This window comes from Paraburkholderia fungorum (assembly GCF_902833645.1).
Lineage (GTDB): Bacteria > Pseudomonadota > Gammaproteobacteria > Burkholderiales > Burkholderiaceae > Paraburkholderia > Paraburkholderia fungorum.
In genome coordinates this window covers 1-57,671 of record NZ_CADFGE010000002.1, presented here as the reverse complement: position 1 = coordinate 57,671, position 57,671 = coordinate 1, and the positions used below count along the sequence as shown (strand labels likewise).

The window sequence follows — 57,671 nt, the reverse complement described above, 5'->3', positions numbered from 1 at the left end:
CCCGTTGCGCAACAGGCTGAATATCGAATAGCGGCTCATCGTTGGTCCTTTGGGTCCTGTTGTTACTCTTTGCTTCCTGATCCGTTCAACACTCGATGACGTTCACGGCAAGACCGCCGCGCGACGTCTCCTTGTATTTGGTCTTCATGTCCGCGCCGGTTTCGCGCATGGTCTTGATCACGTTGTCGAGCGACACGTAGTGCTGGCCGTCGCCCTTCATCGCCATGCGCGCGGCGTTCAGCGCCTTGATCGCGCCCATGGCGTTGCGCTCAATGCAGGGAATCTGCACGAGGCCGCCAACCGGGTCGCAGGTCATGCCGAGGTTGTGTTCCATGCCGATTTCGGCGGCGTTTTCCACCTGGGTCGGCGTGCCGCCCATCACGGCGGCGAGCGCGGCAGCGGCCATCGAACAGGCCACGCCGACCTCGCCCTGGCAGCCCACTTCAGCGCCCGAGATCGACGCGGTTTCCTTGTAGATGATGCCGATCGCGGCTGCCGTCAGCAGGAAGGTGACGATGCCTTCGTCGTTCGATGCATGCATGAACTTCACGTAGTAATGCAGTACCGCGGGAATCACGCCGGCCGCGCCGTTGGTCGGCGCCGTGACGACGCGGCCGCCCGCCGCGTTTTCTTCGTTCACGGCCATCGCGTAGAGATTGACCCAGTCGAGCATCGACAGCGGATCGCGCAACGACTCTTCCGAGCGCGAACGCAGTTGCGCGCACAAGTCGGCGGCGCGGCGCTTCACGTGCATCGGGCCCGGCAGTTCGCCACGCACCTTGCAGCCACGTTCGACGCAAGCCGACATCACGCGCCAGATCGTCAACAAGCCTTCCCGCAACTCCTGTTCGGAGCGTGACGCGCATTCGTTGCGCAGCGTCACCTCCGCGATCGACAAACCGGTTTCGCGGCACACGCGCATCAGATCGTCGCCGGTGCGAAACGGATACGGCACGTCCGCGCCGGCGCGCAGGCCGTTGACGCGGTCGCCTTCGCGATTGATCACGAAGCCGCCGCCGATCGAGTAATACTCTTTCTCCACCAGCAGTTGGCCGTTTTCGTCGAAAGCCTGAAAACGCATGCCGTTCGGATGCACGACGCTCGAACCCGGCGCACCCGGCATCAGCTTGCGGAAGAAGCCCAGTTGTTCGCGCTCGTCGAATTTGACCGGGTGCTTGCCGAGCAGCATCAGTTGCTTCGTTTCGCGAATCGCTTGCAGGCGCGGCTCGATTACGTCCGGGTCGATCAGATCGGGCAGATTGCCTTCGAGGCCGAGCAGCACCGCCTTGTCCGTGCCGTGCCCCTTGCCCGTCGCGCCAAGCGAGCCGAACAGTTCGACCTTGACGCGGCGCACGAAGCCAAGCAGATTGGCGTCCTCGATGTGCGAAGCGAAGCGGCACGCAGCGATCATCGGCCCGACGGTGTGCGAGCTGGAGGGACCGATGCCGATCTTGAACAGATCGAAAACGCTGACGTTCATGGTGTGCCTTGTACGTTGCGATACCAGATTTAGCGGGGTTGCCGGTTTGGCTTCAACTAGCCGCTATTGCACCGCACGTCAAATTGGACCGATAGAATAAAAACGGCATGACAGTGGGATAGTGACGTCAAGCGGAGCGCCGGTCACGCGCAGCGGCGCATTTGCGATGACTTCTGACGCATTTTCGACAGGCGCCGGACTTGCGGTTCGCGATGCTCGGAACAACGCTGAATGGGCCGCTATCCCCGGTGCTATGCTTGATTCAACTCTTTTCTTTTGCTGGCTGCATGCATGAATTCCGCTGAACCGCGTCCCCTTCAATCGATCGACGGCTCCTCGAAGCAGCGCATCCGCTTCGGCATCATCCTGCTGCCGAACTTCACGCTGACGGCGTTCTCCGGGTTCGTCGACCTGTTGCGCCTGTCCGCGGACGAAGGCGACTTCAGCAAACCCGTGCGCTGTTCGTGGAGCGTGATAGGGGAAACCCTCGCCCCCGTCCGTGCGAGTTGCGGGATCCAGATCACGCCGTGGGAAACCTTCGACAAGGCCGAGCCGTTCGATTACGTCGTGGTGGTGGGCGGCCTGCTGCATTCCGGGCCGGCCGCGAACGACGCAACGCTCGCCTTCATCCGCCGCGCCGCCGCTACCGACGCAACCCTGGTCGGCATGTGCACGGGCGTGTTTTCGCTGATGCGCGCGGGCGTGCTGGACGGCCATCGCATCTGCGTGAGCTGGTTTCACTACTGGGATTTCATCGAACGCTTTCCGGCGGTCAATGAAGAGACGCTGGTGGCGGACAGGCTGTTCGTGATCGACCGCCGGCGCATCACGTGTTCGGGTGGACGCGCGTCGATCGACGTGGCGGCGGCGATCCTGCTGCGCCACTTTGAAACGGCCACGGTACAGAAGGCACTGCGCATTCTGCTGGTCGACGATATGCAGAAAGGTAATGCACCACAGCCGCATCCACCAGGTCTTGCACCCGCGGCGCATCCGAAGGTGAAGCGCGCGATTCTGCTGATGGAACAGCACGTGGGCCGCTCGCTGTCGCTCGACGAACTGGCGCGCAAGCTCGATCTGTCACCGCGTCAGCTTGAGCGGCTCTTCAAGGCGGAAACCGGCAAGGCGCCGCAGGCCTACGCGAAGCAGGTACGCTTGCGCACCGCCGCGTGGCTGCTGACGAGTTCGGATAAGACGGTCGCGGACATTGCCTCCAGTTGCGGCTTTTCCGATGCCTCGCATCTGGGCCGCGAGTTCCGCAAGCAGTTCGGCCTGCCGCCGATGATGTACCGCGAGCAACGCGGCACGGCGGCGGAAGCGGATGACGGCTCGGGCTACGACGAGACTTTTCCGGGGCGGGCCCAGGCGATCTAGGCCCGAGTCCCTCTTACTGCCCTGCGACGTACGCCTTCACCGCCGGCAAGCCGTCCTTGCCATCGAACGTCTTCACGCCCGCAAGCCACTTGTCGAGCACGCCCGGATTCGCCTTCAGCCAATCCCTGGCCGCCTTGTTCGGATCGGTCTTGTTCATGATCGGCAGCATCACGTGGTTCTCGATGTCGGTCGTGAAGTGCAGGTTCGACACGAGTTTCGCGACGTTCGGGCAACGCGTCGAGTAATCGGTCGGCACGACCGTCATCACTTTGGCTTCGCCGTAGTTCGGCCCGAACACGTCGTCGCCGCCGGACAGATAATCGATCTTCATCTGCACGTTCATCGGATGCGGTTCCCAGCCGAGAAACACGATCGGCTTCTTATCGCGAATCGCGCGATTCACTTCGACCAGCATGCCCGCCTCGCTCGACTCCACCAGCTTGAACTTGCCAAGGCCGAACTGGTTGCTGTCGATCATCTTCTTGATCAGCGCATTGCCGTCGTTGCCTGGTTCGATCCCGTAGATCTTGCCGTCGAGCTTGTCGTAGTTCTTCGCAATGTCGGCAAAGCTCTTGATGCCCGCCTGATACGCGTAATCAGGCACCGCCAGCGTGTATTTCGCGCCGGTCAGGTTCGGCGTGGACAGCACGGTGAGCTGACCGGCCTTCCTGAACGGATCGATGATCGGATCCATGGTCGGCGACCAGTAACCGAGAAACACGTCGATCTGCTTGCTCTTCACGCCCGCAAAGGTGATCGGCACCGAGGCGATGGTTTTGGTCGGCTTGTAGCCGAGGCCTTCGAGCACCGTCGAAGCGAGACCGGTGGTTGCCGCAATATCGGTCCAGCCGACGTCGGCGAACCGGACGTCCCGGCAGGTGGCAGGTTCCACGGCAAAGACAGACGACACCGACAGCGCGCACAACGACGCAGCCCACAAACGTTTCATGGCGTTCCCTCAGGGTGATTGAAGCTAGACTGGTTTTATCAAGTGGATTTTCCAGGCGCGATGAATCGCGCCGACTTACTCGAAGCCAACTCTTTTACGTCAACCCGGTCACGCCGACAGCCGCCGCTCGACGCTTGGCGCGTGCCCAAACTGCGCGCGATAGGCCTTGCTGAAATGGCACGGCGAATGAAAGCCGCACACGGCCGTTACGCGTGCAATCGAAGCGTCCGTGTTGCGCAGCAGCTCGCGCGCCCGGCGCAAGCGCAAAGTCAGGTAGTAGTGCGTCGGCGATACGCTCAGGAACATCTTGAACATGCGCTGCAAATGACGTTGCGACAATTGCACGAGCCGCGCAAGCTCATCGAGCGATAACGGTTCTTCGATGTTCGCCTCCATCAGGCGCACGACTTCGATCAATTCCGCCCGCGAGAAACCCACCCGCGCATCGACCGGGATATGCTGATAGTCGGTCGAACCGCGAATCCGTTCGACGATGAACTGCTCGGACACCTGCGCCGCGACCGCATGGCCGAGGCGCATGCCCACCAGGTTCAACATCAGGTCGAGCGGCGCGGTGCCGCCCGTGCACGTCAGCCGGTCGCGGTCGATCACGAACAGCTCATCGGCGAAACGCACGTGCGGGTAGCTTTTGTGCAACGGCGACATATCTTCCCAATGCACGGTACAGCGATAACCGTCGAGCAGGTTCGCGGCCAGCAGCGCGTAGGGCCCGGTGCACAGTCCGCCCAGCGGAATCCCTTGCGACGCAACGTCCTGCAGCAACGCGATCACCGTCTCGTTCACGTAATCGCGCACATGCCAGCCGGCGCAGACGATCAGCACGTCCGGCATACCCGCTTCAGCGAGCGTCGTGGTCGGCCTCACGGTGATGCCGTTGCTCGCTCGAGCCGGCTCGCCGTCCGGTGTAATCACCGACCATCTGTAGTGCTGCGCGCGGCCGACATAATTGGCCATGCGCAGCACTTCGACCGCGCTCGTGAACGCGATCATCGAAAAGTTCGGCAGCGTCAGAAAACCAAAGTGCGCGAGCCCGGACAACGGCGAATCGGTTGAGGCCTCGACAGTAGGAATCGCGTCGCGCTTCATAGGCGGCTCAGCTGTGCTGCGCCGTCGGCGCGCGGCGCACCTTCATGACGCTGCGCAGGCCCGACAGCAGCGGCGCCCGCGCCGTGCCCGGCGAGCGGCCGAAACTTTCGGTAATGCGGTCGAGAATGATCGCCAGCATCACCACCGAGAGACCGCTTTCGAAGCCAAGACCTATATCGAGCCGCTGAATACTCGCCAGCACGTCGTTGCCGAGACCGCCCGCGCCCACCATCGAGGCGATGATCACCATCGAGAGCGCCATCATGATGGTCTGGTTCACACCCGTCATGATCGACGGCAGCGCGTTCGGAAACTGCACCTTGTAGAGCAATTGCCAAGGCGTACAGCCGAACGCCTCGCCAGCTTCGACGATTTCGCGATTCACATGCTTGATGCCGAGCGACGTGAGACGCACAGCCGGCGGCATGGCGAAAATGACGGTGGAGAGAATCCCTGGCACGCGGCCAAGACCGAACAGCATCGCCGCCGGAATCAGGTAGACGAACGCGGGCATGGTCTGCATCAGATCGAGCACGGGTCGCACGATCATCTCGACGGTGCGGCTCTTCGCGGTCCAGATGCCGAGCGGCACGCCGAACAGCAGGCTGATCAGGGTCGACGAAAGCGTGAGGCCGAGGGTAATCACCATCTGGTCCCAGAAGCCGGTGCCATAGATCAGCAACATTGCCAGCAGCGTGAACAGCGCGAAACGCCAGCCAACCCGCCACAAACCGATTCCGACGAAAAACGCCATCAGAGCCCACATCGGCACGGCTTGCAGACCGTGCTCGATCAGCGCGGCAAAACTTTCGATAACCTTGCCGATCGAATCGAAGGTTTTCGCGTCGTGGTCGAGCAGGTAGTGAACGCCGTGATCGACCCAGGCGCCAAGTGGAATGACTTCAGACATGGGAACCTCGATGGCGCGTGAGAACGTGCAGCACGTTCGTCTTGTTGATCGAACCGCAGTAGGAGCCGTCCGCTTCGACGACCGGCAGCGGTGCGCGGCTCGCCACCACGCGTTCGACGACGTCGTCCAGAGGCGTGGTACGGCGGATGCACTCGATGTGATTGAGTTGCGGTGACGCACTGCCCATTGCATCGCGGCACACGAAGCCGCGAATCTTGCGCTCGGCGTCGAGCACGAACGCGTAGTCGGCGCTGCCGTTGAGCGTCGCGGCCACGCTCGAGGCGTCGATCTGCGGCGAATGCTGCATGAGCGGCACCGCGTCTGTCTGCATCAGGTCGCCGGCCGTCAGATAGCGGCTGGTGTCGATGCCTTCGAAGAACGCGCGCACGTAGTCGTCGGCGGGATTGGTGATGATTTCCTGCGGCGTGCCGATCTGCACCACCTTGCCGCCTTCCATGATCGCGATCCGGGTGCCGATGCGCATCGCCTCTTCCAGATCGTGCGAGACGAACAGGATCGTGCGTTGCTGCTCGCGTTGCAGATCGAGCAGCACGTTCTGCATTTCCTTGCGCTTGAGCGGATCGAGTGCGGAGAACGCTTCGTCCATGATCATCAGCGACGGATTGACGGCCAGCGCCCGCGCCAGACCCACGCGCTGCTGCATGCCGCCGGACAATTGGGCCGGCAGCTTTTCCGCGAACGGTGCGAGGCCGACCTGTTCAAGCACGGCCATGGCGCGCTTCTCGCGCTCCTTCTTGCCCACGCCCGCCACTTCCAGTCCGAACGCCGCATTGGACAGAACCGTGCGCTGCGGCATCAACGCGAAGGACTGGAACACCATGCTCATGTCCTTGCGGCGCAACGCCGTGAGTTCCCGGCGCGGCACGCTCACCACGTCGCGGCCGTCGATCAGCACCTTGCCGGCCGACGGGTCGACGAGCCGATTGATCAGGCGAATCAGCGTCGACTTGCCGGAGCCGGACAGCCCCATCAGGACGAAGATCTCGCCTTCCTTGACTTCGAACGATACGTTGTGGACACCGACTATCTGACCGGTGCGCGCGAACACTTCTTCTTTCGTCGCGCCGCCTGCCAGCATGCCGATCGCCTGTTTCGGGTTAGTGCCGAACACCTTGCACAGCCCTTCGACCACGACCTTGGGGGAATTCATTGAATGCTCTCCGTGCGTGGCGGACGTCCGTCCGCGCTGTGCATACATAGTTGCCAGAAAAAAGTACGCCTAGCCGACTATTTGCGACAACCACATGTGGAAATACGACACCGCGGCCGCGCGGGTTCCGGCCGGCGGCGGCCAAAACCCGGCTGGACAAGGGTTTGCGGGGTATGGAGGGGGCTCGCCGTGCGTGTCGCGCCAGAGCAAGTCGGGGCGGTCCGGCGAAAAAACTCCTGAACCGGAGAAGCGGCGGGCGGACTTGCGGCGGTGCAGCAAGCGCACCGGTGCCCAGCGGGCATGGTAGCGCACCCGCGAATGGCGTGAACGACAGGGGTGGGATGGGGATTGAGGCTGACGGCGTACCGTCTTCGAAATGACGAAAAAGGTCCTTCGCCTCCCCTAAGGAGAAGTTAAGGAAAACTGCTTATTGTGTAGACATGCGCTGGCCGGAAATGGCCGGTGCGGCACCCTCACCCAATTGGAGAACCGTCATGAAAGCACTCAAACACGTCATGCTCATCGCTTCGTTCATCGCGATCCCGACCCTGTCGTTCGCCCAACAAATGAACACACCCACGAACGGCGCCACACCCGCACCCACGGTTTCGCTGCACGACACGCAGAACAATCAGCCGGGCACGCAAAATCAGCAGCCATCGCACAAGATGTCGGGCTACGGCGACAGCTCGGGTTACGGCGCACCTGCGACAAGCTTTTCACAATCGTCAACGATGCATTTCGCGGGCAAGAACTCGCGCCTGTTCAATCATTGAATACGCGCGATGACGGGCTGCGTTTGCCGCCCGCGAGCGAGGTCATTGCGGCGCCGGCGCTGCCCGATAGCCTCGCCGGCCAACGGCGAGAGCAAGTATGGCGGATACCGCAAGACTTGCCGCCACCACGTAGAGTCCGGCAGCATATCCCCCAGTCAGACTCTTCAGCCAGCCAATCGCAAATGGGCCGACAAAGCCGCCGAGGTTGCCGATCGAATTGATCATGGCAATACCGGCCGCCGCGCCGGCGCCCGATAGGAAGGTACTCGGCATGGCCCATAACGGCGCCTTCGCCGCACTAATGCCCACGTTCACGACGATCAGCGCAAGCACCACCGCGACGACCGTGTCCGCAAAGCCAGCCCATGCGAGCCCGACGCCTGCCGCGACGCATGGGATCACCACGTGCCACGTGCGCTCTCCCGTGCGATCGGAGTGGCGTGCCCACATCACCATGCCGAGCACGGCGAGCACGCTGGGAATCGCATTCAATGCGCCCGTGCCGAGCGCGCTGAAGCCGAATTGACGAATGATCAGCGGCGCCCATAAGCCGAGCGTATAAAGACCCGCGGACGTGCCGAAGTAAATCATCGACATGATCCACACACGCGGGTCGCGTAAGGCGGCGAGCGCGCCCGCTGCGTGGCCTGCTTGCGACTCACGTCCCGCGCGCTCGTCACGCAAGGTTGAGATCAGCCACGCTTTCTCATCCGCGGCGAGCCATGCCGCTTTCTCCGGCGAATCGGTGAGCGCTTTCAACACGGTGAAACCGAGAATGACAGCGGGAATCGCTTCGATGATGAACAGCCATTGCCAGTCTTTCAATCCGAACAGCGCCGGCATCTGCATGATGGCGCCTGAGATGGGCGAACCGATTGCCGTCGACAAAGGCGCGGCCGCCATGAACGCCGCGGCCGCGACTGCACGTTGACGCGCGGGAAACCACTGGCTGAGATAGAGAATGATGCCGGGAAAGAAACCCGCTTCCGCGACCCCGAGCAAAAAACGCAGCACGTAGAACGAGTTCGGCCCAACGACAAACGCGGATGCCGCCGACACCAGCCCCCACGTCACCATCACGCGCGCAATCCAGATACGCGCACCGACCTTGTTCAGAATGAGGTTCGACGGCACCTCGAACAGGAAGTAGCCAAGAAAGAAGATGCCGCCGCCAAGTCCGAACATGGTCGGCGAAAGGCCCAGGTCCTTATTCATCGTGAGCGCGGCGAAACCGACGTTCACACGATCGAGAAAGCTGACGAAGTAAAGCAGCATGACGAACGGCAAAATGCGCCACGTCAGCTTGCGAACCACGCGGGCTTGCAATTCATTGGCCATGCGAGTCTCCATTCTTTGAACCGCCCGTGACGTGTGCGTCCGGGCGGTATGTTCTTTTGAAATGCGTGCGTTGCGTGTTGCGTGTTGCGGGGTTCCGGATTCAGGCTGCCTTGAACTGCGCCGCCGGTTCCTCTGCGAGAATTGCGCAGACGGCATCGGTCACCTGCACGGTCGTCGCCGTGCCGCCAAGGTCGCCCGTGTGCAACGCCGGATCAGCGGTGATGCGTTCGATCGCGCTCATCAATTGCTGCGCGGCGGCCACCTCGCCCAGGTGCTCGAGCATCATCACCACCGACCAGAACGTGCCGACCGGATTGGCGAGACCCTTGCCCATGATGTCGAAAGCGGAGCCGTGAATCGGTTCGAACATCGACGGATAGCGCCGCTCGGGGTCCAGATTCGCGGTCGGCGCAATGCCGAGGCTGCCGGCCAGCGCTGCGGCCAGATCGCTAAGAATGTCCGCGTGAAGATTGGTCGCGACGATCGTATCGAGCGTTGCGGGACGGTTGACCATGCGCGCGGTGGCGGCGTCGACGAGTTCCTTGTCCCATTTGACGTCGGGAAATTCTTTTGAGACTTCGAGCGCGATCTCGTCCCACATCACCATCGCGTGACGTTGCGCATTGCTCTTGGTAATCACCGTCAACAGCTTGCGCGGCCGCGACTGAGCGAGGCGGAATGCGAATCGCAGAATGCGCTCGACACCCGCGCGGGTCATCATCGACACATCCGTTGCCACTTCGATCGGATGGCCCTGATGCGCGCGTCCACCTACGCCGGAGTACTCGCCCTCCGAGTTCTCGCGAACGATCACCCAGTCGAGATCCTTCGGCCCGCAGCGCTTTAACGGTGCGTCGATACCGGCAAGGATGCGGGTGGGACGCACGTTCGCGTACTGATCGAAGCCCTGGCAGATTTTCAGGCGCAGTCCCCACAGCGTCACGTGATCGGGAATATGCGGGTCGCCCGCCGAGCCAAACAGAATGGCGTCCTTGTTGCGGATAGCGTCGAGCCCGTCGGCCGGCATCATCACGCCATGTTCGCGGTAGAAGTCGCCGCCCCAGCCGAAGTTCTCGAACTCGAACCGGAAGGCGTCGCTTCGCGCGGCGATCGCTTCGAGAACGCGTTGGCCTGCCGGCACGACTTCCTTGCCGATGCCGTCGCCGGGGATGGTTGCGATGCGGTAGGTCTTCATGGGCGTCTCCTGGATGTTGAATGGTTGACCGCAATCCTAGAACGAGGACCGCTCGTGAAAACGCTGCTAAACTCAAAGCATCCTTAACCTGAAGTTAACAATGGGTTCTGATCGGAGATGCTCGCCGGCCTGCACATGGCCCCACTGACCGATCTGCTCATGGGCCCGCTTCTTAGCCCACTCCTCAGCCCGCGCATTGGCCCGTCGATTGCCCAACCAAGATGACCTCAGCGATACACCCGGACGACCTCGCCTTCTTCTCCACGCTCGCCGCAAGCGGCAGCCTGACCGCCGCTGCGCGTGAACTGGGTTTGAGCACCGCGGCCGTGAGCAAGCATCTGGCGCAAATGGAATCGCGTGCGGGGGTGTCGCTAGTCACCCGCACAACGCGGCGCATGAGTCTCACGCCGGAGGGCGAACTTTATCTGACCCGCGCACGGCGCATCCTGAGTGAAATGGACGACCTGGCCCAATTGCTCGGCGGTTCGCAGGCCGCGCCGAAAGGTTTGCTGCGCGTGAACGCGACCCTCGGCTTTGGCCGTAGTCACGTGGCGCCATTGATTTCGCGGTTCGTGCGGCGCTTTCCCGAAGTGGACGTGCAACTGCAACTCTCCGTCGACCCACCGCCGATCAGCGACGATGCGTTCGACGTGTGCGTGCGTTTCGGCGAACCGCCGGATGCTCGCGTGATTGCTCGGCGGGTCGCGTCCAACCGGCGGCTGCTTTGCGCATCGCCGGCGTATTTCGCTAAACGGCGTACGCCACGCAGCCCGGCGGAGTTATCGCAACACAACTGCATCGGCATTCGTCAGGGCGACGACGGCTATGGGCTATGGCGCCTAACCAGCGGACGCGGTTCAGCCGAAAAAACCGAGACGGTTCGCGTGCGAGGCAACCTCACCACCAATGACGGCGAGATCGCGGTGAAGTGGGCGCTGGACGGCCACGGCATTCTGATGCGGGCGGAATGGGATATCGCGGAGTATCTCGCCGATGGCCGCCTGATCCACGTCCTGCCGGAATACCGCACACCGGGCGCCGATATTTACGCGGTGTATCCGCAACAATTGCAAATGACCGCGCGGGTCAAGGCATTCGTCGACATGCTGATCGAGGCGCTCGGCACGCGCTGAATCGACTCCCAGATAGTTCTGCAATGCAGAACATCCACGTCACGCGGATAGGTGGCAATTCAAACCGGATAATTCCCGCAATCTCCTTGTATTACATAGCCTTACGGTGCAAATCAAGCGCACTGAAAACGCCAGGTGTTTTCCCTATTCTGGCCTGCATTGCAGTCCAATCGAGCGATTTCCCCCGTTGACACAGAACGAACGGTCGTGCCAAATTGCGCCTGCATCCTGTGCGCAAGCACGCGACCAATGAACTCATAGCCGCGCCGAGCCACCCCACAGATCAGGAGACAAGCCAGCAGGCAACCGGACTCGAAGTACGCTCCAGCAGACCCATTCTTTTGCAATCCTTAGCAGGTTGCGAAGGTCTTTCGTCGCCCATTGAAATCGCATCGCGCAACAGATCGCCAGAACCTTGCAGCACACGCATTACTTCGCCAGTTCACTCGATTCCAATAAACACGGAGACACGAAGCATGCAGGCAAGTTATCGCAATCGGCTTGGAACCATTCTTGGATTAGTCGGCGCATGCGCACTAGGCGCCGCCCAAAACGCCCATGCGCAAAGCAGCGTCACGCTGTACGGTATCGTCGACGGCTCCCTGCTCTACACCAGCAAAACACTCAACCCGGCAACCGGCCAGAGCGCCGGGCATCAGTACTCGTTTACCGACAGCGGCCTGTCGGGTTCGCGCTTCGGCATGCGTGGCGCGGAGGATCTCGGCGGCAGCGTGCGCGCGATCTTCGAACTCGAAAGCGGTATCAGCATCGCCAACGGCTCGCTCAGCAATTCGAACGGCAACGAATTCGGCCGTCAGGCGTGGGTCGGCATCGATAGCCGCTACGGTACAGTCAAGGCCGGTTTGCAGTTCTCGCCTTTCTTCCTCGCGGTGTACGACTTCGATCCGCGCGAGATGTCGTACTTCGGCAGCGGTCTCGTCACCTACCTCAACAACGTCTATGTGACCGGGCTGTTCAACCCGAACGGCATTTCGTACACGTCGCCGGAAATCGCCGGTCTGCAAGCCAGCGCGATGATGGCGCTTGGTGGCACAGCCGGGGATTTTCAGGCGGGGCGCCAGTACTCGGCGAGCCTGCGTTATCACCTCGGCTCGCTGACCGTCGATGCCGCGCTTTACAGCGGCAACGCCGGCGGAAGCGCGGCATCGATCGCCATTCCGAGCGTGGTCGAATTCGACGGCCGCGCAATCGGCGCCAGCTACGTATTCAACAACCTGACCGTGAAGGCGTCCTACGTGCAGTACAAGGTGGCGGGGTCGTTCAACGATCGCGTCTATTCAGGCGGCGCCAGCTATCGCTTCACCCCCGCGCTGACCGTCGATGCGGGCGTGTGGGTCACGCGCGACGGCAACAACTCGTCGAACAATTCGATACTCGCGTCCACCGGGCTCGATTATTCGTTGTCGAAGGCTACCGTGGTGTATGGACAAGCGGGCTTCGTCACCAACCATGGCGCGATGCATACGGGCTTGTCCGTCAACAACGCGTTGAACGAAGCGACCGGCACAACCGCCGGTGTGAGCCTCGGTATCCGGCACATGTTCTAGTCGCAGGTGCGCAACGCGAGAGGCCGGCGTGCCGCGCGAAGCAGTGCGCCGGACGAATCATGCGGAGCGACGCGCTACAGATCGTAGCCGGGATTGCGCCGTGTCAGACGCCGCAGCAGGCCGGGCCACACCAGATCGGCGCCCTTGCCTTTGCTGACTTGACGCGCCTGCTCACCCATCGTTTCGATAATCGATTGCGGCACTTCGATCAGCTTGCCGCCGGCTTGCGCGAGGATCTGGATACGACATGACGTTTCGAACAGATACATCGCCTGAAATGCTTCGGCGACAGTGCGTCCACAGGTCAGTAGTCCGTGATTGCGCAGCATCATGTAATTGGCCTCACCGAGATCGGCGACCAACCTCGCCTTCTCCGCATCGCGCAGCGCGACGCCTTCATAGTCGTGATAGGCGAGATTCGTCAGCACGAAGCCGGATTGCTGCGACAACGGCAGCAAGCCGGCCTCTTGCGCTGCGACCGCGACGCCGTGCGCCGTATGTGTGTGCAGCACGCAGTTCACGTTAGGCCGCGCTTCGTGCACGGCGCTATGAATCACGAAGCCGGCAGGATTCACGTCGAACGGAGTCGGCATCACGGGCTGCCCCTCGTGGTCCACCTTGACCAGACTCGATGCCGTGATTTCCTCGAAGAACAGGCCGTACGGGTTAATCAGAAACTCATGCTCGCGGCCTGGTACACGTGCCGAAATATGCGTGAACACCAGGTCGTCCCAACCGAACAACGCCACCAGCCGGTAGGCTGCGGCGAGTTCGACACGGACCTGCCACTCTTCTGGCGACACCATCTGACGAACGCTGGGGATATCAAGTGCGGAATTCATGGAGACACCTTGAGCCAGGCGATGAGCATCATGTTGACGGCCGCTTTGTGAAGCATTCGCGCGCGGATGTGGGAGCGCGTTAGCGGTGATTCATTTCTGCATTGCAGAATACTGGTGCGCACAAAGTGAAGTCAAGCCGACTTCGCTTTTCACCAACGCTGCTTCTGAGCGCAGCGGATGAATTTTCTATCTATGCCGAATACAGTAACGGCGCGGCTCCCGGGCGATGCTCACGGCTTCGTCAAACGCACTGGCTCAGTGCATACGCCATCTAAGTGACTTCCCTAATAATCTGCATTGCAGAACAATCAAATGGAAAAACCTATTGACGGAAAGCGAACGCCCGTGCCAAATTTCTCTCGCGCAGCCTTTGCAACTGACGCCGATGCGCGCGTGTTTCAAACCGTTCACGAGCGTCGACAAACGTCGATCACGGCCGCCGGATTCGGGCAGCGGCTGTTGTCCCGTCCGTAGTCAGGCGTGTGGCGATGCCTCCCTGGAAACCAGGGGAAGCACTGCACCGCGCGCCTTCCGTTGGAGGGTGTAAAAGCGTGGATATGTTTTTGCAGCAGGTTCTCAACGGGTTGACGCTGGGCGGCATCTACAGCCTCGTCGCGCTCGGACTCACACTGGTCTACGGCATTCTCGCGGTGCCGAACTTCGCCCACGGCGCGTTCTACATGGTCGGCGCGTTCGTCTCGTTCTACCTGATGAGCAGGCTCGGCTTGAACTACTGGCTTGCCATGATCGGCTCCGGCCTCGCGGTCGCCGTGCTCGCGATCCTCGCTGAACGACTAGTGTTCAATCCGCTGCGCAAATCGTCCGAATTGCATCCGATGATCGCCGCGATCGGCCTTCTGCTGTTTCTCGAAGCCGGCGCGCAAGCGATCTGGGGCGCGGATTTTCATCGCATGGCTACGCCCTACGCCGGAATCGTCGACCTCGGCGGCGTGACCGCACCGTTGCAGCGCCTCCTGATCATCGGCGCGGCGTTCGCATTGGTGGTGCTGCTGCAACTCTTCCTCAGATACACGGTGATCGGCTCGAGCATCATCGCGATGGCGCAGGACCGCGAAGGCGCCTCGCTGATGGGCATCGACGCCAACAAAGTGACGATGCTGACCTTCGGCATCTCGGGCCTGCTCGCCGCCGTGGCGGCCACGCTGTACGCGCCGATCAACCTCGTCTATCCGGCGATGGGCCAACTGGTGATCCTGAAGGCCTTCGTCATCATCATTCTCGGTGGCATGGGCAGCGTGCCGGGCGCGATCGCGGGCGGCCTGATCATCGGCATGGCCGAGAGCTTCGGCGCGTTCTACATTTCGACCGACTACAAGGACATCATCGCCTTCGCGCTGCTGGTGGTGATTCTGTCGGTTCGTCCTCAAGGACTGTTCACCAGGGAACTGCGCGCATCGTGAAATCAGTCATAAAAATAGTCGAGGGCAAGCGTGGATGGATGCTGTTGTTCGTGCTGGGCCTCGTGTTCCCGTTTCTGGCCAGCAACGACTACATGCTCACGGTGATGTCCACCGCCTACGTCTTCGCGCTGGCCACCGTCGGGCTGAATCTGATTACCGGCTATACGGGACAGTTCAATCTCGCGCACGGCAGCTTCATGGCGGTGGGCGCATACACGGTGGGTATTCTGACGGTCGATCATCAGGTGCCGTTCTGGCTCGCATTTATTGCCTCGGGTGTGGTTGTCGCGATACTGGGCGCGCTGGTCGGTCTCGTGTCGTTGCGTCTGCGTGGCCATTACTTTTCCATTTTCACGCTGTGCGTCGGCTACATCATGTTTCTTGTGATCGAGAAATGGGACGCTCTCACGCATGGTGTCTCGGACATCGTCGGCATTCCGGCGCCGTCGGGCTTCGGCATCGTGTCGTTTGAGAACCCGCTGCCGCTCTATTACCTGGTGTTTGCGTTTCTCGTGCTTGGTGTATGGCTGATGCATCGCATCGTCAATTCGCTGCTCGGCCGGACCTTCATGGCGATCCGCAATAGCGACGGCCTCGCGCAATCGCTCGGCATCAACCTGATGCGCAACAAGGTGCTGGCCTTCGTGCTCTCGGTCGTCTATGCCGGGTTCGCGGGCGGTCTCTATGCGGGCGCCGTGCGCTTTCTCGGCCCGGATCTGGCCGGCGTCGAGCACACCTTCGACATGACCATGTACATGCTGGTAGGCGGTATCGGCACCCTCGCCGGGCCGCTGCTCGGCGCGCTCGCCATACCATGGCTCACACAGTATCTGCAGTTCCTGCAGGCGTACCGCTTCGTCGTGTTCGGGCCGATCCTGATTCTGCTCGTGATCTTTCTCCCGAACGGGATCGTCGGTTTGTATATCGCAAGAAAAAACCGGCGTGCGAAATCGGCTTCGCCGAAGAACGGCATGGCCGCACGTCAAGCGCAACGCGCGCGCGGAGACCGCCATGCTTGAAATCCACTCGCTCAGCAAACGCTTCGGCGGCCTCGTCGCAGTGGACGACGTCAGCACGCATATCGAAGCCGGCAAGATCAACGCGATCATCGGGCCGAACGGCGCGGGCAAAACCACCTTCTTCAATCTGATCAGCGGCACTCATCTGCCGAGTTCAGGGCGCATCCTCTTCAAAGGCCAGGATGTAACAAAGCTGGGCGCCGACCGGATGGCGCGCCTCGGTGTCGCGCGCACCTTTCAATCGACCGCGCTGTTCGATCGAGCCAGCGTGCTCGACAACCTGATCGTCGGTCACCGGCTGCGGACGCGCTCGGGGCTATGGGACGTACTGACTCATTCGGCGCGGCTCAAGCAGGAAGAACGCATCTGCCGCGACAAGGCGCGCGAGGCGCTGGACTTCGTCGGCTTGTCGGCGATCGCGGAACGGATGGCGGGCGACATCTCGCAGGAAGAGCGCAAACGCGCGGCCGTGGCACTCGCGCTTGCCACTGAACCGAGCCTGATGCTGCTCGATGAACCGGCGGGCGGCGTCAATCCCGAAGAGACCGAAGGGCTTGCCGAACTGATCCGCAAGCTGGTGAAACACGGCGTGACGGTGTGCCTTGTGGAGCACAAGATGAATATGATCATGAAGCTCGCCGAGCGCATCATGGTGCTGAACTACGGCAAGAAAATCGCCGAGGGCACGCCCGCCGAAATTCGCGCGACCCCGGCCGTGATCGACGCCTACCTGGGGAGCGAGCATGCTGAAGTTTGACAACGTCTCGCTCGATTACGGCAGCTTCCGCGCACTGGACGGCATCAATCTGCACGCGAACGACGGTGAACTGGTGGTGCTGCTTGGCGCAAACGGCGCGGGCAAGAGTTCGATCTTCCTCGCCACGAGCGGCCTGCGGCGCGCCGCGAGCGGCAGTCTGCGCCTGGGCACGCGCGAGTTGCTCGGCATGACGCCCGCGCAGATCGTGAAGAACGGCGTGATTCAATGTCCCGAAGGCCGCAAGCTGTTCCCGGGTATGTCGGTACTGAAGAATCTCACGCTCGGCGCCTACGTGCATCGCGGCGACAAAGCCGGCAATCAGCGCAATCTGGACCAGGTGTTCGCACTCTTCCCGCTGCTCGCCGAACGCAAGGACCATGCGGCGGGTTCGCTATCAGGGGGCCAGCAACAGATGGTGGCGATCGGCCGCGCGATGATGGCGCGGCCCAAGGTGCTGTTGCTCGACGAACCGTCACTCGGTCTCGCACCGCTGGTGGTCAAACAGGTATTCGAGGTCATCCAGCAGATCAATCGCGCGGGCACGACTGTGCTGCTCGCCGAACAGAACGCATTCGCGGCACTGAAAATCGCGCACCGTGCGTACGTGATCGAGAACGGCCGCATCGTGCTGGAAGGCGATCACGCGAGTCTGATGAATAACGAAGCGATCCGGCGCGCTTACGTCGGCGGCTGAACGAAATTGACGCACGGCCTGGCGCATGAAGATCATGCACCGGGGCGATGCGAATAATCCCAAAGGAGACACGTATGACGATCAAACGCTTGTACGCACGGGCGGGCCTGTGCGCGGCTGTCGCGACGACTGCGCTATTGGGCACGGGCGCCGCAATGGCGCAACAGGTGGTCCATATCGGCTACTCGGGCCCGTTGAGCGGCGGCGCGGCGAAGTACGGTCAGGAAGTGCTCGACGGAATGCAGATGGCGGCGGCCGATGTCAATCAGGCCGGCATCGAAGTGGCCGGCAAGAAGATCAAGTTCGAAATCGTGCCGCTCGACGACAAGTACAACCCCGCCGAAACCGCGATCAATGCGCGGCGTCTCGCGCAGGAGCAGCAGGCCGCGGTCGTGCTCGTGCCGCATTCGGGTGGCGGCTTCGCCGTGCAGACCAGCAACGAGCAGCAGAAACTACTGCTGCTCTCCTACACCAGCGTGCCGCAGATCAGCGAGCGCGGCAACAAACTCACCGTACGTATTCCGCCCGCGTTCACGTCGTATCTGAACTCGTTCGTCAAGTACGAAATGGCGACGTACGGCAAGAAAGTGGCGCTTGCGGCCACCGATACCGATTACGGCAAGGTCTGGGTTGCCGCATTCAAACCCGCATGGGAGGCGGCCGGCGGCACGGTCGTCGCGGACAATGCAATGTCGTATAACCGCGCCACCGATTTCTATAGCGGCGTAAGCCGCGTGCTGGCGGCCAAACCGGACGTGATGTTTATCGGCGGCCCATCCGAGCCGACCGGGCTGATTGCACAGCAGGCGCGCGAATTGGGCTTCAAGGGCGGCTTTATCGTGATGGACCAGGCCAAGCTCGACGAAGTAGCCAAGGTCACGGGCGGCTATGCGCCGCTGAACGGCGCGATCGGGGTACTGCCCTTGGCCAGCGACGAAACGCCGAACGCCAAAGCGTTTGTGGAACGCTTCCGCAAGAGCCACGGCGGCCGCGATCCGAGCCAGGAGGTCTCGCTGAATTACACCGCGGTATACGCAACGGCCCTTGCAATGAAGTTGGCCGGCACGGTCAGCGACGCGACCGCGATCCGCAATCAGTTCGACAAGGCCGTGAAAGCGCTGCCGCCGCAGGCCAATCCGAACAGTGTGAGCGGGGTCGACGAACGCGGCGGCTTTGTGCTCGGCAATCCGCTGGCGGCGGTGGTTCAGGGCGGACAGTTGAAGTCGGCGGGATTGAGTTCGTTGGCCGCGGCGAAGTGATGACGCGATAGGAACGGAGAAGGATTCAGGAAAGGCGCCGTGATTTCCACGGCGCCTTGAATTTTAGAAACCTCGCGTGTCCGAGACCTCCTTGCGAAGCGTCCGCCGGCTCCCGGCTACCCTTTCAACGCTTCGATAATCTGCGCGCGCACTTCAGGCCGCTCCGCAAACGGGTCCGTCGGATTACGCGGCATGACGATATCCTCGGCACGCGTTTTCACAGCGGCTAACGCGTGCGGATGCGAAAAGATATAGAACTGCTCTTCGCGGATCGCATTGAACACCATATCCGCGACCTCCCGCGCGCTCACCTTCCCCGAACTCACTGCCTTCTCGCTCATCACACGCGACACACGTTGCGATAAGGTCGGCGGCGTGTCATTGGCGAGTTCGGACGGCCGGTTGCGATGCGCCTTCGCAATCCCCGTCGGCACAAAGTACGGGCACAGCACCGAACACGCCACCTGCTGCGTGACCAGCGAAAGGTCCTGATACAGCGATTCGGTCAGCGACACCACCGCATGCTTCGACACGTTGTACGGGCCCATCATCGGCGGATTGAGCATGCCGGCCATCGACGCGGTATTGACGATGTGCCCGCGATAGTCCGGATCGCGTCTGGCCGCTTCCAGCATGAGGGGCGTGAAAACCCGCACGCCATGAATCACCCCCCACAGGTTGACGCCCAGCAGCCATTGCCAGTCGCGCTCGGTGTTCTCCCACACAAGGCCGCCGCTGCCGCCCACGCCCGCGTTGTTGAAGACCAGATGCACGCCGCCGTAAGCGTCGAGCGTGGCGCGCGCCAATGCGTCGATCTCTTCGCCTTTCGCGACGTCGACACGGCGCGCGATCGCCTGCGCGCCGGCCGCGCTCACTTCGGCGAACGTTTCGTCGAGTGCGTCCTGCTGCACGTCGGCGAGTACGAGGCGCATACCCAGTTTCGTGCCGAGCCGTGCAAACTCCCGACCAAATCCAGAGCCCGCACCGGTGATCACCGCGACCTTACCTGCAAAATTGTTCATGCGTTGTCCCGTTTCCAGTTGCGATGCCCCGTCAGACATCGTGGTTCGATGCGCCTCCCGTACCGTCACCGCTATGGGGCGCCGCCTTCGCTCTGACTGGCCGCCGCCGTGCGCGCTGCATCCTCTTCCTGCAGCTTGCGCCACAGAATCTTGCCGCTGCCCGACTTGGGCAGCGACGTCACGAACTCGACGATGCGCGGCGCCTTGTAAGACGCCATCTGTTCGTGCGCCCAGTCGACGATCTCCTGCTCGCTAATCGCACCGGCATGCGCCGCGGCGGGCACCACCAGCGCCTTGACGGTTTCTCCGCGCTTCGCGTCCTTCACGCCGATCACGCACACCTCGTGAATCGCAGGATGCCGGTACATCAGCGCCTCGACTTCAGCCGGCCAGACCTTGTAGCCCGATGCGTTGATCATCCGTTTAAGGCGGTCCGTCATGAAGAAATAGCCGTCCTCGTCGATATGACCGAGATCCCCGGTGCGCAGAAAACGCTTGCCGTCGAGTTGGATAAACGCTTCGTCTGTCGCCTTGGGATTGCGCCAGTAGCCTTGCATCACCTGCGGCGCACTCACGATGATCTCGCCGGTTTCGCCTTGCGGGAGTTCCTGCAGCGTGACCGGATCGATCACGCGCGAGTCCACGTCGAACACCGGAATACCCAGACACTGCGGCTTGGGCCGATGCGGCGGATTGATGTGCGTGCCGGCGATCGTCTCGGACATGCCATAGCCTTCGACGTAATCGAGCCCCGTCAGTGACTTGAGCTTTCTGGCGATGGCCTCCGGCATCGCGGCACCACCGCCGCGCGCGCCTGTCAGACTCGACAGATCGTATTCGTCCAGTTTTGGGTTGGACAGAAAATCGACCATCATCGCCGTGATCGACTGCCACGCGCTCACGCGATATTTCTGCATGCATAGCGCCGCCGCTTCCCGATCCCAGCGAGGCAATATAACGATGGTTGCCCCGGAGAACACGGCGCTGTTCATGCCGCCTTGCATGCCGGTCACATGAAACAACGGCAATACCGAGAGATACACACCGTCCGAGGGCGCCGAGAACCACACGCAACCGCCCAGCAGCGTGCTCATCACGCTGCGGTGCGTGTGCATGCAGCCCTTTGGCTTACCGGTGGTGCCGGAGGTGTAAGGCATCACGCACAGATCATCTGGACCTGTGGTGAGCGGGCCCGGCGCGAGATGTTTTTCGAGCACCTCGCGCCACGGCGTGACGCCCGGCATATCGAAGGTCTTGCGCGGCGCCGCCACCAGTTCCGGCACGGGAATCGACGATGGCCCCTTCACGTAGTCGCTATAGGTTGCGACGATCGCATGCTCGATGCCGCGCCCCGGGCCAGTGCCGATCAGCGGCGCGACGTTCGCGAACAGGCATTGCGGTGCAATGATCGTAGTCGCGCCGCTATCCTCGACGTAATGCGCCAGTTCGCCGCTCATATTCATCGGGTTGACCGGCACCACGACGGCGTTTGCGCGCAGGATGCCGTAGTAGGCGATGATCCATTGCGGGCTATTCTGCATATAGAGCAGCACGCGGTCGCCGGCCTTGACGTGGCACTCCTGTTGCAGAAATCCCGCAATCCGCTCGGCTTCGTCCTTGAACGCGGCGAACGTGACCGGCGTGTCATAGAAGATGATGAACGGCTTATTGGGATAGCGCGCCGCCGACACCTCGGCGTTATAGAAGATATTGGTTTCGGGCAGCGTCAGATGCTTTGGCACGTGCGGCGGCCAATGCGGATAATGGCGTTCGTTCATAGGCGTCTCCTGCCTGACTGTCTGTGCGCGTTGCACTGGGCACGCGCTTCGTTCACATCCGCCGCATGGCGGATGCGGCCAACTGATGAATCCGGTGAATCAGAGGTGGCCGCCGGCGGCTTCACAAACGCCCCAGGTGACGTCCAAGCTCCATCTTCGCGATCGCATTGCGGTGTACTTCGTCGGGGCCGTCCGCAAACCGCAGCGTGCGCGAGTTCGCGTATGCGCGTGCGAGGCCGAAGTCGTCGCTGACCGCGCCGCCGCCGTGCACCTGCATGGCCCAGTCGATCACCTGGCACGCCATGGCCGGTGCGGCCACCTTGATCATCGCGATTTCCTGGCGCGCGTCCTTGTTGCCGACCGTATCCATCTTGTGCGCCGCGTTCAGCACCAGAAAACGCGTCTGATCGATCATGATGCGGGCGTTCGCGATCCGCTCGCGCGTCACCCCCTGGTCGGCGATCGGGCGGCCAAACGCCACGCGTTCGAGCGAGCGGCGGCACATCGCCTCGAGTGCGCGTTCGGCGCGCCCGATCAGGCGCATGCAGTGATGGATGCGGCCCGGCCCGAGCCGCCCCTGCGCGATCTCGAAGCCGCGCCCCTCGCCGAGCAGCATGTTGCCGGCCGGTACCCGGACGTTTTCAAAAGCGATTTCAGCGTGGCCGTGCGGAGCGTCGTCATAGCCGAATACTGGTAGATGGCGCAGCACTTTCACGCCCGGCGTGTCGATCGGTACGAGGATCATCGACTGCTGGTGATGCCGGTTCGGGTGATCCGGATTCGACTTGCCCATGAAGATCAGCACCTTGCAGCGCGGATCGTTGGCGCCCGAGGTCCACCATTTGCGGCCGTTCAGGACGTAGTCGCCGCCGTCGCGCTCGATACGCGCTTCGATATTGGTCGCGTCCGACGAAGCGACTTCCGGTTCCGTCATCGCAAAGGCCGAGCGAATCGTGCCGTCGAGCAACGGCAACAACCATTGCTCCTGCTGCTCGGGCGTGGCGTAACGCACCAGCGTTTCCATGTTGCCGGTGTCGGGCGCGGAGCAGTTGAACGGCTCCGCACCGATATGCGAGCGCCCCATGATTTCGCACAGCGGCGCGTATTCCAGGTTGGTGAGCCCGGCGCCGTATTTCGACTCGGGCAGAAACAGGTTCCACAAACCCACGGCCTTCGCTTTCTTTTTCAGATCCTCGATCACCGGCGCGGGCTGCCAACGGTTGCCGGATTCACGCGCGGCGTCCATCTGCGCGTCGAAAACCGCCTCGGCCGGATACACGTATTCGTCCATGAAAGCGTTCAGGCGCTGCTGCAAATTCCTGACTTTGTCCGAGTGCTGAAAATCCATGCGGCGTCTCCCGTCTCATGCAAAGCTGTTGTGTGCGTGGGCCCGGCGCGCCTGAACCCACGCGCAGTGCCTCGGAACCGCTCCGTTAGACCATGAGTCAGACGATGATCGAGCCGCCGTCCACCGCGAAATACTGGCCTGTGATGTGACGCGACGCCTCGCTCGCGAGGAACACGACCGGGCCTTTGAGGTCTTCGTCGCCGCCGAGGCGCTGCAACGGTGTGCGCGCCACGATGGCGCCTTCGAGTTTGTCGAGCAGTCCTGCCGACATTTTCGAGGGGAAGAATCCCGGGCAGATCGCGTTGACGTTGATGTTGTACTTGCCCCATTCCGCCGCGAGCGCCCGCGTGAAGTTGATCGCCGCGGCCTTGGACGTGTTGTACGCAATCGTGTTCATGCCGGGTGGCGAGCCTTTCAGGCCCGCCACCGAAGCGATGTTGATGACCTTGCCGGCGCGGCGCGGGATCATGCTGCGCTTGCCCACTTCACGAGCGACGAAAAACGGCGCATGGACATTCAGGTTCATCACCTTGTGCCACGCTTCGTCCGGATAGTCCTCAGCCGGTGCGCCCCATGTCGCGCCCGCGTTGTTCACGAGAATGTCGATGTGGCCGTGCGCGCCGATCACTTCATCCACGAGGCCGGGGATGCCCTCGAAGCGCTGCAGGTCGTTGACCAGCGTCTGCACCTCGATTCCAAGGCTTTGCAGATGCGTTTTCGCCTCGGCGAGTTCGTCGGCCTTGCGCGCGGTGATCGCCACACGGCAACCCATTTCCCCCAGCGCTTCGGCCATTTGCAGGCCCAGCCCGCGAGAGCCGCCGGTGATCAGTGCAACCTTGCCGTCCAGTTGAAACAGGTCTTTCACAGACATTACGCCGCTCCTCCAGTTGTTCTGCAATGCAGACTTTCATTCCAGATTTTTCAACCATCATACGTGCCGAAATTCACCGTGTAAATAAAAGCACGCTCATTCACTTTTGCTTTAAACTGACACGCATCGCCGATGGGCGGATCATCGGGACTTACCCGAATACCGCACTTTTCAATCGAGCCGCGCCCATGCGAGCCGTGCGTGCCGACACGCGTGCGGCGTAGTTGTTCTGCATAGCGGCTCACTTCTGGACGGGTCTTCTCCCATGCAAGATGCGCTGATCATCAACTCGCGTGATCTGGAGTTCCAGCTATTCGAAGTGCTCGAGGCCGAGACGCTCACGCAGCGCGCGCGCCATGCCGACCATAGCCGCGAGACCTTCAACGCGGCGCTCGAAACAGCGCACGCGGTCGCCACCGAAAAATTCGCGCCGCACAACCGCCTCTGCGACGAACACGAACCGCAATTCGACGGTCAGCGCGTGACGATTCCCGCCGCGGTGAAGGAAGCGCTCGATGCATTGCGCGGCGCAGGTTTTCTTGCCGCCGGCAAGGATTACGAATGGGGCGGCATGCAGTTGCCCGCGGTGATTTCCTTTGCGTGCCTGTCGCTCTTCAAGAGCGCCAACATCGCCACCTCGGCTTACGCGATGCTGACCACGGCGAATGCCAACGTGATCGAACGTTTTGGCAGCGCGGCGCAAAAGCGCAAGTATCTGCAGGCATTACTGGAGGGCCGCGCGTTCGGCACGATGGCGCTGACCGAGCCGCAAGCAGGCTCGAGCCTGTCGGACCTCGTCACGAGTGCGGTGCCCAATGAAGACGGTACCTATTCGATCCGCGGCAACAAGATTTTTATTTCGGGCGGCGATCACGAACTGAGCGAGAACATCGTCCACCTGGTGTTGGCGCGCATTCCTGGCGGGCCGCCGGGCGTCAAAGGCATCTCGCTCTTCACGGTGCCGAAATTCCACGTGAATGACGACGGCAACCTCGGCGCGCGCAACGACGTCGCGCTGGCGGGGCTGATTCACAAGATGGGTTGGCGCGGCACCACGTCGACGATGCTGTCGTTCGGCGAACGCGGCGAATGCATCGGCGAACTGGTGGGCGAACCGCATCATGGTTTGGCGTATATGTTCCACATGATGAACGAGGCGCGCATCGGCGTCGGCCTCGGCGCGGTCATGCTCGGCTATCGCGGCTACCTGGCCTCGCTCGATTACGCCCGCGAACGGCCGCAAGGACGGCGCCCGGACAACAAGAACCCGCTCGATCCGCAATTGCCGCTGATCGAACATGCCGACGTGCGCCGCATGCTGCTTGCCCAAAAAGCGTATGTGGAAGGTGCCTACGCGCTGTGCCTGTACGCGGCGCGCCTCGTCGACGAACAGAACACCGGCGAGAGCGACACCGCGCGCGCCGAAGCGGGCCTGCTGCTCGATCTGCTGACGCCGATCGTGAAGTCGTGGCCCTCGCAGTGGTGCCTCGAGGCGAATAGCCTGGCGATCCAGATTCACGGCGGTTATGGCTATACGCGCGAATATCCGGTCGAACAGTTCTACCGCGACAACCGCCTGAACATGATTCATGAAGGCACGCATGGCATCCAGGCGCTCGATCTGCTCGGCCGCAAAGTCGTGATGAAACAAGGCGCGGCGCTCGCACTGCTGGGGCGTGAAATACAGCGCAGCATCGAGGCGGCGCGCGTTCATCCGGCGCTGCAAGCGCACGCGGATTCACTCGCCAACGCATGGAGCGAATTGACCGGCACCGTCGAAGCGTTACTGCCCACCCTGGCAAGCGAAAGCGAACGCGCGCTTGCCAACGCAAACGCTTTTCTCGAAGCGTTCGGTCATATCGTGCTTGCTTGGACCTGGTTGCGCCAGGCGCTCGTTGCGAGCGCAGCCTTACCTGAAGCTGAAGCGAAGAACCAGGCTGACGGCGACTTCTATCGCGGCAAGCTGCATGCGTGCCAGTGGTTCTTCCGTTGGGAATTGCCGCGCGTGTCGCTAATGCTTGCCACACTGCGCGATCTCGACGATACGACGCTCAGCATGGCGCCGCAGTGGTTCTGAACGCCCTCGCCTGCTCAATGCGACAGTGCGCTTTCCAGTTGCGTCACCACGTCGATCAGGCGTGGGCGCACCTCCTCGAGCAGGAATTCTTTCGAGAGCCTGAATGAGGGGCCGCCGACATTGATTGCCATGATCGGCAATTCTCCGCCCGGCTGGAAAGCGCGCGCGATGCCGTTCACGTCTTTCTGCCAGTCGCCAAACGAAGTCGTGACGCCGAGCGTGCGGTAGTCTTCGAGCGCATTCTCGATGCCGCGGCGGGTTTTCGGCCACGCCACATGATCGAGCTCACGCACCTGCTCCATGAAGCTGAGACGGTCGTGTTCAGGAATCGCCGCAAGCCATGCACGGCCAATCGCCGACGTGGCGACCGGAATACGCGAACCGACTTCCAGGGTCAATGCGAGCGCTACCGAGCCCCGGCAATTTTCCACGTAGATCATCGAGAGGCGATCGCGCGTACCCAACGACACGCTCGCGCCGATGGTCTCCGCCAATTCCTGCATCACCGGCCGCGCAATCTTGCGCACATCGAGCCGCGCCAGCATCGCACTGCCCAACGCAAGCGAGGCCGTGCCAAGCCTATATTTACCGCTCTCTTTCAGATGAATCAGATAGCCGAGCAGTGTCAGCGTGTGAGTGAGGCGCGAGACCGTCGATTTCGGCAGCTTGCAACGCAAGGCGAGCTCCTGATTGCTCAGTGACTTGTCGCCCGAGCGGAAACACGCCAGCACTTCGAGTCCGCGCGCGAGCGCCGTGACGAAATGCCGGTCGTCCTTATGCGCCTCGTGTGCTGTCCGGCTTGCGAGGACTGAACTTGTCCTCGCGGATGCCGCGGGCGATGCAGTGTCGCCGGCGCGCAGATTCTCGGCCGGATTATCGATTGGGCTCTGCCTGGTTTTGCTCAAAATGAAACGCGCTCCTGCGAAACGGCACCATCTGAAAGACAAACCGTGGCCCGGATCGCGAGTGATCCGGCTGCGGAATTATAGACAAACGCAAGCCGCCGCTCAGGCCTCTTCTTTCGGCGCAGCCACCACCGGGCTGAAGAAATAGACGATCGCGCCGATCGCAAGCGGCACGACAGTCACGGCGAACAGCGCCGAGTAGATTCCCGCGTCCGATAGATGCGCTCGCTTTGCGGCGCCCGCGATCCAGCCGAAACAACTGCTGGTTAGCGCCACGCCGAGAAAAACCAGGCTATTGAGCAGCCCCAGGCCTAGCCCGAGCCGGCGCGGCGCGACGATGGCACGCGCTTGCGACATCACGAGCGGATGGATCGAGCCGACCGAGAACAACACACAGATCAACGCGACGCTGAGTACCCAGTTGCCGTCCGGAACGAGCGCAAGCACGAGTGCCGCCAGCACGCCGCCGATCAGCCACAGCAACGAGATCAGCTTGGGCGCGCAGAAGCGCACGGCAAGCGGGATGCCAAACGACGCGGCGATTCCGATCACGCTGGTGACGGTCATCGCATTGCCGCGCGCAATGACATCGAAGCCGTAGACGTCGGCAAGATACGGTCCGCCCCACGACGTGCGAAACGTGCTGCCGACCGAGAGCGCGAGGCAGGCGGGCATCAAGGTCCAGAAACCCGTGTACCGCCTCACCGCGCCGGCCGCATGTTGCGATGCAGCGAGGCTTCGCTCATGCTCGACGGCATCGCGCCGCTGCACGACGCCCACGACGCCCAGCGTTGCGCAAAGCATGGCGAGCGCGGCTGTGACCATGACCGGACGCCAGCCGAAGCTGGCCGTTGCCCGGCTCAGCGGAAACGCGGCCAGCAAGGCCCCCGCCATGCCGATCGCACTCGCCGTCGTGACCGCGCGCACATTGCGCGTGCCGTGGCCGCTACGCAGCACGTAATTGAGCAGTCCCATGAAGATGGGCGCGCAACCCAGCCCGATGCCGGCTTGCGCGACAAGCGCCACGGTTGCGCTCGTTGTGATCGAAAGGACGCCGGCACAGGCGGCGCCGATAGCCATCAGAAACGCGGTGGGTCCGCGCACGCCGTAGCGGTCGAACATCAGACCGACCGGCAGTTGCGCGATGGCGAACACGAGAAAGAACGAACCCGCGAACCAGCCGAACATTTGCGGCGAGAAATGAAAATCGCCGATCAGTTGAGTGGCAATCACGGCGATGTAGCTGCGGAAAAATTGACTGAGCACGTAGCTGAAGGTCAATGCCCACAAGCCGTAATCGATCGACGATCTGGTGGGTTCCGTGCGTGTTTCGTGCAATCGTTGCTGTGCGCCATCGGACATCTGCGGTGCGCCTTTGATGATCGAAGCCGCCATGATAGGGCAACCGGCAACGGGCGGCAGGGTGAGTTTTTTCAGCACTTGCGCGTTTGCTGGAGTATTGTTTAAACGCGCTGGAAGCTTCACGACGTCACTCTTCTACAAGACAGGGAGCTCCGTGCAGGCGGAAAAGCGCTTGCAGGCGCGTGTTTTTTGCATGCAACGATGCGACATCAACTTTTCGAGGAATGGAGAAAACGTGAAAACAGTCAATCTATTGAAGGCACTCGGCATCGCATTGTGTGTGGCGACGGCATCCAGCGCCTATGCCCAGGCGAGCGATGCAATGGCCTCCGACAGCATGGCCGCCCCGGCTGCCAGCCCTAAAACCGTCAAGAAGGCGGACCGCAAGCTGGGTCTGGACGTACGCAAGGCTTTGTCGAAAGCCCAGGGTTTTGATGTGTCGAACGTGTTTGTCCGCGCGCGTGGCGGCGCGGTGACGCTCACTGGCACGGTGCCCGACAGCGCACAGATTTCGCAGGCGGAGGAAGTCGCCAAGGGTGTTGCAGGCGTGAAATCGGTGAACAACAAGCTGACACTCGGCACGCAAGGCGGCGGTGGGGGTTGATCGCGCCGCGCAATTGATCAGCGACGGCGGGTTGCGATAGAGAGCGTCGCAAGCGCCCATTTGCGGCGCTGCCTGTCGTCCCGCCTCGTTCTGTTCCGCCCCGGCATTCAACAAAACCTTCACCGTCGAACCAGGCCGACGACATAGCAGCAAACTGTGTTCCCGCCATTGAAGAACTCACACTCGAGCGGCGCGCCGAGCTGCAGGCAATCCCCTTCCGCAAGCTGATACACCTGCCGGCCTTCACGAAAAGTCAGGACCCCTCGCGTCACCCAGATCTGCTGATGCTGAAACGCAAAGGCATCCGGCGGATAAGGCACCCGCACCCCCACCGGCAATTCGATCTCCAGCAACTCGAGCACCCCGCCGGTAGGCGGTGAAATCCGCCGCCGCGTATAACCCGTTTCCGGGTCCTGCCAGACAGGCTGCCCGGCCCGCCGCACCAATCGCTCGCCACTTTGTTCGGCAAGCGCCAGCAGGGTCGACAAGGTCAGACCGAAAGCGCCCGAGAGACGGCCGAGCACGGTAGCGGTTGGACTCGCCTCGCCCCGCTCGATCTTGCTGATCATCGCCTTCGACACCCCCGAGCGCTCCGCCAGTTCGCTCAGCGACCAGTTACGCGCTTCGCGCTCCGTCTTGACGCGTGAGGAAATCGCCTCGGTCAAATCGATAGCAGAGGATTCGGACATGAAAGGATCGGAACCGGAAAAAGGTGAGCTTACCGTGAGCTCGTTCACTTTGAGCCCTCATTAAAGGCCAGAATCAACGTCTTGCATAGTGATTTTTCGTCCACTATATTAAACGCACGATACCCGCACGGCTTCACCGCCCGCTCGCCTGTTCTGAACTGCACCCGTAAGCATCCGTCCACCTCAGCCGGAAGACACCATGCCGAAGGAAATTGTTCTCAACGCTTTTGACATGAACTGCGTCGGCCACATCCAGCAAGGCATGTGGACTCATCCGCGCGATCAGTCCACCCGCTATACCGATCTTCAGTACTGGACCGACTATGCGCGCTCGCTGGAGGCAGGTCTGTTCGACGGCATTTTTTTCGCCGACGTGGCGGGCGTCTACGACGTCTACGGCGGCAATCCCGACGCGGCGATTCGCCGTGCGGTGCAGGTGCCGGTGAACGATCCCACCTTGCTGATTCCGGCCATGGCCGCCGTTACGCGTCACCTGTCGTTCGGCGTTACATCCAATCTCACCGTCGAGCAGCCCTATCTGTTCGCGCGGCGCATGTCGACGCTCGATCATCTGACCTGCGGCCGGGTCGGCTGGAACATCGTGACGGGCTATCTGGACAGCGCGTCGCGCGCGATCGGTCTGTCCGGGCAAATGGCCCATGACGACCGCTACGATCTCGCCGACGAATATATGGAACTCGTCTACAAACTGTGGGAATCCAGTTGGGAAGACGATGCGGTGCTGCGTGATAGAACGCAAGGCATCTATGCGGACGCATCGAAAGTCCACGTGATTCATCATCACGGCAAGCAGTATCGGGTGGACGCCATGCATCTGAGCGAACCGTCGCCGCAACGCACGCCGGTACTCTACCAGGCGGGATCGTCAGCGCGCGGCAAGCAGTTCGCCGCGGCGCACGCGGAGTGCGTGTTCGTCAACGGCCAGGCGAAGCCCGCCGTGAAAACCATCGTCGACGATATCCGCGCTCACGCCGTGGCGCATGGGCGCCATGCGAACGATATCAAGGTGCTGCTCGGGCAAACGGTAATCACAGGCCGCACGGATCGCGAAGCACAGGAGAAGTACGCCGAATACCGGCGTTACGTGAGCAGCGAGGCAGCGCTCGTGCATGCGGCGGCGTCGCTCGGTATCGACTTCGCGCGCTATGACCTCGACGAACCGATCGACACCGGCAAGAGCCAGGCTATCGTCTCGAACGTCGAGGCGATGACGCGCGCCGCCGGCCCGCAATGGACCCGGCGCAAACTGCTCGAACAGATGGTGCTCGGCAGCCGTCAGGCACCGCTCGTCGGGTCGGCCGAACGCATTGCCGACGAACTCATCGCATGGACCGAAGCAACTGGCGTGGACGGTTTTAATCTCTCGCGCACGGTCGCGCCGGAATGCTTCGACGATTTCATCGCACTCGTGGTGCCGATTCTGCAGGAACGTGGCGCCTATAAACACGCTTATCGCGACGGCACATTGCGTGAAAAACTATTCGGCCACGCACGTTTGCCTGCCAGCCACACGGCGGCCCGGTTTCGCGGAGGCGCGGATCCCCATGCTTGACAAGCACATCTTTCGCGACGCCATGGCCGGCCTTGGCGCCGCCGTCAACATCATCAGCAGCGACGGCGTCGCAGGTCTCGCAGGCTGCACGGCCTCCGCGGTATGCGGCGTGACGGACGAGCCGCCTACCCTGCTCGTCTGCATCAATCGCGGCAGCCGCAACAACGCGACCTTCCGCGCCAACGGCGCGCTGTGCGTCAACGTCTTGAGCGCGGATCAGCAAGCCCTTGCGGCGCATTTCGCCACGGGCTCGCTGCCCATGACCGAGCGCTTTGCCGCCGCGCAATGGAACACGCTCGCAACAGGCGCGCCCGTCCTGCTCGGCGCGCTTGCCTCGCTCGACTGCGAGATCGAATCAGTCACCGAAGTCGGCACGCATACGGTGTTCTTTTGCGCGGTGAAGGCCGCGCATACGCAGGTCGGCGGCGATGCGCTGATCTACTACGGCCGCCGTTATCATCGGGTCGGCACGCGCGGCGCGCCGGCAACGCTCGCTCAACCTGCCCAGTGTCCCGGCACCCACGCCCAGTGATTGCCTTCCCAGCGATAGTGGCCTTTCACCCAGTGATAACCCGGCGCGGGTGCGGGCGGCATCACCTCGACGAGCGGAGCGGGCTGTGGCGGCCGCGCCGGTTCGACGACGCAGGCTGATAACAAGGCGGCACTCAGGCCTGCAAGCGATACGGCACGAATAGTCGATCTGATTTTCATATGCTCTCCCTGGTAATTTTCAAGTCATGCACGCACGAGCCCGGTAGTTGGCCGCATTCCCGCGTTCTGGCCGAACAACGTGTTCGCCGTACGCTGCGGATCGAGGCCGAGACTTTCGCTGGCGGCACCGGCAATCAGCGCGTCCAGTGACATGGTCGGTTTGAGATCGCGCGCTTCGTAGAGGTCGGAAGGTTTCAGGCCGGGCCAGTCGGCCAGCACGCGTCCGCCCGCTACCGACCCGCCCAGTACCATCGCCACCGAGCCGGTGCCATGATCGGTGCCGCCCGTGCCGTTGACCGCAACAGTCCTGCCGAACTCGGTGGCCACCAACACGGTGGTCTTGTTCCACGCCGGACCCATGCCGTCACGCAGCGCCGCGAGCATCGTATCGAGCGCTTTCAACTGATTGGCAAGACGCGCGTTCTGCGCCGTATGCGTGTCCCAACCGCCGGTTTCGATCATCGCGATCCGTGGACCGTCGTCGCGCGACAGAAAGCCAGCGGCAAGCTTGCCGAGGCTCGCCGGGTCCTGACGCGCACCGGCCTCGCCCGCCAGCCCGCGCGCGGTCATCGCCGATTCCCACAGCGGGCGCAATTGCGCGTCCTGGTCGTACAGTTGCGAGACTCGCATCAGCAGATCGTCAGGCGCCGGCGGCAATCCCGAGGGGGCGTATGACGTCACCGCCGCCTTGCCACGCAGCGCCATCGGCACGGTCGGCGCGAAGGCAATCGCATTCTCGCGCGTGGCCGGCAGCGACGCGACGAGCCGGTTTAGCCAGCCGTCCTTCATCTGATACGGCGCGGTGCCGCCGGTCTCCAGCACGTTCTGCCCGTCGAAGTGCGAGCGGTCGCGGTACGGCGACGCCACTGCGTGGACGAACAGCGCCTGACGATTCGCATACATCGCGGCGGTCTGCACCAGCGCGGGATGCAGCGCGAAGGTGCCGTCGAGCTTTGTCGCGTTGCCGGTATCGATCGCGAGTGCGCCGCGCAGCGACGCGTAGGCGGGTTCCGCATACGGCATGACGATGCTCAGCCCGTCGGCCGCGCCGCGCTGGATGACGAATATGAAGCGGCGCTCGGTTGCGACGCTTGCAAAAGCGATCTGCGGCGACACCAGAATCGCGCCCGCGCCTGCGGCGGCGACGCTCAAAAACTTGCGGCGTGAAAGCATGGCATTCATCTCCGTTGAAAATCCGGCGAAACCAGCAGCAGCGCGATTGCCGTCGACGCGCTATCGGCACGCGACACAGCCGTGGCGGTCGGCGCGCTGAGCGAGCCGGCCAGCAAGGTCTGCCCGAGCGAGCGCGCATCGAGCCGGTCGCCGACCCGGGCCGCGAAACGCTGCGCGACATCGACCCGGCGCACGAGTGCATCGGGCGCCGCCCAGCTCGCGGCAATGTCGTCGTAGCCGGCGGGCGAACCCGGTCGCCATACCGGCTGGCCGAGTTGCGTCAGGATGGGGGCAGTCTGCAGATTGCCGAGGTCCTGCCAGCCGAGCCCGCGCATCGAAGAAATGGTCCACTCCCACGGCGTCTTGAACTTCGTGGCGACGGGCGACCACGCCTGCGGCAGGTCGATCAGCGTCCGGTACACGGTTGGCAGATCGCCGCCGCTGCGCTCGAATGCGCTCGCCAACCGCTCGCTCACTTCAGGCGGCGGATTGTCCGCGACGAAGTGACGGGCGAGCTTGCCGCCGATGTGCTGCGCCGTCGCAGGCGAACTCGCGAGGTCGTGCAGGACCGCCAGGGCCTGCTCTTCTCCGGGCTGGTCATAGCGGCGGCCCATGATGGTTCGCGAGCCCGGCTCGTGCAGCGCGACGCGAAACACGAAGGTGCCAGGGGCCGCGTCCGGTTGCGCGCCAAACCGGCCCCGCTTAGCCGCATTACCGGGATTGCCAGGTTTTCCGGCGAGGCTCCAGCCGGTCAGCGCGCGGGCGAATTCGGTGACGTCGTCCTGGGTATAACCGCTGCGCACACCGAGCGTGTGCAGTTCCATGATTTCGCGCGCGAGGTTCTCATTCAGCCCGCGTTTGACGTTTGGATTGCGCTGCTCGGCGCGCATGGCCGCTACGCTGTCCGGTCCGACCGAGCGCGTCTGGTCGAGAAACAGTTGCATGGCCGGATGACGTTCGACCGCGACCAGCATGTCTTCGAAACGGCCAAGCACGTGCGGCCGGATCGCCTCCGCTTCGAATGAGCCGGCCAGCGCGGCGACGCCGGGTTTTTCCGTGGACACCGCGAAGTGGTTCGCCCAGAAATGAACCAGCCGCTCCACGAAAGGCGTCTGCGTGGTCAGCGCGCTTGCGACACGCGCGTTCACCGAGGCACGGTACATTGCGGCAATCTCGCCGCGCAGCGCTTTTCGTTCGGCTTGCTTAGCAGTTTGGGCTTGCGTGTCTGTTGCAGCTTGTCCGGCGCCTGGCGAGCTCGTCTGCGCATTACCCTGACTGGCGAGCGCACCCTCGCCGACATTCTGCGGATTTTTCCGGGCCAACTGATTCAGCTCCATGCGCTGCTGGATCAGTTCGGTGGACAGCGTCACCGAGTCGGGCTGGTTCGCCCAAGCAGCAGGCCGCGGCTGATACTGTTCGAACTGCGCGAGCAGCCACGCCTTCGGGTCGGCGGGCGGCGTGTCGTCGACACGCGCGCCAAGGCCGAAGCGGTTCAGTGCAATCGCCGCGGCATTCATGTTCGGTGAGGTAGACATACCGTCCTCTTCGGCGTTGGATATTTCTTTAAACGAGCGCAACGATGAAATCCGTCGCGCTCGCCCAGAAATTTTTATCCACCCGAAGCGGCCCCTGATGCTGTACTCGAAGCATCGCTCGAGGTCGGACTGGAGGCCGCCGGCTGCGGCGGTTTTTTCGCATTGGCGGCCGCTTGCGGTTCGCGCCATTGGCCGCGCAGCTTCAGGCTGTCGGCGAATTCGACGCGCTCCTCGGGCGACAGCGTGGCCGCAAAATCCGCCACACTGCCCTCCACTTGCGCGCGCAAGCTGCTGTCCGCTTCACGCGTGCGGGCCAGCGCGGCATCCAGCGCCGCGCGATCGAACTGTGGCGCGGCGAGCAGCCGCAACACTTCGTGTCGCCCTTCGCGGGCATCGCGGGCAAAATCGCGACCCTCGCGGCGCGCTTTCTTCAAGCCGTCGAGAAAGGCCTTCTGACGCTCGGCCGACAGCGTTTCGGCAGCAAAACGCAACGCCGTGCGTTGCTGCGCCTGTACCGGCGTCATCGCGCCATGCGCCGCGAACCATTGATAAGCACCACCGACAATCGCACCCACCAGGAACACGTTAAGCACCAGCGAAGCCACCAGCACGATTTTCCATGACCGGCCGTTCATTCGCCGCTCCAATCGGCAGATGAACCACCGAAGCTCGAGGTTAAATAAGAAGACTCATGCACAGGCGGAGCCGTCCACGTCAACACGAAGAACGACACCGCAAAAGCGCCGGCCACGCCGCCCAGCAGTCCGACGCCCGCCACCGCCGCGCCCGACCACCATAACCGTTTGCGCGGCACACTGGGCCGCCGCGCCGGCGCGCTGCCGATGATGCGCTGCTGCAATGCCGCGCCCGGCGGCTCGACCTTGTCGGACGCGAGCCACGCATCGATGCCGGCCGCGTCCGCCAGCATCGCATCGGCCTCGGCACGGTGCGCAGCGGCCCACGCCTGCCCCGCTGCGCGTTCCTGTTGGGGCCAGCGGCGCGGATCGGCGCCGTAAGCTTCGACGATCTGATGAAATCTTTCGGGCGTCATGATTTGTCCTTGCTAAGGCCGCTGCCGGCCAGTTGGGCGCGCAGATTGCGGCGCGCACGTGCCAGCAGACTTTCCAACGCATCGACCGTGATGCCCATCAGGGCGGCAGCGTCGATGTTCGACATCTCCTGGTAGTAATTGAGCACCAGTGCCTCGCGCTGTCGTGCCGGCAATGCGGCGAGCGCCTCGCGAACGCGCTCGTCCTGGGCGCGCGCTTCGAGGGCGGCATCGGGTAATGCGGCGGGGTCGACTTCGTCGGGCAGGTCGTCGTCGGGGACTTCGCGGCGGCCGCGCAACCGGTCATAGCAAAGATTGAGCGCTACGCGGTGCACCCACGTATCGACCTTCGCCTCACCTTCCCGCCAGCGCGGGGCCTGTTTCCAGATCCGCACGAAGACCTCCTGCGCCACGTCTTCCGCTTCCATGCGATCTCCCAGCATGCGCGTGGCGAGTGCGAGCAGACGCGGCAGCTTGCGCGCGACGAGCGAACGGACGGCGGCCGGGTCCTGCCTGGCAACCCCTTCCAACAGCTCCGCATCAGGATCGCGTTCGCTCAAGGCATGCGGCTCCACAACGCACGCAAAATGCGAAGCGCGGATCGATCGGTTGTGCGCGCACCGTTACGAACAGTGCGCGCCGGGCAGGTGGCAAGGTGCATTGAGCTCAATATACGACGACCGCCGGCCGATAGTAGGCCGGCCGCGCCGGGTAGACGACACAACCGGCGAGTGTAGCGGCCAGCAGAATGATCACAAGCGTTTTCATGGCAACCTTTCCGGTGGGATTACAAAGCGCGCCACGGCGCTCGACGTTCAGGCCCAATGCCCTTCGACCCAGCGCCAGTTCGGGCCGCGCTGCACCCAATGCCCCGGCACCCAGCGATAGCCGGCCCGGACCGGCCGCCAGTGGCCGGGCACCCATACGTAACGGCCATGGTCCCAACGCCAGCGACCCTGATCCCAGACGTAGCCGGCACGCGGCGCCGGCATCACTTCGACGCGCGGCGGCGGCGGCGCCATGGGTGCGACGATCACCGCTTGCGCCAGAGCGGGCACGGTCGTCAGCGCTGCAGCGCACGTGATCCCCGCAGCGAGAACGGAAGTCAGAAGGCGGACCGGTCTGGTCGATGTCATGCTGGTTTCTCCCTTAAGTGCCGAAGCCAGAAGCGGCTGCGTTTCTTCTTGAACGCAACAGCCGGAGAAATCCGTCGTTTTGATTTGCACTGAAAGAAACTCAATGTGGCATACGAGTCGTGACCGGCAGCGCCACCCTCACGGGGCGACTCGCAGAAAGTGGAACGACAGCGAAAGTTATTCAAATGAATGGCAACCGATAGGCAACGTAATGTTCGCGCCCCGAAATCTTAATCAGCCGATGTTTCAATGCGCGCTGTTTCTAGCGGTAAGACGTCTGAGTTGTCCTTCTAACTTTCTAACAATATCCCCAGCGAACATCCACACGTGCATCACTGGAAACGCTGAACGGCGAAGTCGAATCTGGAGCCAGTCACATGTTCCGTAGAACCCTGTTACCCATCCCGTTTGCCGCGATGCTTGCGCTCGCAGCATGCGGCAACAATAGCGTGAGCACGCCGGCGTCCGCGCCGGCTACCGCTTCGACGCCGGCAGCAACCGTATCGGCGCAGGATGCCGTCGCGACGGCTACGCCGATCAAGCACGTGGTGGTGATCTTCGGCGAGAACGTTTCGTTCGACCACTACTTCGCCACCTACCCGCAGGCCTCCAACCCGGTCGGCGAGCCGCAATTCACCGCGGCGGCGGGCACGCCCACGGTCAACAACCTCGCCAGCAACAATCTGATCACCGCGAACCCGAACGCGCTGTCGACCTCGCCGAACACGGCGGGCCGCACGGTCGGCTCCGTGACGGTCGCGGGCCTCGGTCTGCCGCCCGCCGACCTGCTGCCGTTCCGTCTCGATCGTTCGCAAGCCAATACGTCGAGCCAGAACCACGCGTATGCCGCGGAACAGCTCGCGTATAACAACGGCGCGATGGATTCGTTCCCGCTGTTCACGGCGGCCGGTTCGACGATTGCCGGCAGCACCGGCGCGTTTGCCACGAAGGGCCAGGTGCTCGGCTACTTCGACGGCAACACGGTCACGGCAATGTGGAACTACGCGCAGAACTTCGCGATGAACCAGAACGCGTACACGGACACGTACGGTCCGTCGACGCCGGGCGCGATTGAAGTGGTCTCGGGCCAGAACAACGGCGTGGTGGTGACGGGCGGTACCTCGGCCAACGCGATTCCGGATTCGACCGGCGGCTTCACGCTGGTCGGCGACCTGGACCCGACCGGCGACGTCTGCACGATCGCGGCAAAGAGCACGGTGACGGCCGCGATGTCGTCTGCCAACAAGAACATCGGCGACCTGCTGAACGCGAAGGGCCTCACGTGGGGCGGCTTCATGGGCGGCTTCAACCTGAGCACGGTGAACGCCAACAACACCACCGGCTGCTCCCGTTCGACCTTCTCGCAAGTGCTGAACGCGACTAAGCCCGACTACGTGCAGCATCACGCGTGGTTCCAGTACTACGCGAGCACGGCCAACCTCGCGCACACGCGTCCGTCGTCGACGGCGGTGATCGGCATGACCGATCCGCTGGACAACTCGGCTACGCCGGTTCACCACCAGTACGACACCGACGACTTCTTCGCCGCGGTGAAGGCCGGCAACTATCCGTCGGTGAGCTTCCTGAAGGCGCCGGCGGTCGGCGACGGTCACCCGGGCAACTCGGACCCGATCGACGAACAGGCTTTCGTCACGAAGGTGATCAACTTCCTGCAGCAACAGCCTGACTGGAAGAACACCGCCGTGATCATCGCTTACGACGATTCGGACGGTTGGTACGATCACCGCTTCATGGCGCCGAAGAACTCGTCGTTCGATTCGACCACGGCGCAATCCGCGGGCGGCGTGACGGTGGCCGGCACCGACAACCTGAGCGGTACGGGTCAGTGCACGGCAACGGGCGCGGTTCAACCGCAGGGTGTGAATGGCGGCGCGGTGAACGGCCGTTGCGGCCCGGGTACGCGTACGCCGTTTATCGTGGTGTCGCCGTGGGCGAAGGTCAACTACGTCGACGATACGCCGATCACCCAGGCCTCCGTGGTCAAGTTCATCGAGGACAACTGGCTCGGCGGTCAACGCCTTGGCAACGGTTCGTTCGATGCAACCGCCGGCAGCATCATGAACATGTTCAACTTCTCGGGCTCCGGCAACAATCCGACGGTGTATCTGGACCAGAACCTGGGCACCAGGCTGTCGGCGCCGCCGGCGAGCTGAGCGACACGTGTGAATGGCTCTTCTGGTGCGCTTCTGACGGATTCGACCTCAGGTCATGCACGCGTGCTGTTCGTGCGTGACCTGACGAAGCGCGGCACCAGCAGGGTATGAAGCACATCAAGCTGTAGCTGGGCGTCGAGCCAGTGCAAACGTGCTGGCTCGATTTGCTTTTTGATCGAACCCGATCGAATTATTTGTCACTACCGCCATGAATCATCCTTCAGACGCCGCCCTGCCCTCGCACCTGCCTGCCGGCGGTGAGCCGGGTCCCGTCATTACCCGTCGCCCGTGGCTCGGGCTGCTCGTGTGGAGTGCCGCCGGCATCGTGCTTGCGCTCTTCGTGGTTTGCGCGTACGCGCTCGTCTATCCGGAACGGATGCCGCCCGCCGTCGGCGCGATCGTCGAAGAAATCACCGGCGCGAATCCGAATCCGGTTCAACTGATGCGTCCACAAGACGCGCCGCTGAGCGCGGTTGCGCTGCTCGGCAAACAGATTTTTTTCGACGCGTCGCTATCGGCTTCGGGTACGCAATCGTGTGCGTCGTGCCACTCGCCACAGCATTCGTACGCACCGGATAACGCGTTTCCGGTGCAACTGGGCGGCGCGCACATGAATCAGGCCGGCTACCGGCCGCCGCCGTCGCTGGCCTATCTGTATCGCCAGGCTCCGTTCAGCATCGGGCCGGATCAGGGCGATACCGACGTGCCGGTGGATATGACGCAACTGGCCTCGCAGGCCGCCGGCGTACAGCGTGCACAGAAGACGGCGCTCGCCGCGCCGGCCGCTCCGGCAATGGTGCCGCAAGGCGGCCTGTTCTGGGACGGCCGCGCCGATACGCTGCAAATCCAGGCAATCGGTCCGCTGACCAACCCGGTGGAGATGGCCAATGCGACGCAGGAAGATGTCGCGCGCAAGCTGCTGCAAACGAAGTATCTGGACCAGTTCAAACAGATCTTCGGGCCGGGCATCGTCAGCAATCCGAGTCTGCTGATTTCGGAAGCCATGTTCGCAGTGGGACGGTATCAGACCGAGGATCAGTCGTTTCATGCCTTTAACAGCAAGTACGACTACTGGCTCGAAGGCAAGGCGCGCCTGACGCACGCGGAGCTGCATGGCTTGCAGTTGTTCAACGACAAGGACAAGGCTAACTGCGCCGGGTGTCACCTGAGCCAGCCCAGCAAGGACGGTCTGCCGCCGGTGTTTACCGATACGCAGTACGAGGCGCTTGGTGTGCCGCGCAATCCGGCGATTCCCGCCAACAAGGATCCGAAGTTCTTCGATATGGGCGTGTGCGGGCCGTTCCGCGACGACATGAAGACGGAGACGCAGTATTGCGGAATGTTCCTGACGCCGACCCTGCGTAACGTTGCCGAACGCAAGGTGTTCTTCCATAACGGCGTTTATCACGACCTCAAACAGGTCATGGATTTCTACAACCTGCGCAATACGGCGCCCGAGAAGATCTATCCGCGGGATGCGTCGGGCAAGGTACAGAAATACAACGATCTGCCGCCGCAGTACCACGCCAATGTCGACGTCGCCGACGCGCCGTTCGATCGTAAATTCGGCGATCAGCCGGCCATGACGGATCAGGATATTCAGGACATCATTGCGTTTATGAAAACGCTGAGTGACGGGTACAAGCCCGGTTCCTGAGCGCTTACGGGCAACGGTCGCGTAGCGCTTGCATAATGTTTGCGCGGCGCCGCGCGAGCCGGTGAGGTATCCTTGCCGGTTCCGCGACCACTTTCCGTACCCTGCCCGATGGCTGATTTCCCTTTCGACGCCGTACTTTTCGACTGCGACGGCGTGCTCGTCGACTCCGAACCCATCACCAATCGCGTGCTCACCGAAATGCTCGGCGAATTAGGCTGGCAATTGAGCGTCGAAGAGGCGATGCAGATCTTTGTCGGCAAGGCCGTTCGAGATGAAGCCGCACTTATCGAGGCGCGCACGGGTTTCGCAATTACCGCGGACTGGCTCATGCAGTTTCGCGCGCGCCGCAATGAGGCGCTCGATCGCGAACTGGTGGCGATTGACGGCGCGGCCTCGGCCGTGCGCGCGCTTTACGCGACACTCGACGGCCGCATTGCCGTTGCTTCAGGCGCCGATCGCGTCAAGGTCGAGTTGCAACTGGCCAAGGCCGGTATTCTCGACTGCTTCACAGGGCGTATTTCCAGCGGTCACGAAACACCGCGCAACAAGCCCTATCCCGATGTCTATCTCGCCGCAGCCGCAGGCTTAGGTGTAGATCCGCAACGTTGCGCCGTGGTGGACGATACGGTCACGGGCGTGACGGCCGGTGTGGCCGCCGGCGCCACGGTGTTCGGCTACTGCCCGAAAGAATTGAGCCACAGCAGCGCGACTGCGCTGCATGGCGCGGGCGCGGTTCACGTCTTCCGGGACATGGGCGAATTGCCCGCCCTGCTCGCCGAATGGCGCAGCGTGCAGGGCTGAAGCCTCCATTGACCAGGCCGAATGCGCTTGTGCATGACGGTGGAGCGTAATCGCAGTAGACGTGAGGTTGGGCATGACAATGACGTGCGCCCGCGCGACGGGGGACTGCCAACGCGCTCCGCACGTTATTGCGCCTTGTCGAGCCGACGCAGTACCTGCCCGCTCGCGCTGTCCTCCACCTGCCAGCCTTCGGTTTTCAAACGGTCACGCAGACGGTCTGCCGCATTCCAGTCCTTCGCCGCGCGGGCCCTTTCGCGTTCAGCGGCGAGACGCGCGATATCGGCGGGAATCGCCGACACGTCCTCCTTCCAGTCGGCAAGCCGAAGTCCGAGCACGGCGTCGAAGCAATCGACCGTTGCCCGCCGCGTGGCCGCCGGAAGATCGCTTCTCACCAGGTCCCACAGCACGGCGAGCGCACGTGGCAGATTCAGATCCTGATCGACCTCGAGCCTGAAACGATCGACGTACACGTCATCGGGTGTTCCCCCTTCCGGCCATTGCACATACGCGCGGCGCAAACGGTCCAACGCGGATTGCGCGGCATCGAGCGCCTCCATGCTGAAACGCAGGTTGCTGCGGTAATGCGCACTCAGGCACAAGTAACGATACGCAAGCGGATCGATGCCCCGCCCGGTCAACGTCGCGAGGCGCACGAAGTCGCCACCCGACTTCGACATCTTGCCGGCATCCAGCATAAGGAAATGACCGTGCATCCAGAAGTTGGCGAGACGGGTTCCATGGCACGCCAGCGTTTGCGCGATTTCATTGCTGTGATGCACGGCGACGTGATCTTCTCCGCCGCAGTGAATGTCGAACCACGGGCTCAGGTATTTCGCCGACATCGCCGAGCATTCGATATGCCAACCGGGAAAGCCCCGGCCCCATGGACTATCCCATTCCATTTGCCGCACGGTATCCGGGGGGGTGAATTTCCACAGCGCGAAGTCGGTCGCGTGCCGCTTCTCGCCTGGCGCAACGCGTTTGCCCGGTTGCAGCCCCGCTGCATCGAGACGCGCGAGAAAGCCGTAATCGTCCTGCTTGCTCGTGTCGAAGTAAACGCCGTCGGTCGTGCGGTAGGCATAGCCGTTACGCTCGATCGCGGCAATGAAGTCGATCTGTTCGGCTATGTGATCGGTCGCCCGGCACCATAGCGAGGGCTCCAGCAGGTTCAACGCACGCCAGTCGTTCATGAACGCCGCGGTATAGTGTTCCGCGATTGCCCATGCCGACTCGCCGGTGCGCCGGCTGCCCTTCTCCATCTTGTCTTCGCCTTCGTCGGCATCGGAGACCAGATGACCCACGTCGGTGATATTGACAACGTGCCGCACGCTGTAGCCGTTCAATGCCAATGCGCGTCGCAGCACGTCTTCGAAGATGTAGGTCCGCAGATTGCCGATATGCGCGTGGTCGTACACGGTAGGGCCGCAGCAATACAGACCGACGTGGTCCGCCCGGATCGGCGAGAAAGCGCGCAAGGTGCGCGACCAGGTGTCGTACAGGACGAGCGACATGTGAACTCCCGTGGTGTTAAACGCGAAAAAATGCGGAGCAGAACGGCCAAAACAAAAAAGCCAAAACAAAAAAGCCACCGGTCTAGTGACGGGTGGCCTCAGGGATACGGACGATACAGATCGACTCGCTAGACGCGGGCTCCCCTTGGCAGGCTGCAACAGCATGCGTGCAAAGAATGCGAACGGGAATGGATAGAAGCGATCATGGAAACGATGCTACCGTGTGTTTCGAGGCGGGTCAATTGCGAATCGCCGGATAGTGCCGGCATGGCATGTCCTGGGCGCAGATGAAAAAACCCCGCAAGACTTTCGCCTTGCGGGGTTTCTCTTGATCCGCTGCGTTATCCGCCTAGCGGGACATCATGTGCATGCTGACGTTATGCATGATCCACAACGAGCCGACGATCAGAATCACGGCCGTCAGTACGGTGAAGCCGAACGCCATGATGTTCCAGCGCTGTGCCGACGAGGCATTCATGTGCAGGAAGAAAATCAGGTGCACGACGATCTGCACGAATGCGAGGCCCGCGATCGCCAGCAACGCGTTCTCGCCCGTCAACGTGCCGGTCAGCACGAGGCCGAATGCGGCCGCCGTCAATACGACTGACAGAATGAAACCCACCGTATAGCTGCCGAAGCTGCCGTGACTTTCGCCGCTATGACCTTCGTCCGGATGTGCCAGGTGTGAGTGATGGCTATGGTCCATTTAGATCACGCTCGCAAGGTAGACAAAGGTGAAGACGCCAATCCACACGACGTCCAGAAAGTGCCAGAAAAGGCTCAGGCACGTCAGGCGGATCATGTCGCGCTCGGTCAGATCGCGATGTCCCATCACCTGCACGGCGAGCACCGCCATCCAGAGCAGGCCGAACGTCACGTGCAGACCGTGCGTGCCGACCAGCGTGAAGAACGACGACAGGAACGCGCTACGGCTCGGGCCCGCGCCTTGGGCGATCAGATGCGAGAACTCGCGCATTTCCAGCACCAGAAACGCGAGGCCCAGCAGGAACGTCACGCCGAGCCAGAACAGCAGCACGCCCTTCCTGTTCTTGTGCGCACCCAGCATCGCGAAACCATACGTGATGCTGCTCAGCAGCAGCATCGACGTTTCGAGCGCGACGCCCGGGATCTCGAACAGATCCTTACCGGTCGGACCACCCGCGAACTGGTGCTGCATCACCGCGAACACCGCGAACAGCGACGCGAAGATGATGCAGTCCGTCATCAGGTACAGCCAGAAGCCGAATACCGAATGCGACGGCGGGTGATCGGCATGATGCGCATCGTGATGATGCAGGCCCGCCGCAAGAGTGTTGTTTGACATCAATCCACCTCCAACGCGACCTGCGCATCGGCGCCGGAGCGTTTTTCTTCAATCGCGACCTGCGCACCGGCGCCGGAGCGTTGTTGTTCAATCGCCGCTACCGTGGCAGCCGGGATGTAAAAGCCTTCGTTCTTCTGGAAGCTGTAAATGATCACAGTAGCGATCGAACCGACCAGACCGACAATCGCGAGCCACCAGATGTGCCACACGGCGGCAAAACCCAGCACCAGCGAGAACATCGCCACAACCAGACCCGCGGACGTGTTCGACGGCATGTGAATGTCGCGATACACCGGCTTCGGTTGATTCTTGCGCGACTTCATTTCAGCGAAGGCGTCCAGTTCACGCACGTCCGGAATGATCGCGAAGTTGTACGACGCGGGCGGCGAGCTCGTTGCCCATTCCAGCGTGTGACCGTCCCACGGATCGCCCGTCACGTCGCGGTTTTTCGCCAGGTTGCGATCGCGGATGCTGACGACCAGTTGCACCACCTGGCAAGCGATACCGATGGCGATCAGCACAGCGCCGACCCATGCGAACATCAGCCACGGATGCCAATCCGGATTGTCGTAGTGATTCAGACGACGCGTCATGCCCATGAAGCCCAGCACGTACAACGGCGTGAATGCGACCCAGAAACCGATCTGCCAGAACCAGAACGACGCCTTGCCCCACTTCTCATTCAGCTTGAAGCCGAAGGCCTTCGGGAACCAGTAGTTGAATCCGGCGAGGTAGCCGAACAGCACGCCACCAATAATCACGTTGTGGAAGTGAGCGATCAGGAACAGGCTGTTGTGCAGGACAAAGTCCGCGCCTGGAATCGCCATCATCACGCCGGTCATACCGCCGATCGTGAAAGTGACCATGAAGCCGAGGGTCCACAGGATCGGCGTCGTGAATTGCAGACGGCCCTTGTAGATCGTGAACAGCCAGTTGAACACCTTCACGCCGGTCGGAATCGCAATGACCATGGTCGCGATACCGAAGAACGCATTGACGTCGGCGCCCGAACCCATCGTGAAGAAGTGGTGCAGCCACACGAGGAACGACAGCACCATGATCGCGCAGGTTGCCCACACCATCGTCTTGTAGCCGAACAGCGGCTTCCTGGCGAACGTCGCCACGACTTCCGAGAAGATACCGAACGCCGGCAGGATCAGGATGTACACCTCAGGGTGACCCCATGCCCAGATCAGGTTCAGGTACAGCATGGCGTTACCGCCGCCGTCGTTCGTGAAGAAGTGCATGCCGAGGTAGCGGTCCAGACCGAGCAGCGCGAGCGTGACGGTCAGGATCGGGAACGCGGCCATGATCAGTACGTTCGTGCACAGGGCGGTCCACGTGAACACCGGCATCTTCATCCAGGTCATGCCCGGGGCGCGCATCTTCACGATGGTCACGAAGAAGTTCACGCCGGTCAGCAATGTGCCGATACCGGATAGCTGCAGACTCCACAGGTAATAATCGACCCCGACACCCGGACTGAACTGCAATTCGGACAGTGGCGGATAAGCCAGCCAGCCCGTTTGCGCGAATTCACCGATCACCAGCGAGATGTTGATCAGGATCGCGCTGATCGCGGTCATCCAGAAGCTCAACGAGTTGAGGAACGGAAACGCCACGTCGCGGGCGCCGATCTGCAACGGCACGATGATGTTCATCAGGCCGACCATGAACGCCATCGCCATGAAGAAAATCATGATGACGCCGTGCGCGGTAAAGATCTGGTCGTAATGATGCGGCGGCAGGAAACCTGGCGCGTTATACGACAGCGCTAGCTGGGTACGCATCATGATCGCGTCCGCAAAGCCGCGGAACAGCATGATGAGCGCAACCACGATGTACATCACGCCCAGCTTCTTGTGGTCGACCGAGGTGAGCCATTCGGTCCACAGGTAGCGCCATTTGCCGAAATAGGTGATCAGGCCCAGAACGAGCGCACCGCCGAGGGCGATCCCGGCAGCCGTCACCATGATAATCGGCTCGTGGTACGGAATCGAGTCTAGTGAGAGTTTTCCGAACATGCGTTACCCCTTACCCTTTGGCGCACAGTTAGCGTCTTTCATGTTGTCGAGGACGTTACCGTTGTTGTATCGGGCAACGATGTTGTGAAAGAGCTTTGGATCGACCGACGAGAAGTACCGCACCGGCTCCTTCTCGGTAGGCGCCGATACCGCGTGATAGCGGTCCATGTCGAGACGGTCGGACGAGGCGCGTACCTTGGCGACCCACGCATTGAACTCTTCAGGCGAGGTGGCGAGCGCGCGGAACTTCATGTCCGAAAATCCCCGGCCGCTGAAGTTCGCCGCAGTGCCCGCGTAATTGCCGGCTTCGTCGGCGATCAGATGCAGACGCGTTTGCATACCCGCCATCGCGTAGATCTGGCCGCCGAGTTGCGGAATGAAGAAGGAGTTCATCACCGTGTCGGACGTGATGACGAAGTTGACCGGCGTGCCGACCGGGAACGCCAACTGGTTCACCGAGGCAATGCCGAGGTCGGGATAGATGAAGAGCCACTTCCAGTCGAGCGCGACGACTTCGACGTTGATCGGCTTCACCTGCGACTCGAGCGGCTTGTACGGATCGAGCTCGTGCGTGCTCTTCCACGTCAGCACGGCGAGAAACAGAATGATCAGCGTCGGGATCGTCCAGATGGCGATTTCGATACCGGTCGAATGCACCCAGCCCGGTCGGTATTCGGCATTTTTGTTCGAAGCGCGGTAGCGCCATGCGAACAGCAGCGTGAGCGCGATAACCGGAACCACCACGATCAGCATGGCCCAGGTCGACGTCGCAATCAGCTCACGTTCGGCCAGCCCCACACTCCCCTTCGGATTCAAAATATCGAGGTTGCTGCAACCCGAGAGCAACAACACGAGGCCGGTGGAAAGGAAACTTGTCGACCCTCGCAGAGTCTTTCCTTTCATATCCATTGCCTTCTTTCTACGACTTCAACGAACGTCATTCGACCGCTCTCCTTTTTATAAGCGATCGCATAATAAGGGGTCGTCGAACGGATATAAACACACAGTTTTGCAACAATCTATTGCGTCGCAACACCGCGCGACATGTTGTCGCATGCCTGAATGCGCGTGATGGTCCGCTGTGCTCAATCACACGCTACCGGCGGAGCCGCCGGATCACGAAAGTCCCTTTAAACAAGCGATAAAACGCAGCACGATCTGGATGATCGTGCTGCGTCGGATGCTCGGAAAAGGACGTTTATCGGAGCGAAAATCGCGTCAGGAAAAGGCCGCATTCATGCAACGAATGCTGCACCTGCTCAACGCTTCGCGCTGATCAGCCTGGCGTGCGTGCCGCCACCGTTGCGGGCGCCGCCGCCTGCAGATGTTCGCCACCGTCAACCGGTACGGAATCCGAAGGATGTGCGCTCCGTTCCGATTGAGCCAGCAGCGTCCCGACCGACGGATCGATCGCATCGGTGAACGGCTTCGGATTGATACCGATGGCCAGCACCAGCAAAGCCATCGCGCCGAGCAGCACGAACTCGCGCTTGCCGAGGTCCTGCAGCTTCGCGACACGTGCGTTGGCAATCGCGCCGAAAATCACGCGTTTGTACATCCACAGCGTGTAGGCCGCGCTCAGGACCAACGTCGTGGCCGCGATTGCGCCGATCCAGAAATTGAAACGGATCGCCCCCATCAACACCATGAATTCGCCGACAAAACCCGAGGTCCCCGGCAGGCCGATATTGGCCATCGAGAACAGCATCACGAAGGCGGCGAAGCGCGGCATGGTATTGGCGACGCCACCGTATTCCGCAATCGAAGCGGTCTTGGTGCGGTCGTAGAGCATGCCCGTGCACAGCAGCATCGCGCCGGAAACCACGCCGTACGACAGCATCTGCACGATTGCACCCGCCTGGCCGATGCGGTTGAAGACGAACAGGCCAAGCGTCACGAGCCCCATGTGGGCGATCGTCGAATATGCGAGCAGGCGGCGCATGTCGGTCTGCACGAGCGCCAGCAGGCTCGAATAGATCACCGCCACCAGCGAGAGCGTGATCATCATCGGCGCGAAGAAGTGGCTCGCCTGCGGCGCGATCGGCAACGCGAAACGCAGCAGACCGTAACCGCCCAGCTTGAGCATGCCGATCATCACGGCGGCGCCGGTCGGGCCGTCGAGGTGGACGTCCGGCAGCCACGTATGCAGCGGCCACATCGGCACCTTGACGCCAAACGCGGCCAGGAAACCGAGGAACACCAGCACCTGCGCCCAGGTGCCCAGATGCGTTTCGCGCCACAACGCGAGATCGAAGCTGTGCGTCTGGCTGTACAGGTACAGCATCGACATCAGCATCATCAGCGAGCCGAGGAACGAGACAAAGAAGAACTTCACCGCGGCATACGAGCGGTTCGAATTGCCCCACGTTCCGATCAGCAGGTACAGCGGAATCAGCGTCGCTTCGAACGAGATGAAGAACAGCATGCCGTCCATCGACGTGAAGACGCCCTGCATGAAACCCGACAGCATCAGGAAGGAGCCGAAGTACTGCGCGGTACGCTCGGTGATCGACTCCCATGAAGCGACCACGATGATGATCGTGGTCAGCGCGGTCAGCGCGACGAGCCACAGCGAAATCCCGTCCACGCCCACATGCCATGCGATGTCCAACGTAGGCGACCAGCGAACGTTCTCGACGAACTGCATCGACGTCACGTCGTTGCGGAAGTTCGACACGAGCGGGATCACCGGCAGGAAGCCGGCAATCGCGCCGATCAGCGCGAGCCATCGCGTGCGACTACGTGCCGCGTCAGATCCGGCACGCAAAACCACCAGGCCGGCGACAATAGGGATCCAGATGAGTAGGCTAAGAAGCGGAGGCAATGGCATGTGTTCTGTTGAAAACTTGAAATACAAAACGCCGCTCCAACGCCTTCGAAAACGAAAGCATTGAAATGGATCTGTAGGCTGGATTTCGCTGAATTTGACGCCGAAGCGGTGCTGCCCGCTTCGCGTTTACCCGCAGTCGAATGACCAAGGGTGGGAGATTACCAAGATAAGAATACTTTTGCAGCGCAACAACGCTGCAACGCCCTTGGCAATGCATTGTTGTCACGTCCACGCTTGCGAAATAGCGAAAAATGTGCAGACGCACAAATTCGCCCCAACAGGTTATCGCCCATGCTTTTTGCATGCAGAAGAAAGCAATAGCCCGCCAATTAAGCACTCTTGCAGGAATGCTTTCCCGCGAGGCTTGCACCGGAATAGTTCATGCAGGCGCAGAACATGCCTTCGGGCCTGATTTCGGGCTGCCGGCAAAAATTTAGCGCGGTCGCGAACAGAAATTTTTTTTGATCCGGCACTCTAAAGAAACACCGGTATGCGCTCAAAAATGCCTGCACGGCCGACTCGCCCGCCTGCTTTCAGACAGGTATCAGGCGATGGCAACGTAGCCTGCGAGCCTTACAGAACCCGCATATACTTCGGCGGTTCAGGGGCCGGCATACGTGCGCATTAGCGCAGTTTCTTCGCACGGCTCGATGCCGCCCTCGCCGGCCAGACCTATCGGATACCGCATGCTGCTTTATGATGAAGGTGTCGTTCCCGCGCTCGAATGCCGCGAACTCGGCAAGACCTACGGCGCCGGCCGCGTTGTGCTGGCGCACCTCGATTTCAAGCTCGCGCCGGGTGAATTCGTCGCGATCATGGGAGACTCAGGCGTCGGCAAATCGACGTTGCTCAATCTGATTGCGGGCTTGGACAGCGCGGATAGCGGCGACGTGATCATCGACGGCAGCACGGTCTCGCAGCTGGATGACAACGCGGCAACGCGGTTGCGCCGGCAAAAGCTGGGCTTCGTGTTTCAGGCGTTCCACGTATTGCCCCATCTCACGTTGGCGCAGAACGTCGCGCTGCCACTACTGCTAAACGACCTGCCCACGGCCGGCGCGCTCGATATGCTCGCGGCCGTCGGCCTGGGCGGCCGTGGCGATGATTTTCCGCGGCAGTTGTCGGGCGGCGAGTTGCAGCGTGTCGCCATTGCGCGGGCGCTCGTGCATCATCCGAAACTGATTCTCGCCGACGAACCCACCGGCAATCTCGACCCCGATACCGCCCACGACGTGCTCGGCCTGTTCCGCGCGCAAAGCAAAGCCACCGGTGCGGCCACTATCATGGTCACGCACTCGGAAGCAGCCGCGGCCGTCGCAGACCGCATCCTGATTCTGAGCGACGGTGGTTTGCACGCGTCACCGGGACGCAACACCGTTTCCGGCTCGCCACCCGCTATTCGATCCACTGCGCGTTCAGCCGACGATGCACGCTGATCCACGCCCGCTACAGCGAATTCGAGGCCATCGCCTGCTCGCGCGCTGGCTGTTGAGCGCCGAGTGGCGCAGTCATCGCGGCCGCGCCCTGGTTGCAATTGCAACGATCGCGCTCGGTGTCGCGCTGGGCTATGCCGTTCAGTTGATCAACAGCGCGGCCTTCAATGAATTCTCGGCGGCGGCCCGTAGTCTCTCGGGCGAGGCCGATCTGCAGGTGCGCGGCGCCCAGCCCTTGATCGACGAGTCCATCTATCCGCGCCTGTCGACCGAGCCGGGTGTCGCGCTGGCGAGTCCAGTACTCGCTCTCGATGTCACCGTGCCGGATCGGAATGCCGCGCTGCCCGTGCTCGGCATCGACGTGTTCAAGGCAAGCCGCATTGCGCCGGAACTGATCGGCGTGCCGGCGCCGGAGCGGCCGTTCGATACGCTCGCCGCCAATACGGTGTTTCTTTCGACCGCGGCGCAGCAGTGGTTGAAGGTGAAGATCGGCGATGACGTGGCACTGCAAAGCGGCACATCGATCGTGCACTTGCGCGTGGCCGGCGGTCTCGTGAGAACCCGGCCTGGGCAGCGGCTCGCAGTGATGGACATTGCCGCCGCGCAGTGGCAGTTCGGCAAGGTCGGCAAGCTGTCGCGTGTCGACGTGCAACTCGAACGCGGTGTCGATCGCGAACGCTTCAAGCGTGATCTGCAGGCGCGACTCGGCAACCGGTGGGTGATCGCCGAAACACGCGATGCCGAAAGCCGCACCGATCGTCTGTCGCGCGCTTATCGGATCAACATGAATGTGCTCGCACTGGTGGCGCTTTTCACTGGCGCGTTCCTCGTGTTTTCGACGCAGGCGCTAGGTGTCGTGCGGCGCCGCGCGCAGTTTGCGATGCTGCGGGTGCTTGGCTTGACGCGTGGTCAGTTGCTGCGTCAGATCCTGATGGAAGGCGCGCTGCTCGGCCTGCTCGGTTCACTGTCCGGGCTTGCGCTCGGCTATGCGCTGGCGAGCGGCGCGTTGCGCTTTTTCGGCAGCGATCTGGGTGGCGGCTACTTTCCCGGCGTGCAACCGCACGTCGGCTTCGAGCCGCTGGCGAGCGCACTGTTTCTGACGCTCGGCGTCGCCGTGTCGGTATTGGGCAGTCTTGCCCCCGCGTTGGAGGCAGCGCATGCGCGGCCTGCGGCGGCGCTCAAAGCCGGCGCCGAAGAAGGCGCCCTGGCGCAACTGGCTACGCCGTGGCCCGCGCTGGGTTGTCTGCTGGTTGCCGGCGCTCTCACGCAGGCGCCGCCTCTGTTCGACATGCCGATCGGCGGCTATCTGGCCGTCGCTCTACTACTGATCGGTGGGATTGCGCTGATGCCGCGCGTGACCGCTTCGATCTTTGGTGCAGCGAACCGTGCGCTTGGCGCGCGGCGTCGCGCCAGCGCGGCGAACACTTTGGCATTGGCGCGTCTCGCGAATGCGCCGGGCCACGCATCGATCGCAATGGGCGGCGTGCTGTCGAGCTTTGCGCTGATCGTCGCGATGGCCATCATGGTGGCCAGCTTCCGCGTTTCTGTCGAAGACTGGTTAGGCCACCTGCTCTCCGCCGATCTGTACGTTCGCGTGGCGCCGAATGGCGATACCGGTGGCTTGCGCCCCGACGAACAGGCACTGCTGGCCAGTGTGCCCGGCATCAAGACCGCCGCGTTCGCGCGCTTCTCGCATCTCACGCTCGATCCGGCACGCCCCGAGGTCGCCCTGCTCGCGCGTAAAATCGATGCCGCCGATCCGGGCGCGAATCTGCAGATGACCGGAGCGGTATTGCCGCCCTCCCAACTTCACGACGGAGAAACACCTGTTTGGGTCTCCGAAGCAATGGTCGATCTGTATGGATATAAGCTTGGCCAGCGCTTGCAGTTGCCACTCGGCGAGCGCGGCCACGTGTTTGTCGTGGCCGGCATCTGGCGTGATTACGCGCGCCAGACGGGCGCAATCCAGATACGGCTTCCGGATTACCGGCGCCTGACCGGCGACACGAACGCGACGGATGTGGCTGTCACGGTTCTACCGGGGACGAGTGTCGAACGTGTGATGAGCGGCCTGCGTGCACTGCCCTTCGGTGCATCGCTGGAGCTGTCGCAGCCGGGTGAAATTCGCGCGCATACGCTGGTAATTTTCGATCGAAGTTTCGCCGTCACTTATCTTCTCGAGGGCGTCGCGATCGTCATCGGCCTGTTCGGCGTGGCGGCGACGTTTTCCGCGCAGACGCTCGCACGGGCCCGCGAGTTCGGCATGCTGCGACACGTAGGTGTCACCCGCTCGCAGGTTCTCGCGATCCTTGCACTTGAAGGCGGCATGCTCACCGCTTGTGGTATCGCAATGGGGTTTGTGCTTGGATTCGCGATCAGTCTGATCCTCGTATTCGTCGTCAATCCGCAGTCGTTTCATTGGAGCATGTCATTACACGTTCCATGGACCGTGCTCGGCACGGTCGCGCTGGTGATGCTGGCCTCGTCGTGTTCGACGGCGGTGATTGCGGGACGCGGCGCGGTATCGGTGGATGCGGTGCGCGCGGTGAAGGAGGATTGGTGATGAAGGGATTGCCGCGTGCGATGACGGTTCGCGTTGTGAGTGCGCGGCGGCCAAGCGCCAAGGCGCGCGCCGCATTGCTTTGCATGGGCTTTCTTGCCATCGCGCCGGCATTCGCCGCGGCACCCGCGTTCACTGCGGTCACGCCGGATCATCCGATCGTCTTTCCGCAAGACACCGGCGCACACCCGGCTTTTCGCACCGAATGGTGGTACGCAACCGGCTGGCTCACTACGCCGGACAACCGGCCGCTCGGTTTCCAGATCACCTTCTTTCGCTCGGCAACCGGCCACGACCCCGCCGATCCGAGTGCGTTCGCGCCGACGCAATTGATCATTGCGCATGCCGCGTTGAGCGATCCCGCACTCGGCCATCTTGCCCACGATCAGCGCATTGCCCGCCAGGGCTTCGGATTGGCGTATGCAAAGCCGGACAATACCGATGTCAAACTCGACGCTTGGAAAATCATCCGTGCCGGTGACGGCCACTACGACGTTACAGCGGACGCTAACGGATTCGCGCTGCACCTCGCGTTGACGCCGACACAGCCACCGCTAATCCAGGGTGAGCGGGGCTATTCCCGAAAAGGCCCGCGGCCCGAGCAGGCGAGCTACTACTACAGCGAGCCTCAATTGCGCGTGACCGGCAACGTCGTTCGACCGGTTGCGGCAGGCAGCAAATCGACAGGGGAAACGGTCGTGACCGGCGCGGCGTGGCTCGATCACGAATGGTCGAGCACGCTGCTCGATAGCGACGCAGTCGGATGGGATTGGCTCGGCGCCAATTTGACGGATGGTTCGGCCTTGATGGCTTTCAAGGTTCGCAGTCGCGACGAACATGCGATATGGGCGCATGCAGCACTCAGAAATCGCGATGGCCGAATGACGACATTCAATCAGAATCAGGTCGACTTCATTCCGGTTCGCACATGGAGATCGCCACGCACGAACACGTCTTATCCCGTCTCGATGACGGTCAAGACCGGCGAGCTTACATGGCGCCTCGATCCATTGATGGACGATCAGGAACTTGATTCGCGCGAGTCGACCGGCGCGGTGTACTGGGAAGGTGCAGTGCGGGTGAGCCGCGACGGTGCGGACGTGGGCCGTGCGTATCTGGAACTGACGGGTTACGCAAACGCGCTGCGGATCGGCAAGGAGTGAGCGGCGTGCCTGCCGGAATTTCCGGTGTGCGTAAACGCAGAAACCCCACCTTTGTGGGGTGGGGTTTCTGATGCTGCAGGGGAGCCTGACGATTACCTACTTTCACACGGGAATCCGCACTATCATCGGCGTGGAGTCGTTTCACGGTCCTGTTCGGGATGGGAAGGGGTGGGACCGACTCGCTATGGTCATCAGGCATGACTTGTTGTCGTNACAACCAATCTGGAAGAAGTAGTTTCTGGTGATGCTCACCAGAGGGAGATTCGGCGGGTTGTGTTGTTTCTGGCACAACACTGATCTCAACCGTGTGTGATCTGCATAAGACACACCTGTTATAGGATCAAGCCTTACGGGCAATTAGTATCAGTTAGCTTAACGCATTACTGCGCTTCCACACCTGACCTATCAACGTCCTGGTCTTGAACGACCCTTCAAGGGGCTCGAAGCCCCGGGGATATCTCATCTTAAGGCGAGTTTCCCGCTTAGATGCTTTCAGCGGTTATCTCTTCCGAACATAGCTACCCGGCGATGCCACTGGCGTGACAACCGGTACACCAGAGGTTCGTCCACTCCGGTCCTCTCGTACTAGGAGCAGCCCCCTTCAAATATCCAGCGCCCACGGCAGATAGGGACCAAACTGTCTCACGACGTTTTAAACCCAGCTCACGTACCTCTTTAAATGGCGAACAGCCATACCCTTGGGACCGGCTACAGCCCCAGGATGAGATGAGCCGACATCGAGGTGCCAAACACCGCCGTCGATATGAACTCTTGGGCGGTATCAGCCTGTTATCCCCAGAGTACCTTTTATCCGTTGAGCGATGGCCCTTCCATACAGAACCACCGGATCACTATGACCTGCTTTCGCACCTGCTCGACTTGTCGGTCTCGCAGTTAAGCACGCTTATGCCATTGCACTATCAGCACGATTTCCGACCGTACCTAGCGTACCTTCGTACTCCTCCGTTACACTTTGGGAGGAGACCGCCCCAGTCAAACTGCCTACCATGCACTGTCCCCGATCCGGATTACGGACCAAGGTTAGAACCTCAAACAAACCAGGGTGGTATTTCAAGGACGGCTCCACGCAGACTGGCGTCCACGCTTCATAGCCTCCCACCTATCCTACACAGATCGGTTCAAAGTCCAATGCAAAGCTACAGTAAAGGTTCATGGGGTCTTTCCGTCTAGCCGCGGGGAGATTGCATCATCACAAACACTTCAACTTCGCTGAGTCTCGGGAGGAGACAGTGTGGCCATCGTTACGCCATTCGTGCAGGTCGGAACTTACCCGACAAGGAATTTCGCTACCTTAGGACCGTTATAGTTACGGCCGCCGTTTACCGGGACTTCAATCAAGAGCTTGCACCCCATCATTTAATCTTCCGGCACCGGGCAGGCGTCACACCCTATACGTCCACTTTCGTGTTTGCAGAGTGCTGTGTTTTTATTAAACAGTCGCAGCCACCAGTTTATTGCAACCCCTTCACCCTCTGCCCGCAGGGGCATCAAGCTACAGGGGCGTACCTTATCCCGAAGTTACGGTACCAATTTGCCGAGTTCCTTCTCCCGAGTTCTCTCAAGCGCCTTAGAATACTCATCTCGCCCACCTGTGTCGGTTTGCGGTACGGTCCTGTTAAACTGAAGCTTAGAGGCTTTTCTTGGAACCACTTCCGATTGCTTCGTCGCCTAAGCGACTGGCCTCGCACCCTTGAATTCCGCGCCCGGATTTGCCTGAGCGCCTTCTCCAATGCAAGGACCGGGACTTCCAACACCCGGACAACCTTCCGCGATCCGTCCCCCCATCGCATTTAACAATGGTGCAGGAATATTAACCTGCTTCCCATCAGCTACGCATTTCTGCCTCGCCTTAGGGGCCGACTCACCCTACGCCGATGAACGTTGCGTAGGAAACCTTGGGCTTACGGCGAGGGGGCCTTTCACCCCCTTTATCGCTACTCATGTCAGCATTCGCACTTCCGATACCTCCAGCACACTTTTCAATGCACCTTCGCAGGCTTACGGAACGCTCTCCTACCATGCACATAAATGTGCATCCGCAGCTTCGGTATATTGCTTAGCCCCGTTACATCTTCCGCGCAGGACGACTCGATCAGTGAGCTATTACGCTTTCTTTAAAGGATGGCTGCTTCTAAGCCAACCTCCTGACTGTTTTAGCCTTCCCACTTCGTTTCCCACTTAGCAATATTTGGGGACCTTAGCTGGCGGTCTGGGTTGTTTCCCTCTTGACACCGGACGTTAGCACCCGATGTCTGTCTCCCGTGATTGCACTCTTCGGTATTCGGAGTTTGCTATGGCGTAGTAATCCGCAATGGACCCCACAACCATGACAGTGCTCTACCCCCGAAGGTGATACACGAGGCACTACCTAAATAGTTTTCGGAGAGAACCAGCTATTTCCAGGTTTGTTTAGCCTTTCACCCCTATCCACAGCTCATCCCCTAACTTTTCAACGTTAGTGGGTTCGGACCTCCAGTACGTGTTACCGCACCTTCATCCTGGCCATGGATAGATCACCTGGTTTCGGGTCTACACCCAGCGACTGAATCGCCCTGTTCGGACTCGCTTTCGCTACGCCTGCCCTAATCGGTTAAGCTTGCCACTGAATGTAAGTCGCTGACCCATTATACAAAAGGTACGCCGTCACCCCTTCGCAGAGGCTCCGACTGTTTGTATGCATGCGGTTTCAGGATCTGTTTCACTCCCCTCCCGGGGTTCTTTTCGCCTTTCCCTCACGGTACTGGTTCACTATCGGTCGATCACGAGTATTTAGCCTTGGAGGATGGTCCCCCCATCTTCAGACAGGATTTCACGTGTCCCGCCCTACTTTCCGTACACCTAGTTCTTCCCCGCTGTTTTCGTCTACAGGGCTATCACCTGCTATGGCGGCACTTTCCAGAGCCTTCGACTAACAATGAAGATAAAGAGTACAGGCTGGTCCCATTTCGCTCGCCACTACTCTGGGAATCTCGGTTGATTTCTTTTCCTGCGGTTACTTAGATGTTTCAGTTCACCGCGTTCGCTTCACGTAACCTATGTATTCAGTTACGGATGACCCATACGGGCCGGGTTTCCCCATTCGGATATCGGAGGATCAAAGCTCGTTTGCCAGCTCCCCTCCGCTTTTCGCAGGCTACCGCGTCCTTCATCGCCTGTGATCGCCAAGGCATCCACCACATGCACTTGTTCGCTTGACCCTATAACGGGTGTGTCTCGGTCGTATTCACTGGGAATACGACGTGGTTCACATCGTTACAGGTTGAGTATTCGTGTTGCGCCGTATTCCAAAGCAATCTTTCGATCACCTTTTCATACATTGATACAATCACAACCCTGATTCACCTACTC

Annotated in this window: 50 protein-coding genes and 2 rRNA genes (1 of these 52 running past the window's edge); 20 read left to right on the top strand and 32 right to left on the bottom strand. The window is 61.7% G+C overall.

Annotated elements, in window-relative coordinates:
* Nucleotides 1-39, bottom strand: partial view of a sarcosine oxidase subunit beta family protein gene (locus HWX91_RS07005; protein WP_028194427.1) — the 5' portion only. It extends 1,206 nt beyond the left edge of the window; only the first 39 of its 1,245 coding nucleotides appear in the window; it begins with the start codon at nt 37-39; the stop codon falls past the left edge of the window.
* A gap of 46 nt (nt 40-85) precedes the next feature.
* Nucleotides 86-1,480, bottom strand: coding sequence for an L-serine ammonia-lyase (locus tag HWX91_RS07000; RefSeq protein WP_028194426.1), 1,395 nt, complete (start codon nt 1,478-1,480; stop codon nt 86-88).
* A 291-nt stretch (nt 1,481-1,771) separates the two neighbouring features.
* Here HWX91_RS07000 and HWX91_RS06995 point away from each other — a divergent pair, with 291 nt between their 5' ends.
* Nucleotides 1,772-2,854, top strand: a complete 1,083-nt coding sequence (locus HWX91_RS06995; protein WP_028194425.1) for a GlxA family transcriptional regulator — start codon at nt 1,772-1,774, stop codon at nt 2,852-2,854.
* Between the two features lie 13 nt (nt 2,855-2,867).
* Here HWX91_RS06995 and HWX91_RS06990 read toward each other — a convergent pair whose 3' ends face one another.
* From HWX91_RS06990 to HWX91_RS06975, 4 genes are all read right to left on the bottom strand, one after another.
* Nucleotides 2,868-3,803, bottom strand: coding sequence for a choline ABC transporter substrate-binding protein (locus tag HWX91_RS06990; protein WP_028194424.1), 936 nt, complete (start codon nt 3,801-3,803; stop codon nt 2,868-2,870).
* 108 nt (nt 3,804-3,911) lie between these two features.
* Complete coding sequence (locus tag HWX91_RS06985) at nt 3,912-4,910, bottom strand: GlxA family transcriptional regulator (protein WP_028194423.1); 999 nt, start codon at nt 4,908-4,910, stop codon at nt 3,912-3,914.
* A gap of 7 nt (nt 4,911-4,917) precedes the next feature.
* On the bottom strand, nt 4,918-5,820 hold the full coding sequence (gene choW, locus HWX91_RS06980) for a choline ABC transporter permease subunit (protein WP_028194422.1): 903 nt from the start codon (nt 5,818-5,820) through the stop codon (nt 4,918-4,920).
* Nucleotides 5,813-6,991: a quaternary amine ABC transporter ATP-binding protein gene (locus HWX91_RS06975; protein ID WP_028194421.1), complete on the bottom strand. Its 1,179-nt coding sequence runs from the start codon at nt 6,989-6,991 to the stop codon at nt 5,813-5,815. The genes choW and HWX91_RS06975 overlap by 8 nt, the downstream gene beginning before the upstream one ends.
* A gap of 494 nt (nt 6,992-7,485) precedes the next feature.
* Between HWX91_RS06975 and HWX91_RS06970 the strand changes: the two genes are divergently transcribed.
* Nucleotides 7,486-7,767 carry a hypothetical protein gene (locus HWX91_RS06970; protein WP_028194420.1) on the top strand — a complete coding sequence of 94 codons (282 nt, stop codon included), beginning with the start codon at nt 7,486-7,488 and terminating at the stop codon, nt 7,765-7,767.
* Nucleotides 7,768-7,809: 42 nt separating this feature from the next.
* Here the strand turns inward: HWX91_RS06970 and HWX91_RS06965 are convergent, their stop codons facing one another.
* Both HWX91_RS06965 and HWX91_RS06960 read right to left on the bottom strand, forming a co-directional pair.
* Complete coding sequence (locus HWX91_RS06965; protein ID WP_028194419.1) at nt 7,810-9,105, bottom strand: MFS transporter; 1,296 nt, start codon at nt 9,103-9,105, stop codon at nt 7,810-7,812.
* Nucleotides 9,106-9,205: 100 nt separating this feature from the next.
* The gene (locus tag HWX91_RS06960) at nt 9,206-10,300 is read right to left on the bottom strand and encodes a tartrate dehydrogenase (protein WP_028194418.1); all 1,095 of its coding nucleotides are present in this window, start codon (nt 10,298-10,300) and stop codon (nt 9,206-9,208) included.
* A 221-nt stretch (nt 10,301-10,521) separates the two neighbouring features.
* Here HWX91_RS06960 and HWX91_RS06955 point away from each other — a divergent pair, with 221 nt between their 5' ends.
* Both HWX91_RS06955 and HWX91_RS06950 read left to right on the top strand, forming a co-directional pair.
* Nucleotides 10,522-11,433: a LysR family transcriptional regulator gene (locus HWX91_RS06955; protein WP_028194417.1), complete on the top strand. Its 912-nt coding sequence runs from the start codon at nt 10,522-10,524 to the stop codon at nt 11,431-11,433.
* Between the two features lie 476 nt (nt 11,434-11,909).
* Complete coding sequence (locus tag HWX91_RS06950; RefSeq protein WP_028194416.1) at nt 11,910-13,001, top strand: porin; 1,092 nt, start codon at nt 11,910-11,912, stop codon at nt 12,999-13,001.
* A 74-nt stretch (nt 13,002-13,075) separates the two neighbouring features.
* On the opposite strand, the gene HWX91_RS06945 is transcribed toward HWX91_RS06950, so the two are convergent.
* Nucleotides 13,076-13,843 (bottom strand): class II aldolase/adducin family protein, encoded by a 768-nt coding sequence (locus HWX91_RS06945; protein ID WP_028194415.1) that lies wholly within the window; start codon nt 13,841-13,843, stop codon nt 13,076-13,078.
* A gap of 557 nt (nt 13,844-14,400) precedes the next feature.
* On the opposite strand from HWX91_RS06945, the gene HWX91_RS06940 reads away from it, so the two are divergent.
* The 5 genes from HWX91_RS06940 to HWX91_RS06920 all read left to right on the top strand — a co-directional run bounded on the left by HWX91_RS06940 (nt 14,401) and on the right by HWX91_RS06920 (nt 18,993).
* Complete coding sequence (locus tag HWX91_RS06940) at nt 14,401-15,264, top strand: branched-chain amino acid ABC transporter permease (RefSeq protein WP_221306923.1); 864 nt, start codon at nt 14,401-14,403, stop codon at nt 15,262-15,264.
* A 38-nt stretch (nt 15,265-15,302) separates the two neighbouring features.
* Nucleotides 15,303-16,283: a branched-chain amino acid ABC transporter permease gene (locus HWX91_RS06935; protein ID WP_042273880.1), complete on the top strand. Its 981-nt coding sequence runs from the start codon at nt 15,303-15,305 to the stop codon at nt 16,281-16,283.
* A complete protein-coding gene (locus tag HWX91_RS06930; protein WP_028194412.1) occupies nt 16,276-17,040 on the top strand; it encodes an ABC transporter ATP-binding protein in 765 nt (254 codons plus the stop codon). Before HWX91_RS06935 ends, HWX91_RS06930 begins: the two co-directional genes overlap by 8 nt.
* On the top strand, nt 17,027-17,734 hold the full coding sequence (locus HWX91_RS06925) for an ABC transporter ATP-binding protein (RefSeq protein ID WP_028194411.1): 708 nt from the start codon (nt 17,027-17,029) through the stop codon (nt 17,732-17,734). Before HWX91_RS06930 ends, HWX91_RS06925 begins: the two co-directional genes overlap by 14 nt.
* Nucleotides 17,735-17,808: 74 nt before the next feature.
* The gene (locus tag HWX91_RS06920) at nt 17,809-18,993 is read left to right on the top strand and encodes an ABC transporter substrate-binding protein (protein ID WP_052660623.1); all 1,185 of its coding nucleotides are present in this window, start codon (nt 17,809-17,811) and stop codon (nt 18,991-18,993) included.
* Nucleotides 18,994-19,109: 116 nt separating this feature from the next.
* On the opposite strand, the gene HWX91_RS06915 is transcribed toward HWX91_RS06920, so the two are convergent.
* The 5 genes from HWX91_RS06915 to HWX91_RS06895 all read right to left on the bottom strand — a co-directional run bounded on the left by HWX91_RS06915 (nt 19,110) and on the right by HWX91_RS06895 (nt 24,257).
* A complete protein-coding gene (locus tag HWX91_RS06915; protein WP_028194409.1) occupies nt 19,110-20,015 on the bottom strand; it encodes an SDR family oxidoreductase in 906 nt (301 codons plus the stop codon).
* A gap of 71 nt (nt 20,016-20,086) precedes the next feature.
* On the bottom strand, nt 20,087-21,793 hold the full coding sequence (locus HWX91_RS06910; RefSeq protein WP_028194408.1) for a long-chain fatty acid--CoA ligase: 1,707 nt from the start codon (nt 21,791-21,793) through the stop codon (nt 20,087-20,089).
* Between the two features lie 121 nt (nt 21,794-21,914).
* The gene (locus tag HWX91_RS06905) at nt 21,915-23,141 is read right to left on the bottom strand and encodes an acyl-CoA dehydrogenase family protein (RefSeq protein WP_028194407.1); all 1,227 of its coding nucleotides are present in this window, start codon (nt 23,139-23,141) and stop codon (nt 21,915-21,917) included.
* 97 nt (nt 23,142-23,238) lie between these two features.
* Complete coding sequence (locus HWX91_RS06900; protein ID WP_028194406.1) at nt 23,239-24,012, bottom strand: SDR family oxidoreductase; 774 nt, start codon at nt 24,010-24,012, stop codon at nt 23,239-23,241.
* A gap of 50 nt (nt 24,013-24,062) precedes the next feature.
* Nucleotides 24,063-24,257: a hypothetical protein gene (locus HWX91_RS06895; protein WP_028194405.1), complete on the bottom strand. Its 195-nt coding sequence runs from the start codon at nt 24,255-24,257 to the stop codon at nt 24,063-24,065.
* A 20-nt stretch (nt 24,258-24,277) separates the two neighbouring features.
* Here HWX91_RS06895 and HWX91_RS06890 point away from each other — a divergent pair, with 20 nt between their 5' ends.
* Nucleotides 24,278-26,089 carry an acyl-CoA dehydrogenase gene (locus HWX91_RS06890; protein WP_028194404.1) on the top strand — a complete coding sequence of 604 codons (1,812 nt, stop codon included), beginning with the start codon at nt 24,278-24,280 and terminating at the stop codon, nt 26,087-26,089.
* Nucleotides 26,090-26,103: 14 nt separating this feature from the next.
* On the opposite strand, the gene HWX91_RS06885 is transcribed toward HWX91_RS06890, so the two are convergent.
* Nucleotides 26,104-26,994 carry an IclR family transcriptional regulator gene (locus HWX91_RS06885; RefSeq protein WP_244144015.1) on the bottom strand — a complete coding sequence of 297 codons (891 nt, stop codon included), beginning with the start codon at nt 26,992-26,994 and terminating at the stop codon, nt 26,104-26,106.
* Nucleotides 26,995-27,096: 102 nt separating this feature from the next.
* Nucleotides 27,097-28,389: an MFS transporter gene (locus tag HWX91_RS06880; RefSeq protein WP_102857513.1), complete on the bottom strand. Its 1,293-nt coding sequence runs from the start codon at nt 28,387-28,389 to the stop codon at nt 27,097-27,099.
* Between the two features lie 202 nt (nt 28,390-28,591).
* On the opposite strand from HWX91_RS06880, the gene HWX91_RS06875 reads away from it, so the two are divergent.
* Complete coding sequence (locus HWX91_RS06875; RefSeq protein WP_028194401.1) at nt 28,592-28,960, top strand: BON domain-containing protein; 369 nt, start codon at nt 28,592-28,594, stop codon at nt 28,958-28,960.
* Between the two features lie 119 nt (nt 28,961-29,079).
* Here HWX91_RS06875 and HWX91_RS06870 read toward each other — a convergent pair whose 3' ends face one another.
* Nucleotides 29,080-29,649, bottom strand: coding sequence for a helix-turn-helix domain-containing protein (locus HWX91_RS06870; protein WP_028194400.1), 570 nt, complete (start codon nt 29,647-29,649; stop codon nt 29,080-29,082).
* Between the two features lie 199 nt (nt 29,650-29,848).
* On the opposite strand from HWX91_RS06870, the gene HWX91_RS06865 reads away from it, so the two are divergent.
* Nucleotides 29,849-31,222, top strand: a complete 1,374-nt coding sequence (locus HWX91_RS06865) for an LLM class flavin-dependent oxidoreductase (protein ID WP_028194399.1) — start codon at nt 29,849-29,851, stop codon at nt 31,220-31,222.
* Nucleotides 31,215-31,754, top strand: coding sequence for a flavin reductase (locus HWX91_RS06860; RefSeq protein ID WP_042273879.1), 540 nt, complete (start codon nt 31,215-31,217; stop codon nt 31,752-31,754). The genes HWX91_RS06865 and HWX91_RS06860 overlap by 8 nt, the downstream gene beginning before the upstream one ends.
* Here HWX91_RS06860 and HWX91_RS06855 read toward each other — a convergent pair.
* The 7 genes from HWX91_RS06855 to HWX91_RS06825 form a co-directional block, all read right to left on the bottom strand.
* Nucleotides 31,718-31,933, bottom strand: coding sequence for a YXWGXW repeat-containing protein (locus HWX91_RS06855; protein WP_028194398.1), 216 nt, complete (start codon nt 31,931-31,933; stop codon nt 31,718-31,720). The two genes, HWX91_RS06860 and HWX91_RS06855, sit on opposite strands and share 37 nt — an antisense overlap.
* A gap of 24 nt (nt 31,934-31,957) precedes the next feature.
* On the bottom strand, nt 31,958-33,106 hold the full coding sequence (locus HWX91_RS06850) for a DUF1501 domain-containing protein (RefSeq protein WP_028194397.1): 1,149 nt from the start codon (nt 33,104-33,106) through the stop codon (nt 31,958-31,960).
* A 5-nt stretch (nt 33,107-33,111) separates the two neighbouring features.
* A complete protein-coding gene (locus HWX91_RS06845) occupies nt 33,112-34,641 on the bottom strand; it encodes a DUF1800 domain-containing protein (protein ID WP_028194396.1) in 1,530 nt (509 codons plus the stop codon).
* 74 nt (nt 34,642-34,715) lie between these two features.
* Nucleotides 34,716-35,276, bottom strand: coding sequence for a periplasmic heavy metal sensor (locus tag HWX91_RS06840; protein WP_028194395.1), 561 nt, complete (start codon nt 35,274-35,276; stop codon nt 34,716-34,718).
* Nucleotides 35,273-35,692, bottom strand: a complete 420-nt coding sequence (locus tag HWX91_RS06835; protein ID WP_028194394.1) for a hypothetical protein — start codon at nt 35,690-35,692, stop codon at nt 35,273-35,275. The genes HWX91_RS06840 and HWX91_RS06835 overlap by 4 nt, the downstream gene beginning before the upstream one ends.
* Nucleotides 35,689-36,249, bottom strand: a complete 561-nt coding sequence (locus HWX91_RS06830; protein WP_028194393.1) for an RNA polymerase sigma factor — start codon at nt 36,247-36,249, stop codon at nt 35,689-35,691. Before HWX91_RS06830 ends, HWX91_RS06835 begins: the two co-directional genes overlap by 4 nt.
* Nucleotides 36,250-36,504: 255 nt before the next feature.
* Nucleotides 36,505-36,825, bottom strand: coding sequence for a YXWGXW repeat-containing protein (locus HWX91_RS06825; protein WP_028194391.1), 321 nt, complete (start codon nt 36,823-36,825; stop codon nt 36,505-36,507).
* A gap of 377 nt (nt 36,826-37,202) precedes the next feature.
* On the opposite strand from HWX91_RS06825, the gene HWX91_RS06820 reads away from it, so the two are divergent.
* The 3 genes from HWX91_RS06820 to HWX91_RS06810 all read left to right on the top strand — a co-directional run bounded on the left by HWX91_RS06820 (nt 37,203) and on the right by HWX91_RS06810 (nt 41,457).
* Nucleotides 37,203-38,999 carry a phospholipase C gene (locus HWX91_RS06820; RefSeq protein WP_028194390.1) on the top strand — a complete coding sequence of 599 codons (1,797 nt, stop codon included), beginning with the start codon at nt 37,203-37,205 and terminating at the stop codon, nt 38,997-38,999.
* Between the two features lie 208 nt (nt 39,000-39,207).
* Nucleotides 39,208-40,656, top strand: coding sequence for a cytochrome-c peroxidase (locus HWX91_RS06815; RefSeq protein WP_028194389.1), 1,449 nt, complete (start codon nt 39,208-39,210; stop codon nt 40,654-40,656).
* A 108-nt stretch (nt 40,657-40,764) separates the two neighbouring features.
* The gene (locus HWX91_RS06810; RefSeq protein ID WP_028194388.1) at nt 40,765-41,457 is read left to right on the top strand and encodes an HAD family hydrolase; all 693 of its coding nucleotides are present in this window, start codon (nt 40,765-40,767) and stop codon (nt 41,455-41,457) included.
* Between the two features lie 125 nt (nt 41,458-41,582).
* On the opposite strand, the gene cysS is transcribed toward HWX91_RS06810, so the two are convergent.
* From cysS to cyoA, 5 genes are all read right to left on the bottom strand, one after another.
* The gene (gene cysS / locus HWX91_RS06805; protein ID WP_028194387.1) at nt 41,583-42,968 is read right to left on the bottom strand and encodes a cysteine--tRNA ligase; all 1,386 of its coding nucleotides are present in this window, start codon (nt 42,966-42,968) and stop codon (nt 41,583-41,585) included.
* A 349-nt stretch (nt 42,969-43,317) separates the two neighbouring features.
* A complete protein-coding gene (gene cyoD, locus HWX91_RS06800) occupies nt 43,318-43,674 on the bottom strand; it encodes a cytochrome o ubiquinol oxidase subunit IV (protein ID WP_025648131.1) in 357 nt (118 codons plus the stop codon).
* On the bottom strand, nt 43,675-44,292 hold the full coding sequence (gene cyoC, locus HWX91_RS06795; RefSeq protein ID WP_028194386.1) for a cytochrome o ubiquinol oxidase subunit III: 618 nt from the start codon (nt 44,290-44,292) through the stop codon (nt 43,675-43,677).
* The gene (cyoB, locus tag HWX91_RS06790; RefSeq protein WP_028194385.1) at nt 44,292-46,316 is read right to left on the bottom strand and encodes a cytochrome o ubiquinol oxidase subunit I; all 2,025 of its coding nucleotides are present in this window, start codon (nt 46,314-46,316) and stop codon (nt 44,292-44,294) included. Before cyoB ends, cyoC begins: the two co-directional genes overlap by 1 nt.
* Nucleotides 46,317-46,319: 3 nt before the next feature.
* A complete protein-coding gene (gene cyoA, locus HWX91_RS06785; protein ID WP_025648013.1) occupies nt 46,320-47,219 on the bottom strand; it encodes a ubiquinol oxidase subunit II in 900 nt (299 codons plus the stop codon).
* A gap of 178 nt (nt 47,220-47,397) precedes the next feature.
* On the opposite strand from cyoA, the gene HWX91_RS06780 reads away from it, so the two are divergent.
* A complete protein-coding gene (locus HWX91_RS06780) occupies nt 47,398-47,592 on the top strand; it encodes a hypothetical protein (protein ID WP_028194384.1) in 195 nt (64 codons plus the stop codon).
* Here HWX91_RS06780 and HWX91_RS06775 read toward each other — a convergent pair whose 3' ends face one another.
* Nucleotides 47,593-49,146 carry a complex I subunit 4 family protein gene (locus HWX91_RS06775; protein ID WP_025648010.1) on the bottom strand — a complete coding sequence of 518 codons (1,554 nt, stop codon included), beginning with the start codon at nt 49,144-49,146 and terminating at the stop codon, nt 47,593-47,595.
* Between the two features lie 686 nt (nt 49,147-49,832).
* Here HWX91_RS06775 and HWX91_RS06770 point away from each other — a divergent pair.
* Genes HWX91_RS06770 through HWX91_RS06760 form a run of 3 tightly spaced genes read left to right on the top strand, consistent with a single transcriptional unit; the run spans nt 49,833 to nt 54,302 of the window.
* Nucleotides 49,833-50,582, top strand: coding sequence for an ABC transporter ATP-binding protein (locus tag HWX91_RS06770; protein ID WP_028194383.1), 750 nt, complete (start codon nt 49,833-49,835; stop codon nt 50,580-50,582).
* Nucleotides 50,572-53,142, top strand: coding sequence for an FtsX-like permease family protein (locus tag HWX91_RS06765; protein ID WP_028194382.1), 2,571 nt, complete (start codon nt 50,572-50,574; stop codon nt 53,140-53,142). Before HWX91_RS06770 ends, HWX91_RS06765 begins: the two co-directional genes overlap by 11 nt.
* Nucleotides 53,142-54,302, top strand: coding sequence for a lipocalin-like domain-containing protein (locus HWX91_RS06760; protein WP_028194381.1), 1,161 nt, complete (start codon nt 53,142-53,144; stop codon nt 54,300-54,302). Before HWX91_RS06765 ends, HWX91_RS06760 begins: the two co-directional genes overlap by 1 nt.
* Before the next feature lie 83 nt (nt 54,303-54,385).
* On the opposite strand, the gene rrf is transcribed toward HWX91_RS06760, so the two are convergent.
* Nucleotides 54,386-54,498: ribosomal RNA gene (gene rrf, locus HWX91_RS06755) — 5S ribosomal RNA — on the bottom strand.
* A 140-nt stretch (nt 54,499-54,638) separates the two neighbouring features.
* Nucleotides 54,639-57,520, bottom strand: a 23S ribosomal RNA gene (locus HWX91_RS06750).
* Nucleotides 57,521-57,671: the final 151 nt, after the last annotated feature.

Coding starts and splice junctions, on each gene's coding strand:
- HWX91_RS07000 (WP_028194426.1), bottom strand. CDS start 1,480: ATGAACGTCAGCGTTTTCGATCTGTTCAAGATCGGCATCGGTCCCTCC.
- HWX91_RS06995 (WP_028194425.1), top strand. CDS start 1,772: ATGAATTCCGCTGAACCGCGTCCCCTTCAATCGATCGACGGCTCCTCG.
- HWX91_RS06990 (WP_028194424.1), bottom strand. CDS start 3,803: ATGAAACGTTTGTGGGCTGCGTCGTTGTGCGCGCTGTCGGTGTCGTCT.
- HWX91_RS06985 (WP_028194423.1), bottom strand. CDS start 4,910: ATGAAGCGCGACGCGATTCCTACTGTCGAGGCCTCAACCGATTCGCCG.
- choW (WP_028194422.1), bottom strand. CDS start 5,820: ATGTCTGAAGTCATTCCACTTGGCGCCTGGGTCGATCACGGCGTTCAC.
- HWX91_RS06975 (WP_028194421.1), bottom strand. CDS start 6,991: ATGAATTCCCCCAAGGTCGTGGTCGAAGGGCTGTGCAAGGTGTTCGGC.
- HWX91_RS06970 (WP_028194420.1), top strand. CDS start 7,486: ATGAAAGCACTCAAACACGTCATGCTCATCGCTTCGTTCATCGCGATC.
- HWX91_RS06965 (WP_028194419.1), bottom strand. CDS start 9,105: ATGGCCAATGAATTGCAAGCCCGCGTGGTTCGCAAGCTGACGTGGCGC.
- HWX91_RS06960 (WP_028194418.1), bottom strand. CDS start 10,300: ATGAAGACCTACCGCATCGCAACCATCCCCGGCGACGGCATCGGCAAG.
- HWX91_RS06955 (WP_028194417.1), top strand. CDS start 10,522: ATGACCTCAGCGATACACCCGGACGACCTCGCCTTCTTCTCCACGCTC.
- HWX91_RS06950 (WP_028194416.1), top strand. CDS start 11,910: ATGCAGGCAAGTTATCGCAATCGGCTTGGAACCATTCTTGGATTAGTC.
- HWX91_RS06945 (WP_028194415.1), bottom strand. CDS start 13,843: ATGAATTCCGCACTTGATATCCCCAGCGTTCGTCAGATGGTGTCGCCA.
- HWX91_RS06940 (WP_221306923.1), top strand. CDS start 14,401: ATGTTTTTGCAGCAGGTTCTCAACGGGTTGACGCTGGGCGGCATCTAC.
- HWX91_RS06935 (WP_042273880.1), top strand. CDS start 15,303: ATGCTGTTGTTCGTGCTGGGCCTCGTGTTCCCGTTTCTGGCCAGCAAC.
- HWX91_RS06930 (WP_028194412.1), top strand. CDS start 16,276: ATGCTTGAAATCCACTCGCTCAGCAAACGCTTCGGCGGCCTCGTCGCA.
- HWX91_RS06925 (WP_028194411.1), top strand. CDS start 17,027: ATGCTGAAGTTTGACAACGTCTCGCTCGATTACGGCAGCTTCCGCGCA.
- HWX91_RS06920 (WP_052660623.1), top strand. CDS start 17,809: ATGACGATCAAACGCTTGTACGCACGGGCGGGCCTGTGCGCGGCTGTC.
- HWX91_RS06915 (WP_028194409.1), bottom strand. CDS start 20,015: ATGAACAATTTTGCAGGTAAGGTCGCGGTGATCACCGGTGCGGGCTCT.
- HWX91_RS06910 (WP_028194408.1), bottom strand. CDS start 21,793: ATGAACGAACGCCATTATCCGCATTGGCCGCCGCACGTGCCAAAGCAT.
- HWX91_RS06905 (WP_028194407.1), bottom strand. CDS start 23,141: ATGGATTTTCAGCACTCGGACAAAGTCAGGAATTTGCAGCAGCGCCTG.
- HWX91_RS06900 (WP_028194406.1), bottom strand. CDS start 24,012: ATGTCTGTGAAAGACCTGTTTCAACTGGACGGCAAGGTTGCACTGATC.
- HWX91_RS06890 (WP_028194404.1), top strand. CDS start 24,278: ATGCAAGATGCGCTGATCATCAACTCGCGTGATCTGGAGTTCCAGCTA.
- HWX91_RS06880 (WP_102857513.1), bottom strand. CDS start 28,389: ATGGCGGCTTCGATCATCAAAGGCGCACCGCAGATGTCCGATGGCGCA.
- HWX91_RS06870 (WP_028194400.1), bottom strand. CDS start 29,649: ATGTCCGAATCCTCTGCTATCGATTTGACCGAGGCGATTTCCTCACGC.
- HWX91_RS06865 (WP_028194399.1), top strand. CDS start 29,849: ATGCCGAAGGAAATTGTTCTCAACGCTTTTGACATGAACTGCGTCGGC.
- HWX91_RS06860 (WP_042273879.1), top strand. CDS start 31,215: ATGCTTGACAAGCACATCTTTCGCGACGCCATGGCCGGCCTTGGCGCC.
- HWX91_RS06855 (WP_028194398.1), bottom strand. CDS start 31,933: ATGAAAATCAGATCGACTATTCGTGCCGTATCGCTTGCAGGCCTGAGT.
- HWX91_RS06850 (WP_028194397.1), bottom strand. CDS start 33,106: ATGCTTTCACGCCGCAAGTTTTTGAGCGTCGCCGCCGCAGGCGCGGGC.
- HWX91_RS06845 (WP_028194396.1), bottom strand. CDS start 34,641: ATGTCTACCTCACCGAACATGAATGCCGCGGCGATTGCACTGAACCGC.
- HWX91_RS06840 (WP_028194395.1), bottom strand. CDS start 35,276: ATGAACGGCCGGTCATGGAAAATCGTGCTGGTGGCTTCGCTGGTGCTT.
- HWX91_RS06835 (WP_028194394.1), bottom strand. CDS start 35,692: ATGACGCCCGAAAGATTTCATCAGATCGTCGAAGCTTACGGCGCCGAT.
- HWX91_RS06825 (WP_028194391.1), bottom strand. CDS start 36,825: ATGACATCGACCAGACCGGTCCGCCTTCTGACTTCCGTTCTCGCTGCG.
- HWX91_RS06820 (WP_028194390.1), top strand. CDS start 37,203: ATGTTCCGTAGAACCCTGTTACCCATCCCGTTTGCCGCGATGCTTGCG.
- HWX91_RS06815 (WP_028194389.1), top strand. CDS start 39,208: ATGAATCATCCTTCAGACGCCGCCCTGCCCTCGCACCTGCCTGCCGGC.
- HWX91_RS06810 (WP_028194388.1), top strand. CDS start 40,765: ATGGCTGATTTCCCTTTCGACGCCGTACTTTTCGACTGCGACGGCGTG.
- cysS (WP_028194387.1), bottom strand. CDS start 42,968: ATGTCGCTCGTCCTGTACGACACCTGGTCGCGCACCTTGCGCGCTTTC.
- cyoD (WP_025648131.1), bottom strand. CDS start 43,674: ATGGACCATAGCCATCACTCACACCTGGCACATCCGGACGAAGGTCAT.
- cyoC (WP_028194386.1), bottom strand. CDS start 44,292: ATGTCAAACAACACTCTTGCGGCGGGCCTGCATCATCACGATGCGCAT.
- cyoB (WP_028194385.1), bottom strand. CDS start 46,316: ATGTTCGGAAAACTCTCACTAGACTCGATTCCGTACCACGAGCCGATT.
- cyoA (WP_025648013.1), bottom strand. CDS start 47,219: ATGAAAGGAAAGACTCTGCGAGGGTCGACAAGTTTCCTTTCCACCGGC.
- HWX91_RS06775 (WP_025648010.1), bottom strand. CDS start 49,146: ATGCCATTGCCTCCGCTTCTTAGCCTACTCATCTGGATCCCTATTGTC.
- HWX91_RS06770 (WP_028194383.1), top strand. CDS start 49,833: ATGCTGCTTTATGATGAAGGTGTCGTTCCCGCGCTCGAATGCCGCGAA.
- HWX91_RS06765 (WP_028194382.1), top strand. CDS start 50,572: ATGCACGCTGATCCACGCCCGCTACAGCGAATTCGAGGCCATCGCCTG.
- HWX91_RS06760 (WP_028194381.1), top strand. CDS start 53,142: ATGAAGGGATTGCCGCGTGCGATGACGGTTCGCGTTGTGAGTGCGCGG.